The 57,671-nt window shown below is 63.9% G+C and carries 45 protein-coding genes and 1 pseudogene (1 of these 46 running past the window's edge); 14 read left to right on the top strand and 32 right to left on the bottom strand.

From position 1 onward, the window contains the following. The 4 genes from HNQ95_RS12200 to tagH (HNQ95_RS12185) form a co-directional block, all read right to left on the bottom strand. Positions 1–555, bottom strand: the 5' portion of a protein-coding gene (locus HNQ95_RS12200) for a PP2C family protein-serine/threonine phosphatase (protein WP_067962067.1). The gene continues 213 nt to the left of window position 1, outside the view; only the first 555 of its 768 coding nucleotides appear in the window; it begins with the start codon at positions 553–555; its stop codon lies off the left edge, out of view. A gap of 129 nt (positions 556–684) precedes the next feature. Continuing rightward, positions 685–4,197, bottom strand: coding sequence for a type VI secretion system membrane subunit TssM (tssM, locus tag HNQ95_RS12195; protein ID WP_182574166.1), 3,513 nt, complete (start codon positions 4,195–4,197; stop codon positions 685–687). A 31-nt stretch (positions 4,198–4,228) separates the two neighbouring features. Then, entirely contained in the window at positions 4,229–5,770 is a 1,542-nt protein-coding gene (gene tssL, locus HNQ95_RS12190; protein ID WP_182574165.1) for a type VI secretion system protein TssL, long form, read from the bottom strand. A gap of 171 nt (positions 5,771–5,941) precedes the next feature. Continuing rightward, complete coding sequence (gene tagH / locus HNQ95_RS12185; protein WP_182574164.1) at positions 5,942–7,036, bottom strand: type VI secretion system-associated FHA domain protein TagH; 1,095 nt, start codon at positions 7,034–7,036, stop codon at positions 5,942–5,944. Positions 7,037–7,238: 202 nt separating this feature from the next. Here tagH (HNQ95_RS12185) and HNQ95_RS12180 point away from each other — a divergent pair, with 202 nt between their 5' ends. The 3 genes from HNQ95_RS12180 to HNQ95_RS12170 are packed head-to-tail and all read left to right on the top strand — an operon-like array spanning position 7,239 to position 10,335. Beyond that, positions 7,239–9,563 (top strand): type VI secretion system Vgr family protein, encoded by a 2,325-nt coding sequence (locus tag HNQ95_RS12180; protein WP_182574163.1) that lies wholly within the window; start codon positions 7,239–7,241, stop codon positions 9,561–9,563. Between the two features lie 11 nt (positions 9,564–9,574). Then, complete coding sequence (locus tag HNQ95_RS12175) at positions 9,575–10,000, top strand: DUF6484 domain-containing protein (protein ID WP_067962059.1); 426 nt, start codon at positions 9,575–9,577, stop codon at positions 9,998–10,000. Further along, entirely contained in the window at positions 10,000–10,335 is a 336-nt protein-coding gene (locus tag HNQ95_RS12170; RefSeq protein ID WP_182574162.1) for a hypothetical protein, read from the top strand. Before HNQ95_RS12175 ends, HNQ95_RS12170 begins: the two co-directional genes overlap by 1 nt. Before the next feature lie 30 nt (positions 10,336–10,365). Here HNQ95_RS12170 and HNQ95_RS12165 read toward each other — a convergent pair whose 3' ends face one another. The 17 genes and pseudogenes from HNQ95_RS12165 to tssA form a co-directional block, all read right to left on the bottom strand. Beyond that, entirely contained in the window at positions 10,366–11,286 is a 921-nt protein-coding gene (locus tag HNQ95_RS12165) for a beta propeller repeat protein (RefSeq protein WP_182574161.1), read from the bottom strand. A 39-nt stretch (positions 11,287–11,325) separates the two neighbouring features. Further along, positions 11,326–12,408 carry a PAAR-like domain-containing protein gene (locus tag HNQ95_RS33630; protein ID WP_083948587.1) on the bottom strand — a complete coding sequence of 361 codons (1,083 nt, stop codon included), beginning with the start codon at positions 12,406–12,408 and terminating at the stop codon, positions 11,326–11,328. Next, a complete protein-coding gene (locus HNQ95_RS12155) occupies positions 12,405–13,430 on the bottom strand; it encodes a 3-oxoacyl-ACP synthase (protein ID WP_182574160.1) in 1,026 nt (341 codons plus the stop codon). The genes HNQ95_RS33630 and HNQ95_RS12155 overlap by 4 nt, the downstream gene beginning before the upstream one ends. Then, positions 13,427–14,524 carry a DUF2169 family type VI secretion system accessory protein gene (locus HNQ95_RS12150; RefSeq protein WP_067962052.1) on the bottom strand — a complete coding sequence of 366 codons (1,098 nt, stop codon included), beginning with the start codon at positions 14,522–14,524 and terminating at the stop codon, positions 13,427–13,429. The genes HNQ95_RS12155 and HNQ95_RS12150 overlap by 4 nt, the downstream gene beginning before the upstream one ends. Next, positions 14,524–15,066, bottom strand: coding sequence for a type VI secretion system-associated protein TagF (gene tagF / locus HNQ95_RS12145; protein WP_067962050.1), 543 nt, complete (start codon positions 15,064–15,066; stop codon positions 14,524–14,526). The genes HNQ95_RS12150 and tagF overlap by 1 nt, the downstream gene beginning before the upstream one ends. Next, positions 15,048–18,587 (bottom strand): type VI secretion system membrane subunit TssM, encoded by a 3,540-nt coding sequence (tssM, locus tag HNQ95_RS12140; RefSeq protein ID WP_067962048.1) that lies wholly within the window; start codon positions 18,585–18,587, stop codon positions 15,048–15,050. Before tssM (HNQ95_RS12140) ends, tagF begins: the two co-directional genes overlap by 19 nt. A gap of 3 nt (positions 18,588–18,590) precedes the next feature. Beyond that, the gene (gene icmH, locus HNQ95_RS12135) at positions 18,591–19,910 is read right to left on the bottom strand and encodes a type IVB secretion system protein IcmH/DotU (RefSeq protein WP_067962046.1); all 1,320 of its coding nucleotides are present in this window, start codon (positions 19,908–19,910) and stop codon (positions 18,591–18,593) included. 4 nt (positions 19,911–19,914) lie between these two features. Next, positions 19,915–21,249, bottom strand: a complete 1,335-nt coding sequence (gene tssK, locus HNQ95_RS12130) for a type VI secretion system baseplate subunit TssK (RefSeq protein WP_182574159.1) — start codon at positions 21,247–21,249, stop codon at positions 19,915–19,917. 40 nt (positions 21,250–21,289) lie between these two features. Beyond that, the gene (gene tssJ / locus HNQ95_RS12125; protein WP_067962042.1) at positions 21,290–21,742 is read right to left on the bottom strand and encodes a type VI secretion system lipoprotein TssJ; all 453 of its coding nucleotides are present in this window, start codon (positions 21,740–21,742) and stop codon (positions 21,290–21,292) included. 3 nt (positions 21,743–21,745) lie between these two features. After that, entirely contained in the window at positions 21,746–23,287 is a 1,542-nt protein-coding gene (tagH, locus tag HNQ95_RS12120; RefSeq protein ID WP_067962040.1) for a type VI secretion system-associated FHA domain protein TagH, read from the bottom strand. After that, positions 23,284–24,348: a type VI secretion system baseplate subunit TssG gene (tssG, locus tag HNQ95_RS12115; protein WP_067962038.1), complete on the bottom strand. Its 1,065-nt coding sequence runs from the start codon at positions 24,346–24,348 to the stop codon at positions 23,284–23,286. Before tssG ends, tagH (HNQ95_RS12120) begins: the two co-directional genes overlap by 4 nt. Then, positions 24,312–26,186: a type VI secretion system baseplate subunit TssF gene (gene tssF, locus HNQ95_RS12110; protein WP_182574158.1), complete on the bottom strand. Its 1,875-nt coding sequence runs from the start codon at positions 26,184–26,186 to the stop codon at positions 24,312–24,314. The genes tssG and tssF overlap by 37 nt, the downstream gene beginning before the upstream one ends. Before the next feature lies 1 nt (position 26,187). Continuing rightward, a pseudogene (gene tssE, locus HNQ95_RS12105) lies at positions 26,188–26,933 on the bottom strand (type VI secretion system baseplate subunit TssE). A gap of 1 nt (position 26,934) precedes the next feature. Next, positions 26,935–27,414 carry an Hcp family type VI secretion system effector gene (locus HNQ95_RS12100; RefSeq protein ID WP_067962033.1) on the bottom strand — a complete coding sequence of 160 codons (480 nt, stop codon included), beginning with the start codon at positions 27,412–27,414 and terminating at the stop codon, positions 26,935–26,937. A gap of 24 nt (positions 27,415–27,438) precedes the next feature. Next, a complete protein-coding gene (tssC, locus tag HNQ95_RS12095; protein WP_154386506.1) occupies positions 27,439–28,941 on the bottom strand; it encodes a type VI secretion system contractile sheath large subunit in 1,503 nt (500 codons plus the stop codon). A 4-nt stretch (positions 28,942–28,945) separates the two neighbouring features. Continuing rightward, a complete protein-coding gene (tssB, locus tag HNQ95_RS12090; protein ID WP_067962030.1) occupies positions 28,946–29,485 on the bottom strand; it encodes a type VI secretion system contractile sheath small subunit in 540 nt (179 codons plus the stop codon). A gap of 6 nt (positions 29,486–29,491) precedes the next feature. Beyond that, complete coding sequence (gene tssA, locus HNQ95_RS12085) at positions 29,492–30,658, bottom strand: type VI secretion system protein TssA (protein WP_182574157.1); 1,167 nt, start codon at positions 30,656–30,658, stop codon at positions 29,492–29,494. Positions 30,659–30,928: 270 nt separating this feature from the next. On the opposite strand from tssA, the gene tssH reads away from it, so the two are divergent. Beyond that, the gene (tssH, locus tag HNQ95_RS12080; protein WP_182574240.1) at positions 30,929–33,724 is read left to right on the top strand and encodes a type VI secretion system ATPase TssH; all 2,796 of its coding nucleotides are present in this window, start codon (positions 30,929–30,931) and stop codon (positions 33,722–33,724) included. A 29-nt stretch (positions 33,725–33,753) separates the two neighbouring features. Here the strand turns inward: tssH and HNQ95_RS12075 are convergent, their stop codons facing one another. Together HNQ95_RS12075 and HNQ95_RS12070 are read right to left on the bottom strand one after the other, a co-directional pair. Then, positions 33,754–34,014, bottom strand: a complete 261-nt coding sequence (locus HNQ95_RS12075) for a hypothetical protein (RefSeq protein ID WP_154386504.1) — start codon at positions 34,012–34,014, stop codon at positions 33,754–33,756. A 14-nt stretch (positions 34,015–34,028) separates the two neighbouring features. Further along, positions 34,029–36,782 carry a caspase family protein gene (locus tag HNQ95_RS12070; protein ID WP_182574156.1) on the bottom strand — a complete coding sequence of 918 codons (2,754 nt, stop codon included), beginning with the start codon at positions 36,780–36,782 and terminating at the stop codon, positions 34,029–34,031. Between the two features lie 306 nt (positions 36,783–37,088). Here HNQ95_RS12070 and HNQ95_RS12065 point away from each other — a divergent pair, with 306 nt between their 5' ends. Then, positions 37,089–39,125: a serine/threonine-protein kinase gene (locus tag HNQ95_RS12065; protein WP_182574155.1), complete on the top strand. Its 2,037-nt coding sequence runs from the start codon at positions 37,089–37,091 to the stop codon at positions 39,123–39,125. Positions 39,126–39,132: 7 nt separating this feature from the next. On the opposite strand, the gene HNQ95_RS12060 is transcribed toward HNQ95_RS12065, so the two are convergent. The 7 genes from HNQ95_RS12060 to HNQ95_RS12030 form a co-directional block, all read right to left on the bottom strand. Further along, positions 39,133–39,801 (bottom strand): DUF2161 domain-containing phosphodiesterase, encoded by a 669-nt coding sequence (locus HNQ95_RS12060; protein ID WP_182574154.1) that lies wholly within the window; start codon positions 39,799–39,801, stop codon positions 39,133–39,135. 273 nt (positions 39,802–40,074) lie between these two features. After that, positions 40,075–42,012 carry a CocE/NonD family hydrolase gene (locus HNQ95_RS12055; RefSeq protein WP_182574153.1) on the bottom strand — a complete coding sequence of 646 codons (1,938 nt, stop codon included), beginning with the start codon at positions 42,010–42,012 and terminating at the stop codon, positions 40,075–40,077. Positions 42,013–42,019: 7 nt separating this feature from the next. Next, positions 42,020–43,594: an ABC transporter substrate-binding protein gene (locus HNQ95_RS12050; RefSeq protein ID WP_182574152.1), complete on the bottom strand. Its 1,575-nt coding sequence runs from the start codon at positions 43,592–43,594 to the stop codon at positions 42,020–42,022. 20 nt (positions 43,595–43,614) lie between these two features. After that, positions 43,615–44,652: an ABC transporter ATP-binding protein gene (locus HNQ95_RS12045; RefSeq protein WP_182574151.1), complete on the bottom strand. Its 1,038-nt coding sequence runs from the start codon at positions 44,650–44,652 to the stop codon at positions 43,615–43,617. Next, positions 44,649–45,614 carry an ABC transporter ATP-binding protein gene (locus HNQ95_RS12040; RefSeq protein ID WP_182574150.1) on the bottom strand — a complete coding sequence of 322 codons (966 nt, stop codon included), beginning with the start codon at positions 45,612–45,614 and terminating at the stop codon, positions 44,649–44,651. The genes HNQ95_RS12045 and HNQ95_RS12040 overlap by 4 nt, the downstream gene beginning before the upstream one ends. A 1-nt stretch (position 45,615) precedes the next feature. Continuing rightward, entirely contained in the window at positions 45,616–46,521 is a 906-nt protein-coding gene (locus HNQ95_RS12035) for an ABC transporter permease (RefSeq protein ID WP_067962011.1), read from the bottom strand. Beyond that, entirely contained in the window at positions 46,518–47,492 is a 975-nt protein-coding gene (locus HNQ95_RS12030) for an ABC transporter permease (RefSeq protein WP_182574149.1), read from the bottom strand. The genes HNQ95_RS12035 and HNQ95_RS12030 overlap by 4 nt, the downstream gene beginning before the upstream one ends. Positions 47,493–47,691: 199 nt before the next feature. On the opposite strand from HNQ95_RS12030, the gene HNQ95_RS12025 reads away from it, so the two are divergent. The 7 genes from HNQ95_RS12025 (at position 47,692) to xth (ending at position 54,826) form a co-directional block, all read left to right on the top strand. Further along, a complete protein-coding gene (locus tag HNQ95_RS12025; protein ID WP_182574148.1) occupies positions 47,692–48,603 on the top strand; it encodes a LysR family transcriptional regulator in 912 nt (303 codons plus the stop codon). Between the two features lie 105 nt (positions 48,604–48,708). Further along, positions 48,709–48,945, top strand: coding sequence for a hypothetical protein (locus tag HNQ95_RS12020; RefSeq protein ID WP_154386495.1), 237 nt, complete (start codon positions 48,709–48,711; stop codon positions 48,943–48,945). 6 nt (positions 48,946–48,951) lie between these two features. Then, the gene (gene ligD / locus HNQ95_RS12015; RefSeq protein ID WP_182574147.1) at positions 48,952–51,414 is read left to right on the top strand and encodes a DNA ligase D; all 2,463 of its coding nucleotides are present in this window, start codon (positions 48,952–48,954) and stop codon (positions 51,412–51,414) included. Positions 51,415–51,454: 40 nt separating this feature from the next. Then, entirely contained in the window at positions 51,455–52,327 is an 873-nt protein-coding gene (ku, locus tag HNQ95_RS12010) for a non-homologous end joining protein Ku (protein WP_182574146.1), read from the top strand. Continuing rightward, the gene (locus tag HNQ95_RS12005; protein ID WP_182574145.1) at positions 52,324–53,412 is read left to right on the top strand and encodes a tetratricopeptide repeat protein; all 1,089 of its coding nucleotides are present in this window, start codon (positions 52,324–52,326) and stop codon (positions 53,410–53,412) included. Before ku ends, HNQ95_RS12005 begins: the two co-directional genes overlap by 4 nt. Further along, positions 53,413–54,051, top strand: coding sequence for an alpha/beta hydrolase family protein (locus HNQ95_RS12000; RefSeq protein WP_182574144.1), 639 nt, complete (start codon positions 53,413–53,415; stop codon positions 54,049–54,051). Between the two features lie 4 nt (positions 54,052–54,055). Then, positions 54,056–54,826: an exodeoxyribonuclease III gene (gene xth, locus HNQ95_RS11995; RefSeq protein ID WP_154386491.1), complete on the top strand. Its 771-nt coding sequence runs from the start codon at positions 54,056–54,058 to the stop codon at positions 54,824–54,826. Positions 54,827–54,872: 46 nt separating this feature from the next. Here xth and HNQ95_RS11990 read toward each other — a convergent pair whose 3' ends face one another. Then, complete coding sequence (locus HNQ95_RS11990) at positions 54,873–55,151, bottom strand: DUF2218 domain-containing protein (protein WP_182574143.1); 279 nt, start codon at positions 55,149–55,151, stop codon at positions 54,873–54,875. Positions 55,152–55,375: 224 nt separating this feature from the next. Then, positions 55,376–56,167 carry a GGDEF domain-containing protein gene (locus HNQ95_RS11985; RefSeq protein WP_154386489.1) on the bottom strand — a complete coding sequence of 264 codons (792 nt, stop codon included), beginning with the start codon at positions 56,165–56,167 and terminating at the stop codon, positions 55,376–55,378. Positions 56,168–56,499: 332 nt separating this feature from the next. Between HNQ95_RS11985 and HNQ95_RS11980 the strand changes: the two genes are divergently transcribed. Both HNQ95_RS11980 and HNQ95_RS11975 read left to right on the top strand, forming a co-directional pair. Further along, entirely contained in the window at positions 56,500–56,874 is a 375-nt protein-coding gene (locus tag HNQ95_RS11980; RefSeq protein ID WP_154386488.1) for an ArsR/SmtB family transcription factor, read from the top strand. Continuing rightward, positions 56,867–57,349, top strand: coding sequence for an SRPBCC family protein (locus HNQ95_RS11975; protein ID WP_182574142.1), 483 nt, complete (start codon positions 56,867–56,869; stop codon positions 57,347–57,349). The genes HNQ95_RS11980 and HNQ95_RS11975 overlap by 8 nt, the downstream gene beginning before the upstream one ends. Positions 57,350–57,671 lie beyond the last annotated feature (322 nt).

The raw sequence follows: 57,671 nt of genomic DNA, 5'->3' as shown, positions 1-57,671 counted from the left end.
GTCGCCGGGCAAGAGATCGCCCTGGCGGAAGTCGACGTCGATGTCGTCGCTGACGCCTATGGCGCGGGTGATGACATTGCGGCGCGGCCAGGTCTGCGCCTCCTCGGCGGTGATCGCACCGCGATCAAGCAACTCCTGAACCTCGGTGTGATCGTGCGAGACCTGGGAGATCGAACCGTCACGCACCAGGTAGACGCGGCTGTCGCCGAGCCACAGGCAGGCGAACTTGCCGTCCATGGCAAGCAGTGCTGCGACCGTCGAACCCATCGTCGCGCCACGCAAGTCCGATATTTCGCGGATGTCGGAATGGGCCAGCCTCAGCCTGTCGACGAAGCGTGCGCGCAGATCGGGCGCCGATTCAGGAATGCCGATCGTCGACAAGTGTTCGACGATGCTGGCGGAGGCGACCTCGCCGGCATCGTGGCCGCCCATGCCGTCGGCGACGACCCACAGGCCGCTGCGGGGCTCGATCAGGTAGCTGTCTTCATTGACCTGACGGACGCAGCCCTTGTGGCTGACGCCATAGCTTTCGAAGGGGAGGACGACATCGTTCAATGGCCTCAAGCGCTCTCGGGCGCCCCTCTGCGTTGCGTATTGACGCGCGCGCCTTTCAGTCTGCCACAGGCCCGTGCGTTAGAGTACAGAAATTAACACGTGCCGGGCTGACTGTGCCTGCCCACCGTTTCAAAGCCCCTTCGGACAGGTAAAACCGGAGAATGCGGTCAGCGAAAAGGGATTGCCCGGCGGGTTGATCTGGACGGTGTAGGCGACATCGCGGCCGCCGATGACGTAGCGCAGTTGCAGTTTGTCGCCATTGACTGTCGAGGTGCCTGCGTCGAGCAGGCGCTTCAAGGCCCACGGCCCTTCGAACCTGATGGCGGATTCGCGCCCGGGAAGCTCCGGCGTAAGGCTGAGATTGGCCGACCCGGCGGAGGCACTGCCGGGCCATGTGACGATGCCCGGGCTGCTGCCGTTCTGATAGCTCTGGACGACCTGTCCGTTGACGTCGAGCAAGGCCATGTCGGCGTCGCCATGCAGCGAAAACGGCGTGAAAGTGATGTTGACTGCAGGCGTGGACCCGCCAAGCGGAAAGAACGCGTCGCGGATTTCGGCGGCCAGCTGGAACTGCTTCAGCGTCGACCTGGAGAGCCCACGGCCCAGGCGCGACTCCTGCTTCCATTGCCATTCGGTCCCCGACATGTCTGCGAGAGAGGCCAAGTTTTGTGCGAAAAACCTGTCGATGATGCCGCTGGGCGCGAAAAGCCGGGCGAAATCGCCGATCGGCACATCCTGGCTGGCGCCGGTGCCGAAGGGATAGCGGTTGGCGATAACTTCCTCGCAGGGGCCGCTGACGGTCTCCTGCAGCGACTGGTTGAGTTGCGCTACGGAGGTCTCGGCCACGTCGCCCTCGAAATCGTCGGCGGCAGCGTGGACCATGCGCGACAGTGTCTTGGGCAGGCGCGAGGCGTTGGCGCGGAGATTGGATATCTGCAGCTGAAGATTGGCATTGACGCGACCTGCCTGCGACGGGGCGGCGGCCGAGATCGTCAGGCTCTGATAGACGGCATGGAAATTCTGGATCAGGGCATCGATCGGGCGCTGGCCGGGACGGCCATCGACAAGAAGCTGGAACGGCCGGAATTGCGCCTCGATGTTGGCGCCGGGCACGATGGTCGGCGCATTGGCGAATGCCGCACCGGCGCGACTGGCGGATTTGCGGCCCGGCAACTCGATGCCGATGCGGGCGAGGCCATCGGCACGCGCATCGGCGTCGGCAGTCGGGCCTGAGCCACGTGTCAGCGCCGTCTCGCGGGCAATCGCCTCGAACAACTGCGCCAGCGGCGAGCTGGGCGAGCCGGCGGCTGACAGCGCGAGATATTCCGGCTTGTCCGCCGCCATCGGCCGGAATTTGAGCTTGTCGAGAACACCGTTCCATACGGCTGAAAAGTCGCTGCTGTAGCGGTCGAGCAACTCTGGGCCGAGCCGCAACAGTTCCTGCTCGACGCCGCCTTGCTCGCCGCCGGCGCCGACGACCCATTGCTCGTCTATGAGTTTCTGGGCGATACCGGAAAGCTGTGTCAGGTAGAAATCGTTGAAGCCGGCATAGGTATAGAGGCCGCGAACACGCAGCGCAGACAGGTCGCTGCCATCGACGGTCTCAAACACCAGCTTCGCTTCCTGGCCGCCCTTCGTGGTGACGGCGAAGTCGTCGAGCGTGGCCGCGGTCAGCGCCGAGGCGATCAAGGCGGAAGCCTGATCGGCGACCGTCATGCGGCCCAGCGCGCGCTGTGCCGACTCGACCAAGGGGCGATTGAGCTCGAATGCCGGATCGAACTCATCGTCGAGCGTAAGCATCGCCCTCAGGTGCTTTTCTAGGATGAGACGGCCTTCGCGATTTTGCGGACCGGGATAGCGGTTCTGCTCCCAGTCCTTCTTCATCCACGAGACGATCTGTTCATCATCGACCTTCGGCGCTTCGCCTGCGAGCATCAGGTAAATCTTGAGAGCTTCGTAGAGAGCCGCAGGATCGCTCATCTTCGCTTGGATGGTGCGTTCAAGGTGCAGCAACAGGCGAGGGCGAAGCATCCGCTCCAGCGCCAGCCGGTAGGTCGTCTCCGATGCCGACAACAACCGCGCGCGCTGGCTGAGCCCGAGCGTTTCGCGCGCCGGCGTCGGCTGGTCGCGATGCTCGTAGCCGGTCGGCAGGCCGCTGATGCTCTCCAGCGCATCGATGACATTCTCAAGGTCAACGTCGGATACGGTTTCCGCCTGCAGCAGTGCGGCGGCGGACGACGTGTAGCTTTCCGCAGCCTGGCTGGTGGCCGCGATCAGGGCCTTGTTTGCGGCATAACTGACCGCCAGAACGCCTAGGGCGGCAGCGGCGATCAAGCTGATGGCGCCGGTTCCGGCGAAGCGGGCAAATCTGGCGCGCCGGTCGGCGGCATCGTCATAGGAGACCCAGCCGGCCTCAGCAAAGATGACATTGGCCAAAAGGTCGTGCAGGAAGAAGCTCTTGCCGGTCCCGGACAGCTGTGCTTGGGATCCGTTGCCGAAACCACGGCCGATGGCGCCGAGTACGCGGTCGATCGGCGTGCCCTCCTGCGTGCCGGAGGAGAAGTAGAAGCCGCGCAGGATAGCGCTTGCCGGCTTCTTCGTCGGTTCGAAGACACGGCCGAGAAAGGTCGCACAGCGTTGCTTAAGCGAAGCAAACTGCGCGGCGAAGCTGAAGATAGCGATGCGCGCGACCGGATCCTGCTCGCCCTGCATACGGTCGGGCACGTCCTCGGACAGGCGGCGGACGAGCGCATCGAATTCAGCCGGAACCTCGCTGACCACGTTCGCCTTGCGGTCGGCGCCCTGGAATGTCGTACCCCACACCATGCGCCGGTCGGTTTCGTCCAGACTGCCGAAACTCTCCATGAAGCCGGCGATCAGGTCGGCCTTGGTGAACAGCACATAGACGGGAAAGCCGATGTTCAGCGTCTCGTGGATTTCCTGCAGGCGATTGCGGATGACGACGGCGTGGGCGTCGAGCTCCTGGTCGCTTGAAGACATCACATCGGCTAGGCTGATGGCGACAATTACGCCATTGATCGGCTGCCTGGCGCGGTGTTTCCTGAGCAGCGACAGGAAGGCGAGCCATCCTTTGCGGTCGCTTTCGGTGTCGGAATCCTGGTTGGTGTAGCGGCCGGCGGTGTCGATCAGCACCGCTTCATCGGTGAACCACCAGTCGCAGTTCCGGGTTCCGCCGACGCCGGGCACCGGCTGGGCCGTGCCGGACACGGTGATCGGAAACGTGAGGCCCGAATTGACCAACGCCGTGGTCTTGCCGGCGCCGGGCGGGCCGATGATCAGGTACCAGGGCACCTCGTAGAGGAAATTGCGCCTGCCGCTGGCGCGCTTGAGCGCCGCGATGGCCTTGGTCATGCCCGTTTCGAGCAATTGGCCGTCGCCGTCATAGGCACTCTCGCTGGCGATGGCGGCAGCGAGCGCCTTTTGAGCACGGCGCGCAAACCAGAAGCGGAACAGGGCGATGCCTGCGGCCAATGCAAGGATGAGGGCGATGATGGCGACGCGCGCGCCAGTTGATTCAAGCGGCCGGCTGCCGACCAGGACGATCAGCGGGCCGGCAAACCACACGGCTGCGGCAAGGCCGGCCAGTGCCATGACGCTCAAAGTTCTGAGCAGCCACGTCATCACGACCACCACAGCGTGCGGCGGGGCGCGCTCATGGTGCGTCCTCGCGCCGGATCATGACGTCGACACGGCGGTTCAAGGCGCGGCCGTCGGCGGTTGCGTTGTCGGCGATCGGCACGTCCTCGCCCTTGCCTTCGACAGCTATTCGCGAGGCATCGCCGATCCCCTGAACAAGTGCCTTTGCCACAGCCTCCGCCCGGGCAACGGATAGATCGTAGTTCGACTTGTAGGCACTGGACTGGCGCGGCTTCACATTGTCGGTGTGGCCGACGATTCTGATCGGTCCCGGTTCGCCTGCGAGTGCAGCCGCAATGCGCGCCGCCACGGGCGTGAATTCAGGCTTGGTCTCGGCCTTGCCCGGCTCGAACAGCAGCTCGTTGTTGAGCTCGACGATGATGAACTCGCCCTTGGAGGCGACGGTCAATGCGCCGGCGCCGATGTCCTGGGTGAGGGCAGCGCGGATGCGGTAAATCTGCGCCATGGTCGGGGCTGTTGCTGCCGGTTTGGCATCCTCGACCGGCGAAGCCGGCTCATCCGGCGCTGCCTGCTCGATCGGCGGGGCGAAGTCGCTGCGTTCGATGGCGACCGGCTTCGATGGTGTGAGCGCAAGCAATGTCGCGGCGAGCGCGTCGCCCTCTCTGGTGACGTCGCCGCGCATCCAGAAGAAGGCGGTGGTGACGAAGGCGAGGGCGAAGGCGGCCATCGCCCAGAGCGGTAGCCTGTAGGGGCGTCGGCCCACGGTGGCCGCGAGGCCCTGCCAGTGCGGAGAAATACCGTCGTCGGTGAGCGGCCGGAAGTAGCGCAGTGCGGCGTACAGGTCCTGGCGCACGAGCTCAAGGCTCTGATTGCCGCCGGCGACGCCACGATATTGTCCGGCGAAGCCGAGCGACATGCAGGCATGCATCAGTTCGAGCAGGTCGCCACGCTCCGCCGGATCGGCCAGCACCGAGTTCAGTGCCTCGAAGAAGCCGTTTCCTGACGCATCGATCCCGTAGAAGCGCGACAGCATGCCGTGCTGCGCCCAGTTGTCGGAGCCGATGCCCGGCAGGTTGGCGATGATGTCGTCGGCTGTCTCGCAAAGGGCATATTTCGCGACATGCGCGTCGTCTTGGTTCACGCCGGCTTCGGCGGCTTTCCATTCGAATTCTTCGATGCATTCGGCGACGTGCTGGGCCAATACGGACACGTCGGCTTCGACCGTCACCGTCCTGAGATGGCCAAACAAGATGAGAAGCGGCGTTGCCGCTGATATCAGCGGGTTGGCCCCGGAAACCTGGACACGTTCGGCCGCATCGAACAGGGCCTCCAACGACGTGCCTGCTGCCGTTGCTGCCTGCTTACGCTGCTTGTGGCTGTTGCGGGGCGCGTCGCCAGGGGCGTCGCCGAAGGGACTGGCCTGATAGATCACCGTGCCCGAACTTGGCGCCTGCTGTTCAGGGCCGCCGGTGTAGATGATGGTCGGATCGGACGCCGGCTGTGGTGGCGAGGGCTGGTCCGGACGCGGCGCGCGGCGCGGCGATCCGCGAATGACGGTTCTGCCGTCGGAGCCGGAAGGATCGTCCTTCGAACTCATCGCCGATTATCCGCTTTCGCGCGACGGCTGCCATGCCCTGACAATGCCGCGGATGCCTCCGGTCACGTGCCAACAACGCATCGTAATGCATGGAAATGCCGATGGGAACCGGGGCTGAACCGCCCGTCGAAACGGCGGGGCCGACCGAGGGATCAGCTGCGTCCAGCAACGTTACTTCTTGTTCGCCGACCTGGCGTAGGCCTCGCTGAAATAGGCGAGAAAGACGTCGAGCATGCCATTTTCATGCGCGGCCTCCTTGGCTTCCCATGTCGCTACGAACATGTCCCAGGCCCGGCCCTTCTTGGAGACGAAGGCAGAGGCGGGGAGCTTTCGCTCGATGGCATCGGGTGACAATTCCGAAAGCAGCCGCGACAAGGCCGCCTGCATTGCCGCATAGGTCGCGAGCTCATGCGTCTTGAGATCGCGGAATGCCTCCTCGACGCTGTGCCGGGCGTCGAGATAGCCCGAGCGGCGCTGGGCAAACATGATCTCGAGGATTTCTTCCGAGCGCGGAATGAACTTCAGCGGGTTGTTGTCGACACCGCCGATCATGGTGCGCTGGCTGCTCTTGGCGAGTGCCTTGGCGGCAGCGCGCGCCTTGAGCAGCAAGGCAAGCTCGTCGACGACCGCGCGCAGCACTGCGCCCACTTCAGCGGCTACATCTTTCGGGTCGCGCTGCAGGAACACGTCAGGAGAAACGCCGGCGCCCGCAGCGATGAGCCGGAGCAGTTCGGTCGCCTCCGGTCTTTGCGGCGGGGGAGGCGCCGGTTGCACGGGCACGGGCTGCGGGGCGCGAGCATGCTGGACTGGCTGACGCGCAACGACACCCGCCGCCAACTGGCCGTTGTTCACGCCGCCGAAGAAGGGATCCGCCAGTTGCGGCGGCGGCTGGCCGATATCAGCGGCATGGCGGGCCGGGATCGGATTGCCCCAGTCGTTGCCCGATATGCGGTCGTCCTCAAGCGCAACCGAGACGATGTAGCTGCCAATCGAAAGCTGGTCGCCATGGCCGAGCGGATGCGGGTCGGTGACGCGTTGGCTCGAGCCGTTGATAAATGTGCCGTTGCGCGAGACGTCATAGAGCCAGAACGTGCCCCTGTCGTAACGCACCTCGCAATGCAGGCCGGAGATGAAAAGGTTGGGGTCGGGCAGGTTCCAGTCGCGATTTTCGCGCCCGATGGTGAAGCTGCGACCATTCGAACTGTAGAACAGCGGTCCGCCTGTGGGCAGCCTGTCGACATTCTCGATGGTCAAAGTGATGAGCATCCGAATTCGCCCGCCAAATCTCTGTTTCCGGCAGCCTCGTCCAAATTCCTTATTTTATTCTAGCAGTTTGCTGCGACCGCAGCACAGGGGCATTTGGGCGCGCACGGTTCGGCGCTTGTGCCGCGCCGGCTTTGGCCGGTTGAAAAACTTGTGCTAAGCTTAACTCAGATGTCCGGCCGTCCCCGCGGAGAGGCACGACGCCATGGCTAACGATCGCGCGACTGTGGTCCGGACACCGCTCGGCGACACGTTGACATTCACCCATCTGGCCGGTCGCGACGAGATCAGCCGCTGTTTCGCCTACACCGTCGGCTTTGTCAGCAGCGACCCTGATATCGACCCGTTGAAGATGCTGGGCGGCGGCGTTTCGGTCGAAGGAGAGTCCGACCCGAAACGCTGGTTCAGCGGCTTGGTGTCGGATTTCCGCCTGACCCGCATGGAGGACCGGCAAGTTTATTATGAAGCGGTCCTCCGGCCGTGGCTGTGGTTTCTCGGCACGGCCACGGACTGCCGCATCTTCCAGAATATGAGCGTCGTCGAGATCGTCGAAAAGATCTTCTCGAAATATGGCTCGGCGAAGTTCGAGAAACGGCTGCAAGGCTCCTATCCGCCGCGCGACTATTGCGTCCAGTATGACGAAAGCGACCTGGATTTCGTCCAGCGCCTGCTCGAGCACGAAGGCATCATGTATTTCTTCGAGCATGGCGACGACGAGCACACGCTGATCCTTGCCGACGCGATGAACAAGCTCAAGCCGGCACCGGGCTACGAGAAGGTGCCGTATCATTTCGAAGGGCAGGGCGCGCGCCGCGACGTCGAGTACATCACCGAGTGGATCCCCGGCAGCTCGGTCAGACCCGGCGCCTACACCCATACCGACTACGATTTCAAGAAGCCGGATGCCAGCCTGATGGCCAAGTCCGACCAGGCATTCGGCCACAAGCTGGCATCGGGGGAAAACTATCGCCAGCCCGGCGCCCATCTGGATGTCGGCCGTGGCGACAAGATCGCCGGCATCCGCCGCGAGGAGCTGCAGGCGGTACACCAGCGCATCGCCGCTGCCGGCACCGTGCGCGGGCTGTTTTCCGGCTGCACCTTCAAGCTGGACGGCTTTCCGCGCGATGACCAGAACCAGGAATATCTCGTCGTCAGCGTCGAATACCGCATATTCGACCCCAGCTATCGCAGCGGCATCGACACTGAGGGCGAGAGTTTCACCGTGGTCCTCGGCGTCGCGCCGACTAGTCTGCCATACCGCCCGCCGCGGATCACACCGCGTCCGATCATGCGCGGGCCGCAGACGGCGCGTGTCGTCGGCCCGTCCGGCGAAGAGATATTCACCGACGAGTATGCCCGGGTGAAGGTGCAGTTCCATTGGGACCGCATGGGAAAGAAGGATCAGGACAGTTCGTGTTTCGTGCGCGTGTCGCAGACCTGGGCCGGCAGCGGCTGGGGCTTCATCCAGATCCCGCGCATCGGCCAGGAGGTCATCGTCGATTTCATCGAAGGCGATCCGGACCAGCCGATCATCACCGGCCGCGTCTACAACGCCGCCCAGATGCCGCCCTACGGCTTGCCCGGCAACGCCACGCAGTCGGGCTGGAAGTCGAACTCGTCGAAAGGAGGCGGCGGCTATAACGAACTGATGTTCGAAGACAAGGCAGGCTCCGAACTGGTCAATTTCCAGGCCCAGAAGGACCATAACCTGCTGATCAAGAACGACCGCACCAAGCTGGTGCAGCACGACCAGTCCGACCGCATCGACCACGACGCCAAGCATTCCGTCGGCCACGACCTCGACGAGGACGTCGGCAACAACAAGACCGTGAAGGTCGGCGTCGACCAGAAGACCGACATCGGATCCAACGATACGGAAACGGTGGGCAAGAACCGCTCGCTGACCGTCGGCTCCAACGAGACCATCAGCATCGGCTCCAACTCGACCGAGACGATCGGCGCCAACCACGCCCAGACAGTCGCCATCGCCCAGGCGATCACGGTCGGCGCTGCACGAATGGACACGGTGGGTGCCACCGAGACGCGTACGGTCGGATCGGCGCAGACCAACACGATCGGGTCGACGCGCGCGGTCACCGTGGGTGCCGCCCAGACCCACCAGATCGGTGCCGATGACAGCTGGAACATCGCATCGAACCAGGAGGTGACGATTGGCGCCGACCAGACGTTCAACATTGCCGGCAACCAGAAATCGAAGATCGGCAAGGGAAGGCGAACCGAAATCGCCACCGACGACGGGACCAAAGTAGGCGGCGCCTACGAGTTGCGGATTGCCAAGGCGAGCATGGTTCAGATCGGTGAAGACGGGAAGATGAATGTCGGCAAGACATTCCTGATCGAAGCCGGCGACGCCATTGCGCTGAAATGCGGCTCAGCCAGCATCTCCATGAAGAAGGATGGTACGATCACCATCGAGGGCAAGGACATCAGCATCAAGGGATCGGGCAAGATCAACATCAAGGCTTCCAGCGACATCGTCATGAAGGGCTCGGAGATCAAGCAGAACTGAGGGCGCAGGGGATGACCAGAACCATCAAACGGATCGAGGGTGTAGTCATCGGGGTCTTTCTCGGCTTCGACGGTGCTGCACCGCTCGTCGTGTTTCCTGGCAATCCCAGGGACACTGCACTTGCCGCGCGCAGCCTGGCCGAACTCAGCGCCGACATGGTCGGAGCAGAGGTGGCGCTGCTGTTCGAGGGCGGCGACCCCGGCCGGCCGCTGATCGTCGGGCGCATCGTCGAGCCCGTGCGCAAGGCACAGACGCCGCAGGTCGTTCGAGACGGCGAGCAGGTCAAGATCGTGGCCGGGGAACGTCTCGAACTGCGCTGCGGCAAGGCCACAATCATCATGGAGAAGGATGGGCATATCACCATTCGCGGCACATACGTCACCAGCCATGCCAGCGCGGCCAACCGCATCCGTGGCGGCTCTGTAAACCTAAACTGATGCCGAAGATCGTTCTGCGCGAGATCGTGCGGCAGCATGCGGAAATGGCGGCATTTCTGTGGACCGTCTACGACCATCACCTGCTCCATCCGGATGAGAACCCCGACATGGACGAGGAGCGTCTTGCGCGGCTGGTCGAGCGGCTGGATGCTCATCTCGACGGCCTTCGCGTTGCAGGAGATGCCGGACGCGAGATCGCCCAGGAAGTCTACGCCGAATATCCTGAGGTCGGTGAGCTCTTCGTGCTTAGGATGCTCATGGAGGGCGCGCCGCAGCGCATAGCTGAACTCGACCTGGAAAAGGTCCGGGCCTATCTCAGCGCCAACGGTGGCTGATCCTCGTGGGCAAGCGCGCCCGGTCTACAATCAGGCGAGCTTGAAGCCGTCGTCGTATTCGAGCGACAGCGATTTCCATTTCTTGCCGTCGAAGCGCCAGGCACTGTCGGTGCCCGCGACATAGAGATAATCGCCATCGGTACGGATATCGGAGGCGGTGCCGGTTTCCACCTCCAAGGGCACGATCGCGTTGCCCTTCTCCACGCCGATTCCGCCCTCATCGCCCCAATAGGCCTTGCCGCTATAGGTGCGTACCGCAAGATGGGTGGTGGCATCAGCCGGTTCGAGCTCGACCGCTTCTTCGTTGGCGATGCGCAGGCACGTTCCGTCTTCGCCGGCGACCCTGATCGTGCCGTCCGCGGCAACGTCGATGCCATAGAACACTTCTTGGCGATGCAGTTCCAGCGGCTGCCACGTCGAGCCCGCGAGCTTGTGCACCGATCCTGATTTTCCGCAGACCCAGATACCATGCTTCGCGTCACCGTGAATATCCATGTATTCAGCCTGGGTGATCGGCGTGATCGGACGCCAGTCGTCTCCGACCAGCCTGACGGCGCCGCCTGAAGAGCCGACCATCATGGCGCCACCCGGGTCGGCGGCCCAAACCTGGCGAAAGCTCTCCGTGCCGACCTGATCGCGGGTCCATTGCTTGCCGCCGTAGCGCCAGATCCAGATCGTTGCCTCGAGCGCAAACAGTTCACCTGAGGGCGACGCCGACAGCGACGTCAGCCATTCTGACGTGAACAGAACGCCCTTCGCGGTCTTTGGATTGAAGTCGTCGACCACAAAAATGACCGACACCGTGGTGTCGTAGTCGGAATCCGCGAGCAGGAACAGAATGGCCACCTTGCCATTGCCCATCGGTGCGACCTGAAGGCATTCGATCGAGGTGTCCTCATCTTCGACGAAGTCTTCCAGCTCTTCCTTGTCCATCTTCAGCTTACCGATCATGGCTAACGCCTCCCTGGCGGTTGGCTAGGCAGAGATCATTCACGGGCAGTCCTTCTTGGACTTGGCGACGTCGGACGCCCTGACGACGACTTTCTTCGGGTCCTTTCCGAGGCTCACGGCCTCCTTCTTCAATCGCTTCTTGGCAACTCCGGCAAGTCGGCCCTGGTCAATTGCCTTCGGGCAGGTGTCGACACAGCGCTTCGTGTCCTTCACCTCCTGCGCGTCCTTGCCCATGCTCTTTTTCTGATAGTCCTGGTTCGCTTTCCTGAGGCACTCCGCAGCAGCATCCTTCACTTCGTCAGGAATTTTCGGGTCATCCATGTTGTCGACCGTTGCCCTGGCGCATTTCTCGTTGAAATCGCCGAGCTTGCCCTCCTGGTTGAGCTTGATCCACTTGGCCGCTTCCTGGGTCTTGAGGTTGTGGGGCGTCTTCGACCCCTTGCCGATGACTTTGCCGGTGGCGCCAGCCTTCTTTGCCTTCGCAGCTTCGCCCGGAACCCATTTTGCCTTCATGCAGATGCAGGGGGCCTTGCTTTCATCATAGGCCTGACAGCAGTCGAGGGTCAGGTCACGCACGCCCTTGGCGGTGAAGAAGCGCACTTCCGTGGTGTGCTCCTTCTCATACCCCTCCGGACACGTCAGCTTGTTGTAAGGCTTGATCTCCAGCATGCTGCAATTGAAGGTCGCCACCGTCGCGGTGGAAATGTTCGGCATCGGCGGCCCGCCGGCGGTCGGCGAGGCGTGGTCGTTTGAGCCGATATCGGAGAAGCGGCTGATCGGCTCGCCGTCCATCTTCACATTGCCTGACCAGGCGTGGGCGTATTCCTTGCCCGTGTTCACCGATGTGATGATGTTCTTCTTCGGCGCGCAGCCGGCTTCGTTGCCCGAACATTTCGTATAGTAGGACTTGTTCTTCTGCGTGATCGTCTTGCCCCCGATCTTGACCGTACTTGTGCCGCTGTCGGTGTCGTCGTCCATGCTGAAGGTGGGATAGGGGATCGGTACGCCGGGGGGCGTCGCGGGCGTCTGCGGCGGCGTGAAGCAGACATAGGGGAAGGCGGCGATGATCTTGTTGGCTTGCGCCTTGCAGGCGATCTCCAGACCGTTGGCATAGACGGTCATGCGGCTCTCCTCGATGCAAAGACTGCAGCGCCACACGCGCCGTCATCCGACGACGCTTCGATGAGCACCGGATTGCCGGCCGCGTAACCTTTTGCCGCCGCGGTCCAGGCCATGCCCACCATCACGGGAACGGCTGCGGCACCGATGTTGCCAAGCGATTCCGCAGGCGACCACAAATCCTGGAATTCGTGTCGGCCGCGCAGCAGCCGGATCGAAGCGAGTGCGGTCTGCTTGAACCAGTATTGTTCGCCGATGAGGTCCGAGATGCGGTAGCCCAGCCGGTTCATCTCGATGCCGGTTTCGCCAAACGCCGCATCATAGGCCGCTGTCATGCCATCGGCTCGCAAGGGCAGATCGTCCTTGTTGTAGATCGAGGCTGTTTCGCGCGATAGGCCAAGGCCGAATAGCTGGAAGCTTCCGCCATTCGGCCGGGTGCACAACACCGCCGCCGCTGCCTCTCCCGGAATGAAGCCGTTCGAGTTGTCGGCGGTCAGCAGGCGGCGTCCCTTGAGGTAATGGGCAATCGTCGGCGCGGTCAGATAGCTGTCCACGCCAGCGATCATCACATAGGGCACGTCGCCTGATGCCAGCAGCCTGCGGGCATAATTGAATGCTACGTGCCCGGCAGGGCGCCCATGCGCCACGGTGCGGGAGCGGCTGTGAGGTTCGACCTTGACGATTTCGCCGATCCGCCGGAGCAGGCCGGAGTTGTCGCGCACCGGCCTGCCCGGGCGACCTTCCTCGGGAAGGCAGAGGATAAGTGCCGTCTGGCCGCGCGCTTCCGGCGCGCGCTCGAATGCCTCGGTAATGGCCCCTGCGGCCAGATGCGCCATGCGCTTCTCGCCGATCCAATTGCGCGGCAGCGGGACGGGCGCGCCGGTCAGCCACCCCTCCGGCGAGCCGAGGAAACGCGTCTCCTGGAAGCCGTCGAGGCGCGCGCGCATGGCTGCGCATGCTGAAGGCGCATCGAGTCCGACGGCCGTGGCCATCCCGACCGAAATGATGGCGACGCCGGCGGTCATGCCTCTTCCTCCTCAGGTGCTACCCCATCGGCACGGACGAAGGTGCGGCCGGCTGCCCGCGCCCTCAGCATGGATTCGGTGGGGGGACCTACCCAGCATTCGGTAAAATCCAGAATCGTGCGCTCGATCCGCTGCGCTACCCGCCAGACCAGGTGGTAGCGGCGGTTCTCCGGGTCGAACAGGATAGTGTCGGGGTACAGCTCACCCTCGAAACTCTTGGCGCCATCCTTGAACAGGGTCATCTCAAGCCCGGTTGGCGGCAGCCGGAAGCTCACCCGACCTTCCGGCGTCAGGTTCACCAGCTGTACCTCTTCACCACCCTTGGGATGATCGATCTGCTGGTCTGGCGGAGCCATCTGGAAATAGCGCTCGTCGAAGTCGGACGGCAGGAAGGGAAAGATGTTTTTCGTCCAGTTGTCATCGTAGGTACCGCCATGTTCGATGCGGCCGGGCCAGCCGCGGCCCATCGGTCCGAAGCTCATCGGCGTGTAGTCGCCGAAGGGCGAGCGGACTTCCTCGCCGACCTTCTGGGTGTTGGGCAGCCGCAGGCCCGGAATGAGGTGCTGGTTCCTGGTGCGCGACCAGCCGGTGCCGACCGGATTGGCGCCGTAGACGCCAGGCATCTTGTCCTCGGGATCCAGCTTGTCGACGCCACCCCAGGCGACGTCATAGCTGATCGGCAGTTTCAGGAAGGGCTGCGGTGCGGTCGCGGTGAAGACCGGGCCGATGGCGCGCCACTCGCGATGGCCGACCACCTCGAACAGTTTCGACCAGTTGCCGACCTTGATGCCGACCGGCACACGTTCCGCCGGCCGGCCGCCGGGCGCATAGGCGCAGCCATTGGCAATCACGTCGCAGCGCGGCTTGCGGAAGGCAAAATCGGTTTCCCACAGCGTGGCGGAATAGCCGGGCTCGCCCGTCTGCGTGTCGGCAAAGACCAGCGGCGCCTGCTCGGCCGACTTGCGCACCAATCCGCCCGGTGCGTCGGGAAGGTCGAACGTGCCCTTGACCACGACGACGATGTAGTCGTGGCCAGCCTTGTCCATGGCTACGGTGAATTGATGGACGTAGCCGGTCTGGTTCCAGATCTGCATCAACTGGTCTCCCAGCTCGCGGTGAGCAGCCGGTCGAGGACCGCTTGTGGGGCCGCCGGATCGACGTCCACCGGCACCCATGGGCCGGCCCACAAGACCATGCTGAGCACAGGCTCTCCCGTCATGTCGGCGATCGGAAACGGCAGCTCGGCAAGGCTGGCGGCGAATTCGTCTGCGCTGACATAACCATAGCGCGCCGCGTCGGCCGCCATCTCAATGTCGTCGAACCATTTCGCCGCCATGTCGGCCAATCCTGAATTGGCGGCGGAGAGGGGGGCTGCGACCGTCAGCGGAAAACGGCGGCCGGCGCGGTCGTTGCTCGTCACGACGATGCCCGCCATCGGGCCGTTGGCATCGGGACCGAGCAGGAAACGCAGTGCCACGTCCTCTGGCCAGGCGCCCGAACTCTGCAATGGCGCGAGGTGGCTTGCCACCCAACGGTCCCATGCGCGCACGAAGTCGCCGGGAAGCCCGCGGCCGACGAAGTCTCCGGTCGCCGGAATCTTGCCGTAGAAGCCGGTGGCTAGATGTTCTGCGGGCACGTGAACCTCTTGAACATCTGCAGGTTGTAGGGGTTCTCGACACTTGCCGCCTTGAGCTCGAAGTCGGCGTAAAAACTCTTGGCGCCGAGGCGCAGGTTGTAGACGTCGGACAGCGATGTCGCCGTGAAGCGACCCTTGGTGAGCAGCCGCAGCCAGGCCCAGCTCCCGGTTTCGTTGACGATGACTTCAGGCGACCCATCGATGGGCTGGAAGGCCAACGAGATGGTGCCGGTGCCGTCCTTGCCCGGCCAGGTCATCGGCTGAGGGCGGGTGGCGTTGTTGTAGTAGACGAGGCTTTGGCCATCGAGGTTGAGCGTCACCCGCGTGACTGTCGGCGACAGATCCTTGGGCTCGAGCGTGAAGCTCATCAGGGGGCCGGTGCCACCGGGGAACAGGTCGTCGCGAATACGGCGCGCCTGCTCGAAGGCGGCAAGGGCAGACGAATCCAGCCCCATGTCGGCACGCCAGGTCCATGGTTGTTTGGCCGTGTCGACATAGCTGATCAGGTGGTCGTTGGTGAAAGCGTCGATCAGTCCGCCTGGGCCGAACAGGCGGGCGAAATCGCGGACGTTGACGTCAACGGCACTTTCCGGGCTGAACGGATATCGGTTGGTCAAGGCAGCCTGGCAGAACGGCAGGATGTCGGCGCGCCAGATGGCATTGAGTTCGGAGGTGACGGCCTTTTCGGTCAGGCCGCTGGTGTCGCCGGCGATGCCGCCGAGCCAGTCGTCGATCGGATCGGGCAGGATCTGCGCCTGGCGCGCGACGGCACCGGTGAGTTCCGCGAGCCCGCCCTGCTTCTTGATGGCATCCTGCGGGTCGGGATTGGCGGTGACTGTCTGCAGCACATTCGATAGTGCCGTCAAGGCGACGACCGCGGCATCGAGCATGGGAGGCTGGCCGTCGACTTCGGCGACCGCACCTTTCAGCGGCTTGAAATGCTCGGCGACGAGCGTGCCGGTCATGTCGACTTCTGCTGCCGACCCGGCACGTGGCAACAGCTTGGCGCCGGCTTTGGCCAGTTTGCCGACCTTGCCGAGCTTGCCCAACAGCTTGGAGGCGCCTTTCGATGCGGCCTTGTTGTCGCCGGCCGGCTCCTCGTCCGAGCGGATGAGATCGGTCTCGTGAACGACTGCCGTGACCAGGCGCTTGAGCGCGGAATCGGCGCTCGACAGGTCCTTCAAATTTTCGCTGGCGACGTTGAGGTCGGTCAGCGGTGCCAGCCTTATGTCGCGCAGCAGGCTGTCCCACTGGGCGATGAAATCCTCGTAGTAGAGCTTCAGGATGTCTTCCGACAGCGCCGACACCGAGGTCTCGGAATTCTCCTCGCAGCCGCCGGCAAAGACGGCGCGGTCGAGGGCCGCCTGGGCGGCGACATCCTCCAGCCGTTCGAGGATGACGTCGTGGAAGCCGGCATAGGTGAATGCGCCGGGCAGGCCGACACGCAATGTTTTGTCGGAGCGGCGGGCAAAGACCTTGGAGCCGTTCGGGCCGGCGAAATTCGCCGGGATCCACTCCTTCAGTTCGGAGACGGCGGGATCGGCCAGCAGCTGCTTGTAGGCGCGTGCTGGCAGCGAAATGGTGCAGACGCTTTTCAGGGCCTCGGCGACCAGCGCCGGATCGGGCGCGACATAACTCGCGTCGATCGTCATGCGGCGGATGGCGGCAAGCTGGTGCTCTTCTGCGTTGGGCGTCGGGAAGGGCGCGACGGGTGCGAATTCGGGCAGGTCGTTGACCCACCAGTTTTGAGCGAAATCCGCGTCCATCTGGGAGAGGCCGGTCATCATGCGATAGGTCTTGAGCGCCCCCAGCATGAATTCCGGATCGCGGACCTGGCGCCACATCGTCGTTTCGAGCAGGGCGACCATGCGGGGTTCGAGGATGTTGCGCAAAGCGTGGTTGTAGCTGTCGGCCTGGGCCCGCAGCAGCTCGGGAGAGGCCGTCGGGCCGACCAGGTCACGAAAACCGCTGGGCGGCGGCGTGCGCGCATTGGTGACCTCATCCATCGCAGCCAGCGCAACGTCGATGTCGGGCGCATCGACAGGAGCCGGGGCCGCCGCGAATGGCGCCAACGGCGCCTGCAGTGCCTCCAACTGGCCGGCTTGGGCCGCGATGGCATTGCGGTTGTCGTAATAGGACAGTCCAAACAGCGCTCCGGCAAGCAGGACAGCTGCTCCGCAGGCTGCGGCGGCACCGCGCCAGATCCAGGTCCGGCGGCGTTGCGCCAGGGGGTCGAACATGCCCAGCCCGGCTTCCTTGAAGATCACTTCGGTGAGCAGGTTTTTGAGGAAGAAGCTGCGCTTTTCGACGCGTGGCGACGACATGGCGCGGCGCGGCGGCAGGCCGAACGAGGAAGAGAGTGCAGCGGTAAGCCGGTCGATGGGCGCGCCTTCCTGTGTGGCCGAAGTCAGATAGACGCCGCGCAACCAGGCGCTGTCTTCGTAGCGGCTTTCGCCGAAAATCTGTTCGACAAGAAGACGGATCGGTTCGGACAGGCTTTCGACCTGGGCCGGGAACCTGAAAATCTCGGCGCGGGCGGCGAGGCTGTCTTCGTCCTCGAGGCGGGGGACGAGGCGGCGCTCGAGCTCGGTCGCCAGCAACGAGATCTCGCTTGCGACCATCTTGCCGTCGACGCGTGCATCAGGCGCGAAGGTCGTGCCCCAGACCTGTTCGCGGGCCGAGGTCGAGAGGCCGCCGAAGAAGGGCTCGAAGCCTTTGATGAGGTCCGCCTTGGTCAGCATCAGATAGACCGGGAGCCGGATTTCGAGACGTTCGTTCAGCTCGGCGAGGCGGCGGCGGATCTTGCGGCCATGCGCCTTGATGGCTTCATCGCCCTCCGAGAACGCATCGATCGACAGGGCAACGATGACACCGTTCAGGGCGCGCCGGCCGCGATGTTTCTTCAACAGGTCGAGAAAGCCCAGCCATTCCACGGCATCGACATCTGGCTGGCTCTCCTGCTGGACGTAGCGGCCGGCGGTGTCGATCAGCACCGCGTGTTCGGCGAAGAACCAGTCGCAGTTGCGGGTGCCGCCGACACCCTGGATGTCGTCGGTGAGGTCGATCGGGAAATTCAGCCCGGACTGGCGCAAAGCCGTGGTCTTGCCGGTGGCCGGCGGTCCGACGATGACATACCACGGCATGTCGCGCAGCAACTTGCGGCCGCCGAGCTTGCGCCGCTTCATCTCGTCCATCAGCCCCTGGAACTTGGCGCCGACCGCGGCAACGCTCTGTTCGCCCGCCGTCAGCGGCTTCTCGACCGGCGGCGCGGCAATCTCGGCGACGAACATGCGATTGGCTCGGATGGCGCGGCGCTGCGCCAAAATCAGCCAGATCAGCCACAGGATGACCAGGCCTGCGATCAGCGCCATACGCACGGTTTCGGACGCAAACGGCGTGCTCTGGCCGACCGCGACGATGGGGCCGAAGATCCAGATGATCAGGGAAAGCAGCGTCAGGCCGATCAGCGTCCAGAGCCACCGCGATGTCAGTACCGACCAGAGGAAGCGCAGGATGAACATCTGTCACAACCTCTTTTCGACCAGCACTTCGACGCGGCGATTGAGCGCCCGGCCTTCACGCGTGGCGTCGTCGGCAACGGGGTCGGTGGCGGCGCGCCCCTCGGAGCGCACGCGCTCGCGCGGCACGCCGTTCTGGACGAGCATGTCGGCAATTGTCGCGGCGCGGGCCTCCGACAGGCGCTGGTTGGTGGAAAGCGGGTTGGTTCTTTGCAGCGGGATGCCGTCGGTATGTCCGACGATGGTGACGTTGCCGATCAGCTCCTGGTTCTCGACGATCACCTTGGCGATTGCCTCGATGAGCGGCTGGAAGCCGTCGGTCAGCTCGGCCCTGGAGGACTGGAAGAGCTCGGGGTTGGAGGCCTGGACGACGAGGCGGGCCAGCGACACGCTTTCGGCGCCCTTGAGCGCCGGGCGCAGGCCCTCGGGCGTGGCTGCCGCGAACTCCGGCAACAGCGCGAAGTCGACGGTCTCGACCGGTGGCGCTTCCGCCTTGGGTGTGGTGCGCAACACCTCGGCGCGGTCGGCCGGTGGAAGCGCACGCACAAGGGCCGAAAGCTGGACGGCCTGGTTGCTCAGCCCCAGCGAGAAGGCGATGTAGATCGCGGTGGCGAGCACGGCAGCGATGACGCCCATCACCCAGATCGGCACGGTGAAGCGCGGCGCCTCGTCGGCGGCAACGACGCCGCGCCAGTTGGGCGACAGCGGCGCGTCTTCGGCATCGGCGTCGCGCAGGAAGCGGGCGGCGGCGACACGCACGGCATTCAGCGACCGGTCGCCCGAGCGGCCGGGTACCCGGTATTTGCCGCGGAAGCCCAGCGCCATGCAGTGATACTGCAGCTCCAGCATTTCCCTATCGCGGTTTGGGTGGCGCTCGAGCTCCTCCAGGCGCGAGAAGAACTGGGCACCTGCATCGACGTCGCCGCGCAGCATGACAACCAGAGGTTGCCGAGGCCAGGCGCTCGAGCCGCCCCACGGCGTGTTCAACGCGAGGTCATCAAGCAGTGCGGCCACCGCCCATGCAGCCTGATCGGCCCGTTCGACCGACGATCCGGCGGCAACGGCGGCGTCGCGACCGCGCACCAGTTCTTCCTGCAGGCGGGTGCGAAGGTGTTCAGGATTCTCGGGCGGCAATGCGTTTTCGAGTTCGGGCGCGAATTCCAGCAAGGCGGAAAACGCATTGACCAATGTGTTCGGATGGGTGCGCGAGCGCTTCAGCGGCGCAGACGAGAACGGCATCGGCATGCGCGGCTGCGGCGTACCCACCATGCGTATCCGGGTACGCTCACGATCCTCCGACAAGCCGAAAGGATCGTCCTGGCTCATCGCGTCACCTGTTCACCGAATAGCAGTCGACCTGCGGCTCGCTCGGCAATACGCCGGAAACGCCGATGACGAATCCGGGTGCGTCGAGGAGGGAGGCCCAGTGCTCGCTTCTCTGATCGAGTTCAAGGCAAAGGCGGTCGCCGTCATAGGGGATTTCGCGCGGCTGCGAATGCAGCGGCTTCAGCGGTATGCCCGGCAGGCGCGACTTCCACAGGCCTTCGAATTCGCTGGCGGCCCCCACCGTCGCCTGGTTGACGAAGATCTTGCGCAGCGCGTCCTCGGACAGCTCGGAGCCGACGCGGATGACGATGCGACTGGCGACGAGCAGCTTGGGGTTGTCGATGCGCACCTTCCAGACATTGGTGGAGTGGCGCATGACCGGCAGCGCCCGCGATTTCGGCTCGACATAACGCAGGCTGAGGATCAGCGAACGCAATGTGTCGGCGAGCGCCGAATAGGCAGGACCTGGGGCCATGTGGTCATAAACAGGCAGTTCGGCGAGACGGCGCGAATTCGAGCCGTAGGTCGCCATCGATCCGGCGAGGCCGGCAAGTTCGAGATAGAGTTCGGCCGGATGGAAGATGTCCTGCGCCAGCATATGCGCCAGGCGTGGTCGCGCCGCATTGGCAAGGTTGAGCATCAGCAGATCTTCGACGCTGCGGCCGGGGCCGCCAAGCACCATCTTGGCATGCGCCTCGGCGATCTGGTCGAGCCCGGTGATGACCTCCTGCAGAAGCTGGGCGTACCAATGGACCGCACCTGTGGCGAGCGTCGGCGGCAGGAAGTTGGCGTCGACGGCAACACCGCCATCGGCGCGCAGGCCGGTGATTTCGGTAATCGGCAATGCCGTGTAGCCGCCGACCGATTTTCCCGGAGCAAGCAACAAGGCCTGCGGACGGGCGATCTCGATCTCTTCGGGGTCCGATCCGCCTTGCACGGCATCGCGAACGGTGACGATGCGGCCGCGGTAGCGCGCACCGCTGGTCTCGGCATGCGCCGGATCGAAGCCGACGCCACCGGGCGGTTCCAATGGTACCGCGATCAACACCGGACCGCCGCCCATGTCGGCGGTGATGGCGAGCGGCTTTGGCGCGTCCATGGTGTCGGGAATGGCAAAGGGCGTGCCGTCGGGATAGATGCCGCGCGCCGAAAGCACGGCGACCTGTCCGGCTTCCAGCTGGGCCGGGTCGAGGGTGAGCGTGCGAAAGCCATAGGTGTGAAGTTGCCCGGCCTGCAGCGCGCCGCGCACCGTCGCCTCGAAGAAGCGGTCCTGTTGCTGGAAGTGCTGGGTCCGAAGGAAAAGCCCTTCGGACCAGAGCACCCTGTTTGCGTCGGTCATGCGGCAACTCTCTGCATCGACAACTCCTGATATGGCTCGGTCAGGCCGAAATGCCTCCGCTGCCGAGCGTCACGGTGATCGTCACCGTCGAACCCGGTGAAACCGACTTCGTCGTCCGCCAGGTGCGACCGGTTGGTTCGCGAACAAGCGCGACGAAGCCGAGCGCGGTCGCCTCCGGCTCGACGGTGATCGTCTTCGATGCCGCCGCACCCGGGCCGACCGAAAGCTGGTCGGAGCCGATGAGATCGCCGGCAAGTGCCGAGCCGGCGTCGCCCTGCAGGGCGAAATAGTCGGCCGAGTTGAACTTGCCCGTGCTCTTCAATCGCATGACCAGAACCGTGACCGGCCTGTCGCCGCCGTCGGGCCCGGGGTTCATGCCGGCTTGACCGCTCACATTGACGGTGACGGTGGACGGTTTCGGTGGCCCGCTTTGGCAGGCGGCCACCAGTCCTGTAGCGCCGAGAGCAATAATGAAGTCGCGCCGGTCGATCATGCGTCACTCCTCTTCATATGCGTTGCGGAAGTCGGCTCCTATTTCGCCCATGAAGCGCGTCTCGGCACTCAGGGCGATCTCACGATGGCGTTTCTTGTAGAGGTCCCAAAGCTTGGCGCTGCGGCCGCCGGCGAGCAGTTTCTCGATCGACGAGCTCGACTTCAGCTCCTCTTCGAGCGCGACGGGATCGAAGCGGTCGATCATGTGGCGCAGCGCGCCTTGCAGGCCGCGCCAGGCGCGAACATGGTGGTGGGCGAGGTCGCGGATCGCATCCGATATGGCCGGCTCTCCGGCGAGAAAACCCGGACTGCGCTCGGCCAGGATGGTTGCCAGCGCATCGTCGACCGTGGGCAGGAACTTAAGCGGATTGACCTCCGAGGAGCCGACGATAGTCTGCTCGATGCGAGCGTTGCCCTTTTCCTCGGCGCGCTTGCGCAACAGCTGCATCAGGCCTTCGAGCATCAGGCGATACTCACGGCCGAATTTTTCCATCTCAGCCAGCGGGTCGCGGTTGGAAGAGGCGTTTTCGCCAAGGCCCATGCCGCGCAGGAAGGCGGCGCGCAGCGCGCTGTCGGACGGTGCGGGCGTAGGAGTTGGCGCGGCTGCAGGTGCTGCCACCACATTTGCCGCGGCCTTCTCCCGCGCACGCAGCGACATCGGCGGCGGGGGCGGTGTGTCCGCTCGGCGGGCAGGCGCGTCCCAGGGCGCAACCGATGCCGGCTGTGCCGGAGCCGGAACTGGGGGCGGAGCGAGAGCGGTTTCGCGCGGGTCTGCATCGACCGCCGGCGGAAGCGGCGTCATAGGCGGAAGGTCGAAACCGTCATCGAATGACGGCGATTGTGTCACGACTGGTTCCGCTTTTGACTTCGGCGTCTCGGCCGAAGCGAGGCCGAAAGGATCGGCAAAGGCTGCCGTGCCGTTCTGGCTGTCGTCGGCATGGCCGTTCACAACGGGTGTCGCCACCGGATCGAGGCTGAACGGATCGTCGAAGGCAGGCGAATTGCGCTCGGAGCCGCCGGCGCGCTCATAGGCGCGGAACGCGCCGGGCTCGGGATGCTCGAACGGGTTGGGCAGATCGGCGGGCCGGGGGCGTTGCGGCTCCTCGTCCGTCTTGATCGAGAAGAAATCGTCGCCGCCGAGACCGACCGGGGCGCGAGATGCGGCAGGCGCCGGTTGCGGCACCGATGTCCTGGACGATGTTGGCTTGAAATGCTGCAGGTGGGCTTCCGTCGGCTGCAGCTCCACCGACACGACATAGTCGCCAAGACGGAGCCGCATGCCATGGCGCAGTTGCGCCGAGTTGCCCGAGCCAAGGGCGCTGCCGGCGTCATCGATGAACAGGCCGCTGCTCGACGTGTCGACGACGACGTAGCCGTCCTGTCCTGATGTGATCTTGCAGTGGGCGCGCGAGACGAACATGTCGGGGTCGTCGATCTGCCAGTCCGCATCGGGACTGCGACCGATCACGAGTTCACCCTGATCCAGCCGGGTCTGGCGCACTGCCTGTGCGCGCGGTCCCTGCTCAAGCGTGAGGAGCAAGCTCATGCCCCGACTCCCGCCATTTCGGGCCGCCAGCCGACGATCGTCCGCAGGCGCATATCCTCAGCATCGCCCCTTTCGGCAGGGGGCGCAAGCCACGCCGTTCGGCCGAGCTGCGCCGCCCCGATGCGGGCCGGCGGCACCTCGTCGCTGGCCAGCACAAGCCTGAGGTCGACGTCGAGCAATTCACCGAGGAGGTCGCTTATGGCGCGCTTGAGGACAGCCAGTCGCCGGCTGCCGGGAAGGAAGGATGAGTAGGTGTTCAAATCGAGCGGGCCGAGGCGCAGCTCGACGCGGTTCTGGCGGCTGAAGCTGCGCGGCCCGATGGTCGCACTTCTGCCCAGGGAGGCGCTGGCCATGCCGAGCCTCGTCTGCAGCGCGGCTGGAACGTCCAGCCATGACGCCACGAACTCCTTGAGCTGGACCTTCACATTGAACACTTCGGCGACGAACAAGGTCAGCCGCTCGGGCCCGTCGACCTGTCCGGCAAGTGCTGCTGCCTGGCGCAACTTGACCGAATCCATGTCCGGGTCCTGGGCGTTGCCGGTTTCGGGCAATCCGATGCCGGCCATTGCCTCCAGCATCGCGCGGATACGCCCGCCGACGGCACGCTCGACCTGCACGCCGGGATGCGCGTCCGCCCAGGCGCGGTAGAACAGGGCGATCATGCGGTGCTGAAGGATATTGACGAACTCGACGAAGGTCGTGTCGCTGGTCTGATGGGCATCCGCACCGGCAAACCAGCGTTGCGACATGCGGTCGAGCACCCACCGCGTGACATGCAGCGGCAGCGGGCCTTCGGGGCCAAGCAGGCCAAGATTGGCGACGGTGACCCGCGCGGCACCCTTGTCGGTGGCGGGCGAAAAATTGACGACGTCCTGGGTCGCGAAGCCCAGACGCACATGCTGGCCGAGGCGCGCCGGCTCGCGGTCCGGCCGGCCGGAGTGACCGAACAGGCGGCCGTCCCGGTTTTCAAGCTGGCGCAGCAGCTCGAAGAAGTCATAGCCCTCGGACAGCGTGTCGGCAGCCGCTAGATCAGGAAGCGGTTGCCGGGCGTCATCGGCCATGGCACGTCCTCCTGCTTCTGGAGCAGCCGCGTGCGGGTGCGCACGAAGCCGTTGATACCGGCGTGGCGGGCGAACAGCCGCGCCAGAAGCGCGGAAAGCAGCAGCGAGCTTTGGCCTGACAGAACCGACTGGTCGATGTGGAGCAGGATCTCGATGCCGCGGCCGAAACACATCGGCCCCGGTATCGCCAGGCGCTCGATCACCGGCTGGGAATCGATGCGGACGATCGAGCGGACATGGCGCGCCAGCCCCGGATCGCCGCGATCGGCATAGAGGTCGAGCAGTGCGTGCAGCGGATCGACGCCGCGCCCTTCCTTGGCAAGGCTGAGGAAGTTGAGCGCGAGTTGCGCCACCAGCCGCCAGGCCAGATCGTCGGCCCGCGATTCAGCGTCGGCCCCGGCAGGCAGGGCGGCGGGAATGGAGGGCTGTGGCGCACGCAACGCACCAAGCAGGCGGACCGCCTCGACCGGGTCGCCGCTCTCCAGCGTCAGCGTCGGATTGTCGTCGAGGATCGGCAGGTCGCGATTGGTGCAGAGAGCGGTGATCTCGATGCGTTTGAGCGGCCGCCCGGCCGGGATGCCTGCCGGGCGGGAGATCGCCAGGAAAACGTCGTCGCCGGTGTAGGAGGTGCGCGTCATGCCCTCGCGCCGTTCGTCTTCGGTGGCGCGCCGTGGACGGCGCTCGATCGAATAGACCCAGCCGCTGCCCCGGTTCTGACCCAGACTGAACAGTGCCGGTATCTCGGCGTCGGGGCCCTGGGCGTCGGCATCCTCGACATGGGTGACGCGGAAGATTTCGAAATCCCGTGGCCGGGTCCGGTCGGCATAAAGCACCTGCCGGGTCTTGCGGGCATCGAGCTCGATGACGTTGCATTCGCGCTCGAACAGATTGATCACCGGTGTGGCGAAAAGCTCGAAGTCGGCTGGCGCGAGGTCGGCGAGTTCAGGTGCTGCCCGCCGCAGCAGGAAGAAGATTTCGAGCCCCGCTTCGGAGCTGCGCACGACCGGCAGCAGACCCTGCACGCGGACATAATGGAAGCGCTCCGGCATCATGAAATATTCGCGCAGCAGCCGGTAGCCTTCGAAGGTCGGACGCGTGCGCGGCATCAAAGCTTCACTGTCGTTGATGCCGATCATCTCGGGCTGTGGCAGCACCGTGAGCTTGCCTGACTTGCCGTTGGGGCGGGCGCCCATTGCCGTGCAGACGCCAAAGATGGTGTCGAACAGCAGCGACGCCTTGGTGCGCCCGGCAAAATGCAGGTCGAGCCGATCGAGCGCCAGTTCGTTGAGCTTGCCCTTGCCGGATCTTGCGATGGTGATGCGCAGCGCCGCCTCGCACACAACACCACTGATCGGCGAGATGCCGGCTGCGGCGAGCGCGCTGCGATCCTGATAGTAGCCGACCGACGCAATCTCGATCGGCCACAAGGTGACGTCCTGGGCGGTCGTGAAGGTGGAGCGCGTCGAAAGGTTGGGCTGCAGGTTGGCGACAAGCCGGGTGCTGCGCTTGACGACGTGGCCCATGTTCATCGTCTGAACCTGCTGGCCCGGCTTCAGCACCGCCATGGTCACCGCGGGCGCCTGCGTCAGCAGGTCGGGATAAAGCACTTCGAGGACGCTGCGCGCGAACCTCGAGCGTTCGGCATCGACCTTGAGCCGGGTGCGTGCGGCGAGGAAGGCGACGCCGTCGAGCAGGCGCTCGACATAAGGGTCGGGGCAGGGCGCGGTGTCGAGCGAGAGGTTGCGTGCGACCGCCGGGTGCATGTCGGCGAATTCCGCAGCAAGCGTGCGGATGTGGGTCAGCTCCTCCTCGTAATACTCCAGGAAGATCCGATCCATTCTATGCCTCGCCGTATTCGGTCCGCGCCAAGCCGTTGTCGAGGTTGATCGTGGTCCGCAGCCGGAGCCGTTCCGGCGTCGGCGTCATGATCAGCACCCCGTCGATTTCGATCTTGATGCCCATGCTCTTGTCGTTGAGGGTGACCGTGACCTTGGTCGCGCTCTCCTTGAGGCGCGGCTCGAAATTGGCCAGGACCGTCTTGATTTCACGGGCCAGTGCGTCCTTGTCGAAGTCGCGGGACGAGCGGCCGGAGAATGAAGGCACGCCGAAGTTGACCACGCTGCGGCGTACTTCCGGGAAGTCGTCGAGTTTCAGCCGGCTTTCGGCAGCCTGCTCATCCTCGACGTCGGACAGCAACGGGACGGCATCGAAACGCTCGGTGTTGAACAGCGCCTCGATGTCGCGGCGAACCGCCTCGCGCAGCACGCGCGCCGACACCACGATGCCCCGGTTTTCGAGTTCGACGCGGTTACGGTTGAGGAAGACCAGCCGGTGCAGACGCTGCTTGTGGTCGGGCGTGAGATCGAGATCGGAATCGATCACACGCGCACTGCCGGTGGCGAGCGCTTCGACACGCTCGCTGCCAAGTTCATTGTCCAGTGCCCGCTGCAGGGCCTCGATTTCAGAGCTTAGTCCAGGCAGGTCGTTCACCAGCCGGTCCCATAGCGATGGCTGTGACGCCTCTCGCCTTGCTTGCTGAACTCCACTGGCCTTCATCATGCAGCACCAGGGCGTCTATGCGGCACGTCACAAGCCGGTTGCAACGCTCATCTCTTGCGTATGGTCGGTGTCGTAGACCAGCTCGATCGTCTTGTAGGCGAACTGCACGAAGTCCTCGAGCGTGTCGCTGTTGGTCGTGCTGGCACCGAAGCCATAAGAAACGACGGATGCTTCCTTCATGGTGATGACGAAGTAGTCGCTCGTCTCGCCGTCGATCGTGCGGCGGCAGGAAACCACCACTTCGTCGAACTGCTTGTTCTCGTGGCAGGCCTTGGCAAGGTAGGGTGACGACATGTCGACATCCTTGGAACAACTCACCGTGCCCAGCGCGACACGACCCTTGCGGGAAAGCGAATTGGGATCGAATGGGGCCACCATGTTGAAGGCGACGTTGAATATCTCGATCTCTTCGTCATGACCATCGCGGGTGCTCGGACCCTTGATGTCGGGAACCTTCAGGAAGCCGTCGATCTTGGTAGCTTTTCTCAGATCGTCATCCGATGCCATTGTCTCTCTCCGTTACTGGACAGTTCAGGACTTGACCGAAGGCAGCTCCGACACCAGCCGGAGCGAAGCGTTAATTCCTTCCAACTGGTAGTGCGGGCGAAGGTAGAAGCGCGCGTTGTAGTAGCCGGGACGTCCCTCGACGCTGTCGACCTGGACCTCGGCCGCAGCGAGCGGGCGTTTGGCACGGGCCTTGTCGTCGGCGAAGGCCGGATTGGCGAGCACGTAGCGGTTGATCCACTCCGTCAGCCATATCTGCATGTCGGCACGTTCCTTGAACGAGCCGACCTTGTCGCGCGCGATCGCCTTGAGATAGTGGGCAAAACGCGAGACCGGGAACAGATAGGGCAGGTTGGCGCTGAGGCGCTCGTTGGACTGCGCGTCGGGATCGACGAGCCGTCCCGCACGGGTTTCATCGTCCTGCAGCGAATGGGCGCCGATGAAGGCGGCAAGATCCGTGTTCTTGCGATGCAGGATCGGCATCAGTCCGAGCTTGGCCAGTTCCGCCTCGCGACGGTCGTCGATGGCGACTTCGGTCGGGCACTTCATCGCGATCGAGCCGTCGTCGGTCGGGAAGCTGTGCACCGGCAGGTTGATCACCGTGCCGCCGTTCTCGACGCCCCGGATCTGGGTGCCCCAGCCGAACAGCTTGTGGCTGCGGTTGATGTTGACGCCCATCGGGAAGGCGGCGTTCATCCAGACATATTTGTGGTGGTCGCCCTGGACCTCCTCCTCGAAGGCAAAACCCTTCACCGGCACGGTGTCGGCACCATAAGGCAGCCGGGCCAGGACGCGCGGCATGGCAAGGCCGATGTAGCGGGCATCCTCGCTCTCGCGCAGCGACTGCCACGAGGCATAGGCCGGATTGGAGACGATCTGCTGCAGGTCCTGCGGATTGGGCAGTTCCTGCCAGCTGTCCATGCGGAACAGGCGCGGCGAGGCGGCGGCGATGAACGGCGTATGCGCCGAGGCGCAGACGCCCGAAATGTTGCGCAGGAGGCCGACGTCGCGCGGGTGGTTGGAGAACTCGTAGGCGCCGATCAGGCAGCCGAAGGGTTCGCCGCCGAACATCGAATATTCGTCGGTATAGACCTTCTTGAACACCGGGCTCTGGTCCCACATCTGGCCTTCATAGTCTTCCAGCGTGTCGGCCAGCTGCTCCTTGGAGATGTTCATCACCCGGATCTTCAGCTTCTGGTCGGTCTCGGTGTTGTTGACGAGATACCAGAGGCCGCGCCATGTGCCCTCCATCTCGCGCACTTCCGGTGCGTGCAGGATCTCGTTGAGCTGGACCGTCAGCATCTTGTCGATGCCAGCGATCAGCGACTTGATCGACTTGATCGCGTTCGACGAGATGGTGGTCGTCTCGGAGCGCGACTGGGCGGCGAGCGCGAGATTGCGCACGAGCTGCTGCAGCTTCTCGCTGTCGTCTTTCTTGACCTTGAAATCCTTTTCCAGCAGGTCGCTGAATTCTCCGAGGTCGATGGCCTCCGCCTCGGCGACCGTTGGGCTCTTCTGCTGCTCGGCCATGGCTCTACTCCTCGACCTTGTCGCTGTCGGAGAGCGCCTGGCTGGCGATCTGGCCGAGCAGAGGCTCGTTGTTCAGCAGTTGCGCGATGCGCTTCTCGGCATCGGCGCGACCGTCCATGAAGCCCAGAAGCTCTTCCAGCTGACGGCGCATCTTGAGGATCTCGGCGAGCTGCGGCACCTGCTCGGCGATCTTGTCGGGAGCGAAATCGCCCATCTTGGAGAAGGTCAGGTCGATTGCCAGCTCTTCTTCCCGTTCGGCACCCTCGGCCTGGGGCAAAGTGTTCTTCACACGCGCCTTCACCCGCGGTCCAAGCGCTTCCATGAAGCGCGGGAACCTGTTGGCGTCGGTCTCGACGAAGGTGCGGTCGAGCACCGTCTTCTGCGCCTCCTTGGTTTGCGACGACCCTGCGAGATCGGCCATCACGCCCATCACGAAAGGCAATTCAATCGTCGTCGGGCTGCCGTAGGTCTCGACGTCATAGGCGATCTGCACGCGCGGCGCGCGATTTCGCTCGATGACCTTTGCTTTGCTTTCGGCTGGCATGCTTGGCTACCTTTCATCCTTCTGAGGCGTCTTCTTGTCAGTCACGCCGGCGAGGAGCCGGAACTCCTTGAGCCCCGAGGGGGCGAGATCTTCCATCAGCTCGACGAAATCCATATGCACCATGCGGCGCACGCGCCGGGCGAGGTGCGGGATCGGGCTCGACGGTTCGGTGCGGTCGTAGAAGGCGACGACGAGATCGAGGCATTTGACGACGTCGTCACGCGAAGTCAGGCGTTCGGGGAGGGCCATTGTCGGTCCAGCATGGTTGGCCACCGGCTCTGGCGCGTGGCCGTTGGGCTGTGCGGCCGCCGGTGCCGAGGCCGCCATCTCGGGCACTGTTGCCGCGTTGGGCGCCGGCCGCGCGGCGGCGCCGCGCTCGATCGTGGTCAGCATCCGGTCGAGAAACTTCCTGAGCTCCGGGACAGCCGGTCCGGTGCTTTCCAGGCGCTTGTTGAGCGCGCTGTCGAGGGCAGCAAGGGCTGCGCCCGCCGCGCGCGCATCGGCAACCAATTGCTCCAGGGCAGCGGCAGCCTGATCGGCCTGGGCCGCGCAGGCGCTGCGCAGGCGGGCCAACAGTTGCTCGTGCTTGGTCGACAGGGCCGCACGTTCGGCGGCGTTCAGCCCCTGTGCCGCTTCCTGCAGCATGACACGATCGTCGAGCGCACCTTGTTCGAGCTCGCGCCCGGTAACCGGGCCGAAGCCGCGCGGCGCGAAGAACACCATCTTCCTGAGGTCGTGGAGCAGACCAGGCTCCTGGCCGTTCTGCAGGTCGAGGACGGCGTTGACGCGGCGCAGTGCTGCATCGCGCGGTGGCGCGTTGGGCCGCAAAGCGGGGTGCATCGTGTCCCAATGCGCGTCGAAGGTCCGCGCGATCAGCATCAGCCCTTCGGCAAGGCCGGCCAGTCCGCGGGAATTGGCCAAGGCGCGGGTGACCAGCGTCAGCAGGCGCAGGTCGCGACCGTGGGTGCGCAGTTCGTCGGCTTTTTCGAGGACGTCATCCCAGTCGACCGGAATGCTCACTTCGGCCGAGGGCCGGTTGCGCTCGTCATGGACGACATCGGATTGCGGGACGGCGAGGCGCTCGAGATCATGGAAGCGCGGATCATTGCGCAAATCTTCCCCCGACGGGTTTTCACCGTTCAAAGGGTTGAGCCAAAGAGCAAGATCAACCACGCACCCCCCCACGCCATACTCAGGTCGGAAGTAGCCGGTATTCCACTCGATTTCAGTTTTAGCACAGTTCAGGCGCCGCTCAAAGTTGGACGCGTCTAGCCCTTAAGCGTTAGTCACCACGGCCGCGCGAATTGTTATAGTCGTTCGGTGGCGGGTGCGCGGATACAGTCCGCCCCCGCTCGTGGGCCGGCTTTGTAAAGTCGCGGTTTGTGTGGCAAATTGCAGTGATCGCAGTCCGGCCATTGGAGAAATTCCATGGAACAGAAGGGCATGCAGCAGCGCAGGTCGTCCCAGGGCTTCAAGCGCAAGGAACTGGTCGGTAAGCTCAATCCCACCTGCTTGCGCGCCTTCAAGGCGGCGGCCGACGCAGCAAAGCTGCGTGGCAACCCTTACGTGGAACTCGTTCATTTTATTGAGCAACTTGTTCTTTCGGATCGCTCTGACGTGCAGATGATCCTGGCTGACGCCGGTGTCGATGCGGCACGCGTCGCCGGCGACATGACACGCGCCGTCGACAAGCTGCCTTATGGCGCGACCTCGATCGAGGAGTTCTCCGACCACATCTTTCACGCCATCCAGGAGGCCTGGAACCTGGCGACGCTGGAGTTCGGCTCGGACGAGGTGCGCAGCGCCCATGTGATCCTGGCCTGCCTGAAGGTGCCGGTGCTGGAAGGGCTCGTGTCGAAGATCAGCACCGAGTTTGACAAGATCGACGCTGACGGCGTGATTGCGCGTTTCGCCGACGTCGTCGACGGTTCGCTGGAAGGCTCTACGACCAGTGCCGCCCCGACTTCGGACGAGGCGCCGCGGCGCCTGTCACCTGGCGGGGAGTCGGCGCTGGCGAAATACGCCACCGACCTGACCCAGCGGGCACGCGACGGCAAGATCGACGCCGTCGTCGGCCGCGATCCGGAAATCCGCCAGATCGTCGATATCCTGATGCGCCGGCGCCAGAACAACCCGATCCTGACCGGCGAGGCCGGCGTCGGCAAGACAGCCGTAGTCGAAGGCTTTGCGCTGCGCATCGCCGAAGGCGACGTGCCGCCGATGCTGCAAGGGGTCAGCCTGCGCATGCTCGATGTCGGCCTGATGCAGGCCGGCGCCAGCGTCAAGGGCGAGTTCGAGAAGCGGCTGAAGGCCGTCATCGACGAGGTGCAATCCTCCGAAACGCCCGTGATCCTGTTCATCGACGAGGCGCATACGCTGATTGGCGCCGGCGGTGCTGCCGGCACCGGGGACGCCGCCAACCTGCTGAAGCCGGCGCTGGCACGCGGCGAGTTGCGCACCATCGCTGCCACCACCTGGGCCGAATACAAGCAGCATATCGAAAAGGACCCGGCGCTGACCCGGCGTTTCCAGGTGGTCAAGATCGAGGAACCCGACGAGGCCGCCGCCATATTGATGCTGCGCGGCGTCGCCGGCGTGCTCGAAAAGCACCATGAGGTGCAGATCCTCGACGAGGCCATCGAGACGGCGGTCAAGCTGTCGCACCGCTACATCCCGGCGCGGCAACTGCCCGACAAGGCCGTCAGCCTGCTCGATACGGCTTGTGCCCGCGTCGCCATTTCACAGCACTCCAGGCCCGGCGAGGTCGAGGATCTGATGCGCCGCAGGCAGGCGCTCGAGGTCGAGCAAGGCATCATTGGCCGCGAGGCGGCGATCGGCATCGAAGTGGACGAGCGCAAGGCACGCGTCGAGGCCGGGCTGGTCGAGACGGACGCCGCACTGGCTGCGGCCCAGGAGCGCTGGGACAAGGAAAAGGCCGCCGTCGCCGAAATTCTCGACCTGCGCGCCAGGCTGCGCGGGCAGGGCGTGGCGCTCGATCCCGTCGTTGCGGAGGCGCAGGCGGCCGAAGAAGCCGGCGAGGAACCGGTCGCTGCCAATGACGATGATGCCGTCGATCAAGATGTCGCCGCTGGCAGCGTGCCCCAGGTTGAGCAGGCCGAAACCGCTCAACAAACAGAGGCAGTCTCCGATCCCGGGGCCGACCTTGTGCGGCTCAGGGAGCTGATGGCGGTGCTGGCTGAGGCGCAGGGCGAAACGCCGTTGATCCTGCTTTCCGTCGACCGCAATGCGGTGGCCTCAGTGGTGCAGGACTGGACCGGCATCCCCACGGGACGGATGCTGACCAGCCAGACCGAAAAGGCGCTGTGGCTGGCGCAGACCTTGTCCGAGCGCGTCGTCGGCCAGGATCATGCGATGGAAATGATCGCCAAACGCGTCCAGACCAGCCGCGCCGGGCTCGGCGCGCCGGAAAAGCCGGTTGGCGTGTTCCTGCTCTGCGGCCCCTCGGGCGTCGGCAAGACCGAGACGGCGCTGGCGCTGGCCGAGACACTGTACGGTGGTGAGCAGAACCTGATCTCGATCAACATGTCGGAATTCCAGGAAGCGCACACCGTGTCGACGCTGAAGGGCGCGCCCCCTGGATATGTCGGTTACGGCAAGGGCGGCATCCTGACCGAGGCTGTCAGGCGCCGGCCCTATTCGGTGATCCTGCTCGACGAGGTCGAGAAGGCGCATCCCGACGTGCACGAGATCTTCTTCCAGGTCTTCGACAAGGGCATGATGGACGACAGTGAGGGCCGCCGGATCGACTTCAAGAACACGCTGATCCTGCTCACGTCCAATGTCGGTTCCGAGGTCATCATGACCAAGACCAAGGGCGGCGAGCTGCGCGAGAATGTCGAGAACCTCGACGCTGCGTTGCGTGCGCCTTTGCTCAAGGTGTTCCCGGCGGCCTTCATCGGCCGTGTCGTGACGATCCCCTATTATCCGCTGTCGGGTGAGATGATCGAGGCGATCACCCGCCACCAGTTCGGCAAGATCGCGCGCCGGCTGCAGGTCAGCCATGGCGCGGAACTGGTGATCGGCGATGGCGTGATGGAACTGATCAAGGCGCGCTGCACCGAGATCGAATCCGGCGGCCGCATGATCGATGCGATCCTGACCAACACGCTTTTGCCGGAACTGAGCCGCGGCGTGCTTAACCGTTCGCTCGATGGGGAAAAGCTGACGCGCGTGACAGTCGGCGCGTCAGGCGAGGGGTTCAGCTACGAGTTTGGGTAATTCACCTGCGGGGTAGGTGCTGCAACGCCCTACCAAGGGCTTCCACCGTCGCCACCACCACCACTATCGCTTCTTTCGCTGCGTTCAACGCTCGGCGTCGCCGGAACGATCGGCTTCTTGACGACCCTTGGCTGAACCGGAGCCGCGACAGCGACCTTCTTCGCAGGCGCCACTTTCTGGACCTGTACCGGCTGAACAGCTGCCTGCTCTTCGACCTTCATCAAGGAACCACAACCGCCCAGCGGCGTAAGCACGGTCGCCATTAGAAGACTGATGGTATGCGATCGCATGTAACGTCTCCCCTTCATGAGCCCAGCATGTCCAAACGTGGTCGTGTTTCGATCCATTCCTTGTGCAGGAGGTCGCTCAGTAGCTCCCCGGAATTACGCGGTGCGGCCGTTCCAAGAACGGTGCTTGCGGCTTGGCGGGTTCGCGGTCCAAGCCTGCCATCAATTTCGCCGACATCTTGGCCGGCACGTTTGAGCGCAAGTTGCACTTCCTTGCCGATTGTCAGAGCGTCGACGCCTCCCAATGCCTTCTTTGCCTGATCGGAAGCGTCCTTGAAGTTGAATGAGGCGGACAAGGCGTAAAGGCGGGCGATCTCACCGTTGTCTTTCTGCAGTGTCGGATTGTCCTTCAGTAACTCGGCAGCGTAGAAGGCACCCCATGCGTCGCCCCTCTCGGCGCTTTCGCGGTACCAGGTTGAGATTGTTGCCGCATCAGCTGTGTTCTCTCGCTCGGCAAGGCGCGCTAGCAACCGACCGGCATATGGATGCCCCATTGCGCGGGCCTTCTCAAACAATTCGGCGGCGTGCTTGGTGTCCTTCTGTACGCCTGCTCCATCGCGATAGAGGATACCGAGCAAGACCATGCCGTAGACGTCGTTGCGATCCGAGGATTCCGTGATGAACTTGAGGGCGCGGGCCTCGTCTTTAGCGACATGTTGTCCCGACAGGTACTCGGTGCCCAGCATGTTCATCGCATATGTGTGGCCGGACTCGGCCGCACTCGCGACCATTGCCATGCCGCGGTCGATGTCGGGCTTGGTGCCGAGCCCCGTGACGAGCGCACGGCCCAGCGCATATTGCGAATAAGGATCGCCGCGTTTCGCGCCGGATTCGAACAACGGGATTGCCTTGGCCGGGTCTCGCTCGACGGCTGCGCCGAACTGATAGAGCCTGCCGAGCAAATAGCTGGCGCGGACGTGGCCGGCGTCGCTGGCGGCGTTGAGTTCGGTGAGGGCCTCCTTGAAATTGCCTTCGGCATAAAGCGCCCGCGCGTACTGGTACTTGAACCGCGCCACCTCGGGATGCTGCTCGGCGGCTGCCTTGCAGGCGGTGAGCGCCCTGGGCACGTCGATGTCGTTGGGCAGCTTGCCGTCGGCAACTGCCTGGACGTCGAGCGGTTCGGCGGCGAGCGTGTCGCATTCATTGACCGAGACGGCGACGTTGATGGTGATCGGGGCGGGTGCTGCGGTCTTGACCGCCGGCATCAGCACGACGGTGCGCAGCGGCTCCTTGGCGGGCGCTTTGTCGGCGGGCAGGGGGAGCGGCTTGACCTCCATGCTGTCGGTGCTGGTGTCGACCTTGCCGGTGCTGCCGCTGGTGTTCATCGCCACCGTCTCCGTCACCGGCGTGGCATCGTCCTCGGCGGCGACGAGTTTGAGCGACGGGCGGATACGCAGCTTGGTGATGTCTTCGGCCTTGATCAGGTCGCCCTCGGAAACGATCTTGCCGTCGACCGCCACTTGCGTCTCCGGATCGCGCTTTTCCAGACGGAGCCAGCCGGTGGGCGCAGCACTCGTCGAGCGCACCACCTCTTCGGGCATGGCGGCGAAGCCGGTGCCGATGTCGGATGCCATGGCGACCAGGATCGGCTTGGCCGGTTCGGGCGCGGCCGGTTTCGGCTCGTCGCCTTGCTGGATGTTGAGCGCCGGCTTGACCTGTGCCTCGGCGACGGCCTTGTTATCGACGACGACGCGGACGATGCCGCTGGCGCTGCGGCCGCCATCGGTGGTCACGGTGTAGCGCACCTCGTCGGCGGTCATGTCGGCGGATGCCGGCTTGAACATGACTTCCTCGATGCGGTCGGCCGCGATCTTGCTGTCGAGGCTGAGCTGCTGGTCGCCGAGCCAGAGCGTGCCCTGATCGGGCAGCTTGGTGAAATTGACCGTCAGCTCGGCATTGCCGCTGGTGATCGGCGGCGAGATGCGCAGCGCCACTTCCTTGGTTTCAGGCGCAACGCGGACTTCGCGCATATCCTCTATGATCAAAAGGTTCTGGCGGGTTACGAAGAAGAAGGATGAGGTAAGGCTCGAGGCGTCCCAAGGGGTCTGGCGCCCGTCGGTGCGCTTGATCACCTCGGCGCGGATGTCGCTGAGCAGCTTGCGGACTTCGACATTCGGCTTCAATGCATATTCGGCGAAGGTGCCGGTGAACGGGCTAAGTCCATCATTGCCGTCGAGCGCGACACGGTCGGGCGCGGTCGAATAGACGATCAGCGTGCCGTCCTGCGGCGCGACCGAGGCCAGGCCCTTCTTTCCCTCGACCGCGACCTTGGCCTGGCCGACATAATAGGAATTGTTGGCGAAGGGATTGTCGCGGCAGGCGTCGAGGATCGCGATCTGCAGCGAGGAGGTTTCGCGCATGTATTCGAGCAGGCTCGACATGTTGTAGGCTTGGACCTCGAGGTCGTAGGAGGTCGCCAGGGTCGCATCGACAGGGATCATGAAATTGTGGCCGCCGACCTGCACGGCATGGCCACTGTAGTAGAACAGCGCGACGTCACCATCGTTGAGCGTGCGGAGGAAGCCGAGAATGGTTTCCTCCAGGCCCTTCTTGTCGAGATCCTTGCCGAGCGTGACCTCGAAATTGGCGCGTTCCAGCACCTCGCGGATGCGGTCGGCGTCGTTGGCGGGGTTGGGCAGCGGGGCCAGATGCTGGTAGGCGGTGTTGCCGATGACCAGTGCAGCGCGGCGGCCTGACACGCCGTCAGCCGCCAAGGCTGTGCTCAGGGCTAGGAGCAGGATGAGACCGCAGGCGGCGAGAGCGCCGCTCATGCGCTTGAATATGCCAGCATTGAGAGCGGGCAAGCAGCCTTCGCATACCATGAACTGCTCCTTCCGGACACGCAGTCGTTACAGGCTTGGCACGGCTTGCATTGTTAGCGTTCAAGCATCCTCCTCAGGCGGATCGGTGTCAACGCAGTCGACATAGATCAAACGGCCTATTGCCCGGCGCCCGCAAAGGCCTCGCGAGCAAAAGTCCCGATCGCGAAAATCCGTGTTATTGTCAGTCCGGTGATCGAAAAATCGCAGGTGTGAAGCAATGGCCGAACGGCGCTCACGCATGGATGGAACCAGGTCATGACGCCGGAGGACAAGACACGTATCGCGCCCGATACCGGTGTCCATAAGGGCGTGCAGCTCAACGGCATCTACGAAATCGACGAGCATATCGCCACCGGCGGCATGGGCGAGGTCTATCGCGGCCATAACATCCAAACCGGCGACCCGGTGGCGATCAAGGTGGTGCTGCGTGAATTCGCGCGCGACCAGGGCATCCTGGCGCTGTTCCGCAAGGAGGCCTCGATCCTCAACCACCTCTCCAACGACGCCATCGTTCGCTATCACGTCTTCACCATCGATCCGACCATCGGCCGGCCCTATCTCGCCATGGAGTTCGTCGACGGCCAGTCGCTCGGCGAGCGCATCCGCAACGGCCCGCTCGACACGCGCGAGGCGCGCAAGATGCTGGCTCGCGTGGCCTCCGGCCTGTCGGTGGCGCATGAGGCAGGTGTCATCCACCGCGATCTGTCGCCCGACAATATCGTCCTGCCAGGCGGCAAGGTCGAGAAGACCAAGATCATCGATTTCGGCATCGCGCGCTCGGCCAATGTCGGCGGCGGCACTTTGCTCGGCGGCAGCTTCGCCGGCAAATACAGTTTTGTGTCGCCCGAGCAGCTCGGGCTGTATGGCGGTGAAATTACCGACCAGTCCGACATCTACAGCCTCGGCCTGGTGCTGGCGGCCGCCTTGCGCGGCAAGCAGCTCGACATGGGCGGATCGCCGGTCGAGGTGATCGAGAAACGCCGCACGGTACCGGACCTGACCGGCATCGACCCCGATCTTCTGCCGTTGCTGCAATCGATGCTGCAGCCCGACCCCAGGGATCGCCCGGAAAGTGCGGCGGCGATCGTCGAATGGCTGCGCGAGACCGGCGGCGCCACCACGCCACCCTTGACGCTGCCTGGCATGCCCGTGCACGACCAGGAACAGCGCAAGCCCGCCGAGGCCTGGCGGCCGCCGGGATCGGCATCGAGCGGGCAGAAGTCGTTGCCGCCCGAGGCAGTGCTGCCGCGCGATGCGCCGTGGCGCACCGCCGGTACGACGGGCAGGCCAATGCCCGACCCACGGCAAAGAGCAGCCCCCAAACCTGCACCCGCCGCGAGCGCAACCAAGTCACCACGCGGTGCGCTGGTAGGTGCAGTCTTGCTGGCCGCCGTGGCCGCCCTGGGCGCCGGCGCCTATTTCTCCGGGTTGATGGACGGGCTCCTGCCGGGAGAAACTGATGTGACATCGGGGCAGGAAGCCGCTGGCGGCAAACTCACGCCGGCGCCGCCCGTACCCAAGGAGACGGTGCAGGTTCCGGCCAAGCCTTTGCCAGAGCCCGCGCCTGTAACCGAGGCAAAGGCGCCGGCGCCGACTGACATCGCCAAGCCGAAGCCCGCCGAGCCGGTCAAGCCAATTGCCTTGCCCGAGCCCCCGAAGGCTGCGATGAGTGCTGCCGACTGGTTCAAGGCCTTCGACGGCGGTCCCTGCTTCTACGCTTCGGTCGCCAACGTATCGGCGCCCAGCCCCGAGGTCGAGGGGCTGGCGACCTCGAAGGCGCCGTTCGACAAGCTGAGCCGCGACTTTGCTTCGGCCTTCGGCAACGGCCCAAAGGTCAATCCGCGCATGATCGAGCGCGAGCAGTGCCCAGTCGCCGATTTCCTCGAGGCGGTGCATCCGGACACCGGCCAGGGCCCGACCCTGCAGTTGAACAAGGACAACCTCAAGGTCGGAGACTCGCTGCAAGGCACGCTGAGCCGGACCGGCAGCCGCAATGTCAATCTGCTGCTGATCGGCAAGGACGGCGTCGTCTACAACTTCGCCAGCCTGCTCAAGAAATCCGGGCCCGACGCGGCGAGCTTCAGCATGAAGCTGTTCCCGCTCAACGACCAGGAGGCCACGGCGCCCGAACCGCATCTGATCGTGGCGCTGGCGAGCGACAGCGGCATCAAGGCTGCCGACATCAAGGACCCCGAGCTCGCTTCCGACCTGTTCCCGAAGATCCGCACGGAGATCGAAGCACAGCCGAACGCCGCCGGCATCGCCTTTGCCTATTTCCTGTTCGACCGTTGAGTTTCATTCAGATCACGGCGGGCGGCTGCTGAGGCCAGCGCTGCAGCGCAGCACGACCCGTATCCGTCAATTCGTAGATGCCGCGATCAATGCGGACGAACCAGCCATAAACATTGTCCTGCAGGATTTTTGGCGCGCGCGACACTGACTGGCTGAGGTCGCGCGGCCGCCTGGGGCCGTCGACAAGGGCCACGGCGCATTTCAGCGCGTCCTGGCGATAGGCGGTCATGATCGGCGCGCGCGAACCACCGCCGACGACTGGGTCTCCATGCCTCCGGCGATGTTCTGATACGAGGCGCGAGCGCCGTTTCGGATCGCGGCGCGGCGCCGGTGCCTCCGGGCTGAGCAGGACTTCGACCCGTTCGTCGTCGAATATGCCGAGCAGGCCGAAACCCAGGCGACGGCAGAGATTGCGGAAGCGTTTGTCGCCCTCACGGCCCTTGCCGCGCGGCGACATGCGGGCGGCAAGCCAGATCTCGTCGGCGGCGGCAGCACGATCGACACCTTGCAGGATCAGCTCGAGATTGAACTGCAGCTTCAGTTCGCAGACGACGACGATGGGCGGCGCATCGCCGCTCAGCGCCAGCAGGTCGCAGCCGCCGATCTCGCCCTTGACCTCGAAGCCGAGGCCTTCGAGGAAGCGTTTTACCGGGCTGTAGAGTGCCGTCTCGAGCAACAGGTTTTCTCACCGCATTAACGCTGGGCCAAGGCTGTGCCTCGTCGCTGGCGCTGGCCAAGTCTGCGTCGAATCATTCGGGATATCATGACGATGCCACCGCCATAGTCGAGCGGTGACATCCGGCATCGGGACATTCGACCCGGTTGGCGGTCAATTCGCCAGGACAGAGCCTGGAGCAATTCCAGGAAAAGTGTGCAGCGGTTTTCTGTCCGGAATTGCGCAGAAACAAGAGGATGGAGAGTTTCCGCGATTCGAAGAAAAGCGGAAACGCTAGTCCGAAATCCGGGCGATATCCTGCAATGCAGCCGCCGAGAGTGTCCTCAACCTGATGCGGGAGGCGCGTTCCTGGTCGCAATAGACCATGTTGCGGGCGACACGCTTGGCGCGGCCGCGGCCTTCCGGTGCGCCGGTGTTGGGATTGACGTCGAACTTGGGAAAATTGCTCGAGGATATGTCGAGCCGAAGCCGATGGCCCTTCTTGAACAGATTGGCCGTGGCAAAGGGTTCGATGGTGATGCTCATCACCTCGCCCGGGACGCAGGGTTTTGGCGCATCGAAGCCATCGCGGTATCGGCAGCGGAATATGCCGTCCGTCAGGATCATGGCGAAGCCGGTGGGATAGTCCTCGCTCGGCGGATAAACGTCGATCAGCTTTGCGGTGAAGTCGGTATCGGGGCCGTCAGTGGAAGCAAAAAGCTCAACGGTCACCGGACCGACGACGGCAATGTCTTCGACAAATGGCTCGGTTTCGAAGGAGAGAACGTCCAGCCGAGCCGAAAGCGGCAGATTGGTGTTGTCACAGCCGAAGAACCGCGCCTGCTCGCGCTGATCGAAGCCGCCGCCCTCGAACACCGGTTGGCCGCTGGTCAGCGCGCCGCCGATGGTCGGCACGGGGTGCTTCGGATCGAAGTCGTAGACGAATGGAGCTGCCGTCCGGGCAGGGGCCTCGGTCGACAGGCGGCCGTCCTCGTGGAGGTGCAGCACCGTTTCCTCGGAGGTCGGTACCGGCCAATCGGGCGCGGCGATCCAGCGCCCACCATGGTCGAGGCGGCCTTGCGGAGTCTTGCGGCCCGACCCACCGCCCATGACGAACAGGCGCGCGCGGGTTTCTCTGTCGACGCCATTGTCTGCGTCCTTCATCCAGCGGTCGAACCAGCGGCGGCGAAACTCCAGCCAGCTTTCGCTGACATTGCCGCCCAAGGGGGCGGCCGCGCCGAACTCGACATCGCCGGCGAAGGTGGCGTTGCGATTGCCGTGCAGATTGGGGCCCATGATGAGCGCCATCGGACGATCCCGGTCACGCGCCAGTCCTTCGTAATTCTCGAAGGTGGTTTTCACATAGGCATCGTACCAGCTCGACAACAGCGCGACCGGCACGTTCGGGAAGGTATCGTAGCTTTCGGCAGCATAGATGCCGGGCTGCTTCCAGTAGTCGTCGAAGGTGCCGTGACGCCACTGTTCGAGCAGATAGTCCTCGTATTCGGGGACCCAACGCACCGGTGAGCGCCGCTCGGACCAGGGCATGGCGTTGAACCAGCTTTTGACATCCTCCGCTTCCAGTGCGCGCAGCAGGTTGGGGTCGTGTTTGGCCGCGGTGCTCTCGCGGGCATTGTTGTACGCCCAGGTTGCCTGCTTCAATTCAAACGCGCCGCCCTGGCGAATGCCGCAGGTAAAGGCATTCGAGAATCCACCGGAGTCCATGACCATCGCAGCAAGGCCGGGCGGGTTTAGACAGGCCAGCGCCATCTGGGTATGCGCGGCATATGAAAGCCCCATCGTGCCGATCTTGCCATTCGACCAGGGTTGCTCGACGATCCAGGCAAGCGTGTCGTAACCGTCAGGACCTTCGGCGAGGTACTTGGTGAACGCGCCTTCCGAACCATGTCGACCGCGGCAATCCTGATAGATCACGATATAGCCGTGGCCGACGAAGTGGCTTGCGACTTCGGCCCGCGTCATCGGCCTTGTCATGCCGAGTTCGATTTCCGAGCGCGAGCGCTCATCCTTGCCGTAGGCGGTACGTTCCAGGATGACGGGCAGGGCGTCTTCCAACACCCTGCCGTCATTTGCCGGACGATAGATGTCGGCCGCGAGCCGGACACCGTCGCGCATCGCCACCATCACATCGCGGTGGACCACGACGCCGGGGCTCACCTGCTCGAGCGCGGGCAAGGACGCGACGCCCATCGTTTCGGCTGCTGCTTTCATGACTGCCTTACTTCGTCGTGTGGGCAAAGGTGGCGAGCGTGTCTTCACCCTTGGAAGGGGTGAAGGCGATGCTGTCCCGGCTCGCCCAGGTGACCACCGGCCAGTAGAGCGGCATGATGGCGACGTCGCCGAAGGCGACCTCGGCGGCTTCGGCCAACAGCGCGTTGCGCTTGTCGACGTCGAATTCGGCCAGCGCCTCCTTCATCTTGGCGTCGTAGGCGGGATTGGAATAACGCGCCCGGTTGAAGGAGCCGGTGCCAGCTTCCTTGTCGAACGTCATCAGCACGTTGGTCATGCCGGGCGCCGCAGACGGGGTGGTTGTGCCGAAGGAGAATACGAAGGCCGAGAATTCCTGCTTGCCGGCCGCCGCGACATAGACGCTGTAGGGCTGGGTGACGACGCCGTTGACCTTGAGTCCACCACGCGCAAACAGCTGGCCCAGTGCCTGGCCGACATCGGCGTCGCCGGCAAAACGGTCGTTGGACGAATGCACTGTGATGCCGAAACCGTCGGGATAACCCGCCTCGGCAAGCAAAGCCTTGGCGCCGGCGAGATCGATCGCGTCCGGCTTGAGATTGGCCGAGTGGCCGCCGATGCCTTCAGGCACGAGCTGGCCGGCGGCGGCACCTGCACCCGACAGGATGCGGTCGATCAAAAGCTGGCGATCGACCATCTTCGACATCGCCTGGCGCACGCGAACATCCTTCAGCGGGCTCGGCGCCAACTTGGCGCCCGCCTTGTCGGTGACGAACGGGCTCTCGTCGCGTGCGCTGTCGAGTGCCAGATAGATGATCCGTGCCGAGGGCGTGGAATGCAGTGCGATGCCTTCGACGCTCTTCAGCGTTGCGACATCCGCCGGCGGCACGGCGTCGATCAGATCGACAGCGCCGGAACGAAGCGCCGCCACGCGTGCGGCGTTGTTGGAGATCGTGCGGAAAGTGACCTTTTCGAATTCCGGCTTGTCGCCCCAGAAATCGTCGTTGCGCTGAAGCACAAGGCGGTCGCCCGGCACCCATTCGACGAATTTGTAGGGACCGGTGCCGACGGTCGCAGCGCCACTGTTGAAATCCGCGATGCCTTTGCCTTCGGAGGCCTTCCTGGAAACGATGTAGACCATGCCGGCCAGTTCCATGAATTGCGGCGTCGGCTTCTTGGTGGTGAAGCGGATGGTGGTCGGATCGACGATCTCCATCTTTGCGATGGAGCCGACATTGGCAGTGAACGGTGCCGGGCTGTTTTCGATCGTCGACACGCGTTCGAGCGAATAGACGACGTCCTCAGCGCTCAGCGGTGAGCCGTCGTGGAACTTGACGCCCTGACGCAGCTTCACTTCCCAGGTGAGCGGATCGGTATTCTTCCACGATTCGGCCAGGTTCGGCTTGATCTGAAGGTTTTCGTCCTGTTCGACCAGCCGCCCGAAAATATGCTGGGCGGCATTCTGGTTGTTGCCGGTGCGCGAGAATTGCGGGTCGATCGCCGAAGGCTCGGCGGAAATGCCCACTGTAAGGTCGGCGGCAGATGCGGCCATGGAAAAGCTGCTGGCCAAAAGCAAGGCTGCGAAAGACGAACGGATGATCTGCATGGTCGTGTTCCCTTTTCTGTTCATGCAATTGCGGTTGTCGGGATGGCGGGCGAGGCCGCCTTGCCCGGCATCTCGTTGAGATGGCAGGCGCTGACGTGGCCCGCCGCGATCTCACGCAAGATCGGCCGCTCGATGCGGCAACGGTCGAAGGCGTGCGGGCAGCGCGGATGGAAATGGCAGCCCGAAGGCGGATGAAGCGGCGAGGGGATCTCGCCTTTCACCGGATTGAACTGGCGTTTGCGCTGCTTGATCGTCGGCACTTCGGAAAGGAGTGCGATCGTATAGGGATGATTGGGCGCGGCGAAGAAGGCGTCCGCCGGGGCGCTTTCGACGATGCGGCCGAGATACATGATGGCAACGCGGTCGGAGATATGCTTGACCACGCCAAGGTCGTGGCTGATGAACAGGTAGGTCAGACCGAGTTCCTGCTTGAGCTCCATGAACAGATTGAGGATCTGCGCCTGGATCGAGACGTCGAGTGCCGACACCGATTCATCGCAGATGATGAAGCGTGGATTCACCGCCAGGGCACGCGCGATGCCGATCCGCTGGCGCTGGCCACCAGAGAACTGATGCGGGTAACGGTTGAGATAGGACGGGTCGAGGCCGACACGCTGCATCAGCGCGGTCACCATTTCGGCGGCATCACGCCGCGCCACCATGCCATGGGCGATTGGCGCTTCGCCGATGATGTCGCGTATCGTCTTGCGCGGATTGAGCGAAGACATCGGGTCCTGGAAGATCATCTGCGAGGCAAGCCGCGCAGCCTTTGCCTCGGCACGCGGCAGCGCCGACATATCCTTGCCTTGCCAGTTCATCACGCCATCGGACTGGGGCAGGATGCCAGCCATGATGCGACCGAGCGTGGATTTGCCGCAGCCGGACTCGCCGACGAGCCCGACGACTTCGCCGGGGTTGATCGTTAGCGAGACGCCGTCGACGGCATGAACGACACGCTCCTCTATATCGGCGCCAAGAAAGCGCGCCAGGCGTTCGGCGTAATCGAGCCCGCGCGTGAAACGTCGAGAAATCGATGTGGCTTCGACAAGAGGCGTCATGCTGCCCTCGCGATCTGCGGGTGGAAGCAGCGCCAGCGGTGGCCGTCGGCTGTGGCTTCTTCTGGTTCGATTTCGCAGGCTGCTGTGGCCGCAAAGCAGCGCAGGCGGAATGGACAGCCCGCAGATCGCCCAAGCGGTGGCGGCGCCATGCCGGGAATGGGCGTCAGCGGTTCGCCCCGTTCGAGATTGGCTGGAACCGAACGCATCAGGCCGATCGTGTAGGGATGGACCGGACTGTCGAGCACGGTATCGGTTTCGCCGGTCTCGACGATCCTGCCGGCATACATCACCGCTATCCGGTGGGCGAGGCCGGCGACGACGCCAAGATCATGGCTGATCCAGATCAGCGACATGCCGAAGTCCCGGCTCAGCCCCTGGATTACCGCCAGTATCTGCGACTGGATGGTGACGTCGAGCGCTGTCGTCGGCTCATCGGCGATGATGAGCTCCGGTCGGTGTAGCAGTGCTATGGCGATAGCGACACGCTGGCGCATGCCGCCGGAAAACTGATGCGGATAGGCGGCAAGCCGTTCGTCGGGCGAGGGGATGCCGACCAGACCGAGCGCTTCGACGGCGCGAGCCCGCGCCTCGGCCTTGGAGACGCGATCATGGGCGCGCACCGTCTCGACCATCTGGGTCTCGATCGACAACACCGGGTTGAGCGTCATCATCGGGTCCTGGAAGATCATGGCGATCTTCTTGCCCCTGAGTGTCCGCATCTCGCCCTGCGAACGGCCGACAAGGTCTTCGCCATGAAACAGGATCCTGCCGCCGGCGACACGTCCCGGCGGATCGACAAGGCCCAGAACTGAAAAGCCCGTGATCGATTTGCCGGAACCGGACTCGCCGACCAGGCCGAGGATTTCGCCCCGGCCAACCTCGAACGACACACCGTCCACCGCCTTGGCCACGCCGGCCCGGGTGAAGAAATAGGTGCGGAGATTTTCGACCTTCAGCGTCATCTCATCGCTCCGAAAGTCGGGGGTTGAGTACTTCACGGAGACGGTCGCCGACGATGTTGATGCTGAAGACCAGCGCCAGCAGCAAAAGGCCGGGATAGACCGATATCCAGTATTGGCCCGACAACAGCGTCTGGTAACCATTGGCGATCAACAGGCCGAGCGACGGCTCGGTGATCGGCAGCCCGATGCCAAGGAAGGACAGCGTTGCTTCGGCTGAAATGGCGTTGGCCACCTGAAGCGTTCCGATGACGATGATCGGCGGCAGGCAGTTGGGCAGCATATGGCCGAACAGGATGCGCGGCTTGGAAAGCCCCAGCGATGCGGCGGCCTCGACATATTCCTTGCCGCGCTCGATCAGCGCTGCTGCACGCACCGCGCGGGCAAACTGCGCCCACTGTACGATGACCAATGCCAGCACCACCTTCCACACGCCCTGGCCAAGCAACGCCAACAGCATCAATGCCACCAGGATGGTGGGGAAGCCGAGCATCAGGTCGACAAGGCGCATGATCAGCGTGTCGATGCGGCCGCCATAATAGGCTGCGGTGAGGCCAAGTGCCGTGCCGACCGCAAGAGCGATGACTCCGGAGAACAGGCCGACGCCCATCGACGTCCGCAGGCCGTAGACCATCGCCGAGAACATGTCGCGGCCCTGGCCGTCGGTTCCGAGCCAATAGGTCGTGCCCGACATGCTGTTGGACATCGGTGGCAAGCGCGCGTCGAAGAAGTCGATCGCTGCGAGGTCATACGGGTTCTGCGGTACCAGCGCGGGGCCGAAAATGGCCGTGGCGATCAAGATCAGGCAGATCGCGAGCGCGATCGTCGCCTTGGGGCTGCCGAGAATGCCGCGCAGCGAGCGCGCCCAGAACGACTGGCTTTCCTGAAAACGGTGGGTGAGCGCTGTCATTGCGTTTCACTCAGCCGGATGCGCGGATCGAGCATCGAATAGACGATGTCGACGGCAAGATTGATGAAGATGAACATGGTGACGACGACCAGCAGGTAGGCAACGACCACGGGCCGGTCGAGCACGGTGATGGAATCGATCAGGAGCTTGCCGATGCCGGGCCACGCGAAGATGGTCTCGGTCACCACCGCGAAGGCGATCAGCGAACCGAATTCCATGCCGACCACGGTGACGATCGGGATCAGGATGTTCTTCATCACATGGACGGAAATGATACGGCGTTCGGACAGACCCTTGGCACGGGCGAACTTGATGAAGTCGAGCGGCATCGTCTCGCGCACGCCGGTGCGGGTCAGCCGGATGACAAGCGACAGCTGGAACAAGGCGAGGTTGGTCGCCGGCAAGATAAGATGAGCGAGCCCGTCCCAGGTAGCCAGGGACGTCGTGATGCCGAAGATCTCCCCGGATTCGCCGCGCCCCGATGACGGCAGCCAACCGAGCCAGACCGAAAAAATCATGATCAGCATCATGCCCTGCCAGAAATTTGGCAGGCTGAAACCGAGAATCGAACCGGTCATGATGGTTTCGTCCGTCACCGAACGCGGCTTGAGCCCTGCGATCAGGCCGAGGGGAATGCCGAGCACGAGCGCGATGGCGAGTGCGACGAAAGCGAGTTCGAGTGTGGCCGGCAGCCGCTGAAAGATGAGGCTGATGGCCGGCTGGTTGAAGACGAAGGAGCGGCCGAAATCACCGTGCAGCGCGTTGACGAGGAAGGTGCCGTATTGCGCGACCAGCGAGCGGTCGAGCCCGAGCGCCCGGATCGCCGCCTCGCGCTCGGCGAAGCTGGCGTCGGCAGGGATCAGGATGTCGACTGGATTGCCGATGGCGTAGACGCCGACAAAAACCAGAAGCGACGTCAGGAATACGACAAACAGGCTCTGGCTGAAGCGGCGGATGATGAAGATCGTCATCGCGTTTGCGCTCCTTGCATGACTTGCCTGAATGGGCTGCGCCCGGTCATCACGTGAATGCTCTCCTCCCGGCGCCGGTTGCCGACTGCCTGTTGTCGTGCGACGTAACAGCGAGGGCGGCAGGCGCGCAATCTTATGAGTTTTGTGCATTACTCGATGCGAAAAGGGCCGTGCAGCAGCGTGGGGAACTGAAAGCTGAATGAACCTGAAGCAGTTGGACGTGTTTCGCGCGGTGATGCAGACCGGTTCGACGATCGGCGCATCGGGCGTGCTCGCCTTGTCACAGTCGGCAATCAGCCGCCAGCTCACGAGCCTGGAGGAAGAGATCGGTTTTGAGCTGTTTCGTCGTGAGAAGGGCAGGCTGGTTCCAAAGCCTGAGGCAACCGCACTGCTCCGGGAGGTCGGCGAACTCTCGGACGTCTTGGCACGGCTAAAGCGCCGGACCGACGAACTCAGTGCCGGGCGCTCGGGCCGGACGCTGATCAAGATGGGGTTTCCGCACTCGCTGACGACGACGCTGTTGCCGAAGCTGGTCGCCGACTTTCTGGCAACGCAGGATCAGGTCAGTATCGAGCTGGTGGCCGGCCCCTACGATATGATCGAACGCGCGGTCATGGGCCGCAGCGTCGATTTCGGCTTTGTCCGGTTGCCGACCGAAGATCGTGGCCTGGTGACGATGCCGCTGGTGTCGAGCGGGCAGCTATGTGTTTTGCCGGCCGGTCATCCGCTGGCAGCGCGCGAGACCATCAGTGCCGACGATCTTGCAGGCTCCGATCTGGTGCTGCTCGGGCGGCTGAGATCGAGCCGCGAAGACATCGAAGAGCGGCTGCGGCGTGCCCAGGGTGCGGTCCGTTGCCGGGTCGAAGCGCATTCGGTGGAGGCAAGCGTCGCGCTGGTCGCCGAGGGCATAGGCGTTTCGATCATCCCGGCGCTGATCGGCAGCCTGCTGAAGTCCGAACGCGTTGTCATGCGGCCATTCGCGCCGCCGCTGTGGAGCGACTACGGTATCGCCACGCTGCGCGAAGCGCCACTTTCCAGGCCGATGTTGATGTTCATCGCCATGTTGAAAGAGCGACTTGTCGGTGACGGCGTGCTGACCAAGCCGATCTGAGCTGGGCCATGACAACATACCTCGTGATGGACCAACAACGCCTGCATTGATCAAGGATCGACTTTGGGAGATAGTCGGCGCCATTGGTTCAGGAGCCTTGGGCGTATGCGTACACCGGTTGCCAACCAGATCAGGAAGCGCAGGGCCGTCTCCGACGCGCTCGGCCGCCATAAGGTATTCGTCAGTTCCAGGCTGTTTCGAGGCGATGGCCAGACCATTTCGCGGGTGCTGGTCTCGGGCCAGTATTACGACGTCAGCGACGCCTTGCTCGACAGGCTGATGGCGGGTGCGACCCCCAGGGAGCTTGAACTGGAGCCCGCGCCCGAAGACGCGGCGCGCTAGGCCGGGATGGCAGCGGAAAAGCTTCGCACCTACCGGCAAAAGCGCGATTTCACCAGGACGCGCGAGCCACGCGGCGTCGAACAGGCGGGCGAGGGCAACCGCTTCGTCGTGCACAAGCACCATGCCACCGCCGACCACTACGATCTGCGCCTCGAACTCGACGGCGTGCTCAAGTGCTGGGCGGTGCCGCGCGGGCCGTCGCTCAATCCGGCCGACAAGAGGCTTGCCGTCGAGACCGAGGACCATCCGCTCGAATATATCGACTTCGAAGGCCTGATCCCTGAAGGTGAATATGGCGGCGGGCCGATGATCGTCTGGGACGGCGGCGTCTGGGCGCCGATGGAGGACGCCCGGGCGTCGCTCGACAAAGGCGCGTTCAAGTTCCGGCTCTGGGGCGAAAAGCTCAAGGGCGGCTGGATGCTGGCGCGGCTGAAGCCGAAGCCGGGCGAAGACAAGCGCAACTGGCTGCTGTTCAAGGAACATGACCCGGCGGCCGACGAGACGACGGACATTCTCGAAGCGCGGCCAGAAAGCGTAAAGTCCGGGCGGCGCATCGAGGAGCTGGTCGTGGTTCCGAGGAAGCCGCCGCCACCGAAGCCCGGCGACCTCAAGCCCGACAAGCTCGCGGGGGCGGTGCGGGCGCCGATGCCGGCGCGGATCGAACCGCAGCTGGCCACCGCAGCACCCAAGCCGCCGTCGGGCGAGGGTTGGCTGCACGAGATCAAGTTCGATGGTTATCGCACCATGGTGCATCTGGAAGGCGGAACGGCCCGGCTGATCACCCGCAGCGGCATCGACTGGACAAAGCGTTACGGCAAGCTTTCGGCGGCGTTTCGCGACCTGCCATGCAGCGACGCGGTCATCGACGGCGAGATCGTCGTTCTTGACGACAAGGGCATCAGCCGGTTTGCCGCCTTGCAGGACGCGCTGGCCAGCGGGCACGACGAGCTCCTGGTGTTCTACGCCTTCGATCTTCTGCATCTCAACGGCTGGGGCCTGACGGGCGTAGAGCTTGGCAAACGCAAGGACTTGCTGGAGACCCTTCTTGCCGGCCATGTCCACGCGCAGTCGGCGCTGCAGGTCAGCGGGCATGTCGAGGGCGACGGCCAGGCATTGTACGACCAGGCAACCCTGATGGGATTGGAAGGCGTGGTGTCGAAGCGACGCTCGGCGCATTACACATCAGGGCGCTCGCATAGCTGGACCAAGACCAAGGCGCTGAAACGGGACGAATTCGTCATCGCCGGCTACACCACATCCGAAGCCGCAGAGGGCCTCGCGGCACTTGCGCTCGGCGAATGGGTGGACGGAGAGCTGCAGTATCGCGGCAAGGTTGGAACCGGCTTCGACGCCGAGACGTTGCAGTCATTGCTGCACCGGCTGCAAGGCCTGCGCGAGGGTGCGGCGAAGCTCGATGGCGCGCCGAAGGAGGTCATCCCTGTGCGACCCGTGCTCAATGCCCGCATCCACTACGCCAACCGCACCGCCGACAATGCGTTGCGGCATGCGGTGTTCAAGGGGCTGCGCGAGGCCGAGCTGTCGGAGGCGCCCCTGGCCCCGCGCAAGCGGCTGATCACCGACGCCGACCTTGCAGCCGTCACCATCACCAATCCGGAGCGCCGAATGCTCGGCAAGTCAGGGCCGACCAAGCTCGACATTGCCGTCTATTACGCCGCCGTCGGCGATTTCATGCTGCCGCACATCATGGGGCGGCCGGTGTCGCTGTTCAGGTGCCCAACCGGCCAGCACAAGGACTGCTTCTTCCAGCGCCACGCCTTCACCGGCATGCCGGCAACCATCGCGCGGTTCGAGACCAAGAACTCTGAGGACGAGACAAAAACCTACATTTCGGTCGAGGACGCCAAGGGATACCTCGCGCTGGCGCAGTTCGGCGTCGTCGAGTTTCATGTCTGGGGTGCATTGCGCAAGCGCCTGGACAAGCCCGATCGGGTCGTCTTCGATCTCGATCCGGGCGAGGGGATCGGCTGGCGCGAGGTGGTCGAGGCGGCCGTGCATGTCCGCGACGAGCTGACGAAGATGGGGCTGGTGCCGTTCGTGAAGACCTCGGGCGGCAGCGGCATCCACGTCGTCGTGCCGACGACAGGCAAGCTCGGCTGGAAGCAGTTCCATCAGGCAAGCAGCGAAATCTCGTCGCGGATCGCCAGGACCGCGCCCGACACTTTCACCACCGTGATGGGCAAGGACAACCGCAAGAAGCGCATCTTCATCGACTTCCACCGCAACGCGCGCAGCGCGACCGCCGCTGCGCCCTACAGTCTTCGCGCCCGCACCAACATGCCGGCGTCGACTCCATTGAGCTGGGCCGATCTCGAGTCCATCGACGCTCCAGCGGATTTGAACTATTCTTCGCTTCCCGGACTTGTGGCCAGGTCGGGCGATCCTTGGGCAGACATATCAGATCATGCCAAGGACTTGCCGGTCGAGGTCACTGCCAAGAGTAAGTCTTGACCACGAGTATGTCTTGAGTTGTGTCGCGTAGGAGACAAGCATGGCACCAAGGGCAAGTTGGAAGGGGTATCTGAAACTCAGTCTGGTCAGCTGCCCGGTGCGGCTGTACCCGGCGACCAGCACGAGCGAGCGCATCAGCTTCAATCAGCTGCACAAAGACACGCACAACCGCATCAACATGAAGCCCGTCGATCCGGAACTCGGTCTCGTCGAACGCTCCGACCTCGTCAAAGGCTACGAATACGAAGACAAGAAATACATCATCATCGACGAAGCTGACATCGACAGCGTCAAGATTGAATCCAATCACACGATGAACATCGAAGCCTTCGTCGATAAAGACTCCGTCGACGTGATCTATCAGGACGCGCCCTATTATCTTGCCCCGGACGGCGCAATGGCCGAGGAGACCTTCGCCGTGCTGCGCGAGGCCTTGCGCAAATCGGGCAAGCTCGCCATCGCCCGCCTGGTCCTGTCCAGCCGTGAGCGCGTGGTGACGATCGGCGCACGTGAGAACGGCATGTTCGTCTGCACCTTGCGCAATCCGAGCGAAGTGCGTGGCACGTCTGAATATTTCGGCAACATTCCCGCTGGCAACCCGGACCCGGAAATGTTGGAGTTGGCCGAAGCGCTGATAAAGCAGAAGCTGACGACATTCGATCCGAAAAACTACGAGGACCGCTACGAGATCGCCTTGATGAAGATGATCAAGGAGAAGCTGAAGGGTCACAAGCCGATCATCGCGGCGGCTCCAGAGCGTGGCAACGTCATCAACCTGATGGATGCGCTGAAAGCCAGCCTCGGCCAGGCCAAACCGCCGGCCAAGAGCAAGACCAAGGCCGAACCGGCAGAGAAGCCCGCAGCCAAACTTGCGGCCGCTGGCAGCGGCAAGGCAGCGAAAGGCAAGAAGTGACGGCACTTTCGGGCAGGATCTTTGGCCTGGTCGGTGCGCTTGCCGCCTTTCCCAGGCGGCTTGCCGTGCGCGAGGTCGCTCGACAGGGCGGTGAACTGCAGCATGGCGTGACGCGGCGGACGACGCATGTCGTGGTCGGACGTATGTTGCTCGCCAAGCTTGACGAGGCGCAGTTGGAGGCGCGGCTCGACGCCGCGCTTGCCTCCGGTCGACCGGTGCTCAGCGAAAATGGCTTCCTCCGCGCGCTTGACCTGCTCGATCGGGCAGATGGCGCGGAGATGACCCGACAGTCGCTGATCGAGCAGTCGCGCATCGAGCCGCACGCCTTCGACTTCCTGTCGCTGTTCGACGCCTTCGAAGGCGACAGCGAGCCCTATGCGTTTCGCGACCTGATCCTGGCCCGGAAATATGCCGGGCTTTTGGCCAGCGGTGCAACCTGGAGCGCCATTGCCAGGTCGGTACGCCGTTCGGGTGCCGTCGCGTCGCTCAGCGCGTTGTCGTTGCATGCCGACGGCAAGGACTCGATCTATGCCCGTCTTGGTGAAGACTTGGCCGAACTGGACGGCCAGCGGCTGTTGCCGCTGGGACGCCCAGGCGATGCCGAACTCGAGGATATGTTCGCGCTCGCCGAACAGGCGGAGGAGGGTGGTTCTTATGCCGAGGCGGCGGCGCTCTACGCACGCTGCCTTGCCGCCGATCCGAGCGACAGCGTCGCGGCATTCAACCGCGCCAACTGCCTGCGCGCGGCCGGCAACAGCCAGGAGGCGATGCAGACCTATCTCCGGGCGATCAAGCTCGACCCGAAATTCGTCGAAGCCTGGTTCAACCTCGGCGGGCTGTTTGCCGCCGAAGGCAAGGTGCACACCGCACGGCGCCACCTCAAAAAGGCGGTGGCGCTCGACCCGACCTACGCCGATGCGATGTTCAACCTCGCCAACCTCGAATACGAGGCCGGCGACCTGGCCGAAGCCAGGCGCTGGTGGTCGCTTTATCTTGAGCTCGACGGCACGTCGGAATGGGCCAAGACCGCCGCCAAGGGCATCCAATATGCCGATCTGCATCTCAGGGAACGGACGGCAAGCTAGATGGCATTGCATTTTCTTTTCGACGGGCCGGAAGACGCTGCCGTCACCGTGCTTCTGGCTCACGGCGCGGGCGCGCCGATGGACTCGGCGTCGATGACGGCCGCTGCCAGCGCGCTTGCCAAGGTCGGCTTTCGCGTGGCGCGCTTCGAATTCGGCTACATGGCGGCGCGGCGGAGCGAAGGCGCACGGAAGCCACCGCCAAGGGCGGAAACGCTGAACCCCGAATACAAGGCAGCCGTTGACCAACTGGCCGCCAAGGGACCGCTTGTCATCGGCGGCAAGTCGATGGGCGGGCGTGTCGCCAGCATGGTCGCCGACGAATTGTTTGCGTCGGGCAAGATCGTCGGGCTCCTGTGCCTTGGCTATCCGTTCCACCCTCCGGCCAAGCCGACGCAGTTGCGCACCAGACATCTTGCGGCACTGAAGACGCCGACGCTGATCGTTCAGGGCACACGCGACGAGTTCGGAACGGTCGAGGAAGTTCCCGGCTATGAGCTGTCTGAGCGCATCGAGCTGCTGTGGCTCGAGGATGGCGACCACGATCTCAAACCGCGCAAGAGCATTTCCGGCTTTTCCGCCGCGGATCACCTGAAAATGCTGGGCGAAGCGGTCGCCGGCTGGTCGGCCCGGCTGACCTGACCGAATGAAGATCGCCACCTTCAACGTCAACAACGTCAACCGCAGGCTCGAAAACCTGCTGGCTTGGTTGAAGGAAGCAAAACCCGATATCGTATGCCTGCAGGAGCTGAAGGCGGCGGACACACAGCTGCCGCGTTCGGCCATCGAGGCGGCGGGTTATGGCGCGGTCTGGCGGGGACAGTCGACCTGGAACGGCGTGGCGATCCTCGCCCGCGATGCGGAGCCGGTCGTGACACGCTGGGAGCTGCCCGGCGACCCCGACGACCGCCAGGCCCGCTATATCGAGGCTGCGGTCAACGGCGTGCTGATCGCTTCGCTCTATGCGCCGAACGGCAATCCACAACCGGGGCCCAAATTCGATTACAAGCTGGCCTGGCACAGCAGGCTCAACGCCCATGCGGCAACGCTGCTTGCGGCCGATGTTCCGGCGGTGCTTGCGGGCGACTTCAACGTCGCGCCCGAGCCCCGCGACGTCTACGCAACCAAATCTTACGACGACAACGCTCTCGTCCAGCCCGAGAGCCGTACCGCCTTCAGGCAATTGCTCGATCAGGGCTGGACCGATGCCATTCGCAAAGCCTTTCCCGCCGAGGTGGTCTACACCTTCTGGGACTACAGGCGAAACCGTTGGCCGCGCGACGCCGGCCTGCGGCTCGATCATCTGCTGCTCAGCAAGAAGATGGCCAGGCGCCTGACTGGGACTGGCGTCGATCGCGATATACGCGGCCGCGAAGACGCGAGCGACCATGCCCCGGTTTGGATCAGCACGAGGTAGCCGGCTTGCGGCTACCTCATGACCGGTGGATGGATTGCTCTATCGCTCAGGCCGGGCGCCACTCGAATTTCAGTTCCTCGCGGAAGGCGAAACGCACGATATGGTCGACAACGACCTGTTCCATGCGGGGCAGGTCTTCGGCCTCGACATTGACCGTCAGCATATGGTCGTCGGCGCGCAGGTCGACAACACGTCCTTCGCCAAGGTCGATGCGGCCTTCAGCAGGTGAAAAGTCGACTGAAAACTTGTGGCTCCAGTGCTTGCAGAGCTGCTGCAAATAGCGGCTGGCGTGTTCGGTGGCGACTGATGCAGTCGATCTGGGCATGATTGTCCTCGGAATGATTGTCACCCTGGGCGCCGACAGGGCGGATGTAGTCTCGCGATTTCGTCAAAAATGCGAGGCCGGGGCGCTGTGCATGGCAAGGTGGCTCTGCGCGATACGCCTTGCACTGTCGCAGAACGAAGGGAAATCCGGCAGAACGAGTTGATGTTTAGAGCCGGCGCCTGTTCCGAAGGGCTGGCGGTCGCCTTATGAGAGACCGTACCGCTTCAGTGGAGCGAAGGGCGGGAAGGCGAGGAGCCTTGCCGGAGGTGGGCGTATTCGATGCGGTTGCGTCCCTTCTCCTTCGCCGCCTGCATCTGGCGATCGGCAGTGAGCAGCAGCTCGTCGGCGGTCGCGTCGGTTTCAAACAGCACGGCGCCGACACTGACGGTCAAGGGCCAGGTCAAACCGCCGGCAACGGGTTCGAAACTCGCCTCGGCAACCGCATTGCGGATACGCTCGGCAACTTTCTCGGCATTCGCCTTGGTCGCTCCGGGCAGGTAGACGGAGAATTCGTCACCGCCGATGCGCCCGACAAGATCGCCGCTTCGCACCGAAGCACGGATGATTGCGGCGATCGCGCTGAGCGCCTGGTTGCCGGCGGCATAGCCGATCTGCTCGTTGAGGCGTCTGAGATGATCCATGTCGATCACCAGCAGCGCGCCCGGCCGCCGCTCTGTCGCAGAGCTCGTTGCAATGACGTCGATTGCCGCGGTGAACAACGGGCCGGTGAGGCATGACGTTAGGCTGTCATGCGCCAGCTCCTGGGCGTATTTTTGCTTCAGCGAGGCGTTTTCGGTCAGGCTCAGGCCCAGCAGCACAAGCAGGGGGGCGATGAACAGCAGTGGCAAGACAAAAGCGTTGACCGCGTCACGCCAGAGAATTTCAGCATCCACGCCGGCAAAGACAAGGACACGGAAGCCCAGTCCGACGATTACGAACAAAAGCGCACCAGCCAGGGTCAGAAGCGCGACCTGGCCCCACCGGCGCTGTGTTATTGCATTCAGTCTGTCTAGCATGCGTACCCAGCCGAAAGTCTTTCCAAGGATTTGAACCTTACTGCCATATCTACGTAATACGCGCGGCGAGGGGGCACTTTGACCGAGAGGCCACAGTTACGAAGTGTTATGGCTAAGGGAGGGTTAAGGACCACTTCGGAAACTGACCGGCGTGCCTTGCTGGCATCTAGCCTAACAATAGCGATGTTTCGGGATAAGCCCCGTGGCGGACCGTAGCCGATGAAGCAGAGAACTACGTTCCTCCACTCGGCACGAGCGCCGCTTGGTTAGGCGCTCCGCGCGCTTGACAAAGCGGGGACAGCGTCCGCATAATTCACCCAAAAGGATGAATTATGCGCTACGAAGGACCATCGGCTTACCTGGACAGGACGCTAATGGCGCTCGCCGATCCTGTTCGGCGGCGCATATTGCAGCGATTGGGGGCCTCAGAATCCCGCGTCACCGATGTTGCCGCCGAGTTTTCAATCTCGCTGAACTCGGTGAGCAAGCACATCCGTCTCTTGGAGCGAGCGAGGCTCATCGAGCGGAATGTGTCCGGGCGTGAGCACATACTTCGCTTCCGCCCCGAGCCGCTCTCTGAGGTTCAACAATGGATCGCGGCTCAGCAAGCCTTCTGGGCGAGCCGGCTTCAAGCCATCGACGATCTTTTGACGGCCGAAGATACGGCGAGTGAGATACCACCTCGCAAGGAGAAGAAGCGTGTCTAGAACCATTGAAGCGAAGACGCGCCATGAGTTCAAGGCGTCTGCCGAGCGCGTATTCGATGCATGGCTTGATCCGGTAAAAATGCGGTCCTGGGCGGCGCAACCTGTTCCGGGAATGCCCTCATTCGATATTCGTAGGGTCGAGATCGACGCGCGAGTCGGCGGCAAGTTCACCTTTTCAGATATGCGGGAAGACGGCGAGGCAGTCCATTGGGGCTACTACCTCGAAATCGATCGCCCCCGGAAGCTTGTCTTCACATGGTTCACCTCGGAGGAGGAAGAACAGGAGAACAACTCCCTCGTCACCCTGACAATCGAACCTCTCGACAACGGATGCCGAGCGACCATCGTGCACAGTATGGACGAGCGCTGGGCCGAATGGGCGAAGCAGACAGCGGCTGGCTGGGCCTTCATGCTGCGCCAGATCGACTTGTATTTCGGGGCGGAAGCAAACTGCGACCAGAGCAGCGTCCAGTAGGCGGGTATGCATTGCGAGGCGCCCCGCAACAGGTCACAATCCTGCGATGCCCGCCCGGATCAAGCCCGCACGACCTCGTGCAGCTATCCTCTATGAATAGGGGGTATCTCGCGCACCTACCGTTAACGGCCTAGCGTCGCGAAGACATTTCGAACCCGCGGGGTTCGCGAGCCCGAGCTGGCATCGCGCCCCATCGGAGCCGTCAGCGAAGCAAACCGGCGTGAGACAATGAGCGACCCGAGACATAGGTGACGTTTCGTACCGGACACATGGGTAACACTTTTGGCTTTTGGCCGGAGGTGTTGATGCCGTGGAAGGAGAG

This window comes from Aminobacter ciceronei (genome assembly GCF_014138625.1).
Classification (GTDB): domain Bacteria; phylum Pseudomonadota; class Alphaproteobacteria; order Rhizobiales; family Rhizobiaceae; genus Aminobacter; species Aminobacter ciceronei.
The sequence above is the reverse complement of the archived record's forward strand: the minus strand, read 5'-3'. Positions and strand labels throughout refer to the sequence as shown.

Coding starts and splice junctions, on each gene's coding strand:
- HNQ95_RS12030 (WP_182574149.1), bottom strand. CDS start 47,492: ATGACGATCTTCATCATCCGCCGCTTCAGCCAGAGCCTGTTTGTCGTA.
- HNQ95_RS11990 (WP_182574143.1), bottom strand. CDS start 55,151: ATGCCCAGATCGACTGCATCAGTCGCCACCGAACACGCCAGCCGCTAT.
- tssG (WP_067962038.1), bottom strand. CDS start 24,348: ATGGCCGATGACGCCCGGCAACCGCTTCCTGATCTAGCGGCTGCCGAC.
- HNQ95_RS33630 (WP_083948587.1), bottom strand. CDS start 12,408: ATGACCGTCTATGCCAACGGTCTGGAGATCGCCTGCAAGGCGCAAGCC.
- tssC (WP_154386506.1), bottom strand. CDS start 28,941: ATGGCCGAGCAGCAGAAGAGCCCAACGGTCGCCGAGGCGGAGGCCATC.
- ligD (WP_182574147.1), top strand. CDS start 48,952: ATGGCAGCGGAAAAGCTTCGCACCTACCGGCAAAAGCGCGATTTCACC.
- HNQ95_RS12055 (WP_182574153.1), bottom strand. CDS start 42,012: ATGAAAGCAGCAGCCGAAACGATGGGCGTCGCGTCCTTGCCCGCGCTC.
- HNQ95_RS12175 (WP_067962059.1), top strand. CDS start 9,575: ATGACCAGAACCATCAAACGGATCGAGGGTGTAGTCATCGGGGTCTTT.
- HNQ95_RS12155 (WP_182574160.1), bottom strand. CDS start 13,430: ATGACCGCCGGCGTCGCCATCATTTCGGTCGGGATGGCCACGGCCGTC.
- tssF (WP_182574158.1), bottom strand. CDS start 26,186: ATGGATCGGATCTTCCTGGAGTATTACGAGGAGGAGCTGACCCACATC.
- HNQ95_RS12165 (WP_182574161.1), bottom strand. CDS start 11,286: ATGATCGGTAAGCTGAAGATGGACAAGGAAGAGCTGGAAGACTTCGTC.
- HNQ95_RS12100 (WP_067962033.1), bottom strand. CDS start 27,414: ATGGCATCGGATGACGATCTGAGAAAAGCTACCAAGATCGACGGCTTC.
- HNQ95_RS12070 (WP_182574156.1), bottom strand. CDS start 36,782: ATGAGCGGCGCTCTCGCCGCCTGCGGTCTCATCCTGCTCCTAGCCCTG.
- tssL (WP_182574165.1), bottom strand. CDS start 5,770: ATGAGTTCGAAGGACGATCCTTCCGGCTCCGACGGCAGAACCGTCATT.
- HNQ95_RS12035 (WP_067962011.1), bottom strand. CDS start 46,521: ATGACAGCGCTCACCCACCGTTTTCAGGAAAGCCAGTCGTTCTGGGCG.
- HNQ95_RS12040 (WP_182574150.1), bottom strand. CDS start 45,614: ATGACGCTGAAGGTCGAAAATCTCCGCACCTATTTCTTCACCCGGGCC.
- HNQ95_RS12050 (WP_182574152.1), bottom strand. CDS start 43,594: ATGCAGATCATCCGTTCGTCTTTCGCAGCCTTGCTTTTGGCCAGCAGC.
- HNQ95_RS12000 (WP_182574144.1), top strand. CDS start 53,413: ATGGCATTGCATTTTCTTTTCGACGGGCCGGAAGACGCTGCCGTCACC.
- HNQ95_RS12150 (WP_067962052.1), bottom strand. CDS start 14,524: ATGCAGATCTGGAACCAGACCGGCTACGTCCATCAATTCACCGTAGCC.
- tssJ (WP_067962042.1), bottom strand. CDS start 21,742: ATGATCGACCGGCGCGACTTCATTATTGCTCTCGGCGCTACAGGACTG.
- HNQ95_RS12075 (WP_154386504.1), bottom strand. CDS start 34,014: ATGCGATCGCATACCATCAGTCTTCTAATGGCGACCGTGCTTACGCCG.
- HNQ95_RS12025 (WP_182574148.1), top strand. CDS start 47,692: ATGAACCTGAAGCAGTTGGACGTGTTTCGCGCGGTGATGCAGACCGGT.
- tssH (WP_182574240.1), top strand. CDS start 30,929: ATGCAGCAGCGCAGGTCGTCCCAGGGCTTCAAGCGCAAGGAACTGGTC.
- HNQ95_RS12170 (WP_182574162.1), top strand. CDS start 10,000: ATGCCGAAGATCGTTCTGCGCGAGATCGTGCGGCAGCATGCGGAAATG.
- ku (WP_182574146.1), top strand. CDS start 51,455: ATGGCACCAAGGGCAAGTTGGAAGGGGTATCTGAAACTCAGTCTGGTC.
- HNQ95_RS12180 (WP_182574163.1), top strand. CDS start 7,239: ATGGCTAACGATCGCGCGACTGTGGTCCGGACACCGCTCGGCGACACG.
- tagH (WP_182574164.1), bottom strand. CDS start 7,036: ATGCTCATCACTTTGACCATCGAGAATGTCGACAGGCTGCCCACAGGC.
- HNQ95_RS11980 (WP_154386488.1), top strand. CDS start 56,500: ATGCGCTACGAAGGACCATCGGCTTACCTGGACAGGACGCTAATGGCG.
- icmH (WP_067962046.1), bottom strand. CDS start 19,910: ATGAGCCAGGACGATCCTTTCGGCTTGTCGGAGGATCGTGAGCGTACC.
- HNQ95_RS12020 (WP_154386495.1), top strand. CDS start 48,709: ATGCGTACACCGGTTGCCAACCAGATCAGGAAGCGCAGGGCCGTCTCC.
- tssK (WP_182574159.1), bottom strand. CDS start 21,249: ATGACCGACGCAAACAGGGTGCTCTGGTCCGAAGGGCTTTTCCTTCGG.
- tssB (WP_067962030.1), bottom strand. CDS start 29,485: ATGCCAGCCGAAAGCAAAGCAAAGGTCATCGAGCGAAATCGCGCGCCG.
- tagH (WP_067962040.1), bottom strand. CDS start 23,287: ATGAGCTTGCTCCTCACGCTTGAGCAGGGACCGCGCGCACAGGCAGTG.
- tssM (WP_067962048.1), bottom strand. CDS start 18,587: ATGTTCATCCTGCGCTTCCTCTGGTCGGTACTGACATCGCGGTGGCTC.
- HNQ95_RS12045 (WP_182574151.1), bottom strand. CDS start 44,652: ATGACGCCTCTTGTCGAAGCCACATCGATTTCTCGACGTTTCACGCGC.
- HNQ95_RS11985 (WP_154386489.1), bottom strand. CDS start 56,167: ATGCTAGACAGACTGAATGCAATAACACAGCGCCGGTGGGGCCAGGTC.
- HNQ95_RS12065 (WP_182574155.1), top strand. CDS start 37,089: ATGACGCCGGAGGACAAGACACGTATCGCGCCCGATACCGGTGTCCAT.
- tssM (WP_182574166.1), bottom strand. CDS start 4,197: ATGACGTGGCTGCTCAGAACTTTGAGCGTCATGGCACTGGCCGGCCTT.
- xth (WP_154386491.1), top strand. CDS start 54,056: ATGAAGATCGCCACCTTCAACGTCAACAACGTCAACCGCAGGCTCGAA.